46 protein-coding genes (1 of these 46 running past the window's edge) are annotated in these 57671 nt (G+C 68.8%); 31 read left to right on the top strand and 15 right to left on the bottom strand.

Going from position 1 to position 57671, the window contains the following annotated elements; all coding sequences use genetic code 11:
• The 3 genes from PM1_RS12485 to PM1_RS12495 all read left to right on the top strand — a co-directional run.
• Positions 1-328: the 3' portion of a sigma-70 family RNA polymerase sigma factor gene (locus PM1_RS12485; RefSeq protein ID WP_009622934.1), read on the top strand. 206 nt of this gene lie to the left of the window's left edge; the window shows 328 of its 534 coding nt (coding positions 207-534); the start codon falls outside the window, past its left edge; its stop codon occupies positions 326-328.
• Positions 325-1278, top strand: coding sequence for a FecR domain-containing protein (locus tag PM1_RS12490; protein ID WP_009622932.1), 954 nt, complete (start codon positions 325-327; stop codon positions 1276-1278). Before PM1_RS12485 ends, PM1_RS12490 begins: the two co-directional genes overlap by 4 nt.
• Before the next feature lie 107 nt (positions 1279-1385).
• Entirely contained in the window at positions 1386-3857 is a 2472-nt protein-coding gene (locus PM1_RS12495; RefSeq protein WP_009622931.1) for a TonB-dependent siderophore receptor, read from the top strand.
• Positions 3858-4018: 161 nt separating this feature from the next.
• Here PM1_RS12495 and PM1_RS12500 read toward each other — a convergent pair whose 3' ends face one another.
• From PM1_RS12500 to exaA, 4 genes are all read right to left on the bottom strand, one after another.
• Positions 4019-4216, bottom strand: a complete 198-nt coding sequence (locus PM1_RS12500; protein WP_009622930.1) for a hypothetical protein — start codon at positions 4214-4216, stop codon at positions 4019-4021.
• 140 nt (positions 4217-4356) lie between these two features.
• Positions 4357-5046, bottom strand: coding sequence for a GNAT family N-acetyltransferase (locus PM1_RS12505; RefSeq protein ID WP_009622929.1), 690 nt, complete (start codon positions 5044-5046; stop codon positions 4357-4359).
• A gap of 624 nt (positions 5047-5670) precedes the next feature.
• Positions 5671-6330 (bottom strand): pentapeptide repeat-containing protein, encoded by a 660-nt coding sequence (locus tag PM1_RS12510; RefSeq protein WP_009622928.1) that lies wholly within the window; start codon positions 6328-6330, stop codon positions 5671-5673.
• Positions 6331-6383: 53 nt separating this feature from the next.
• On the bottom strand, positions 6384-8267 hold the full coding sequence (exaA, locus tag PM1_RS12515) for a quinoprotein ethanol dehydrogenase (protein ID WP_009622926.1): 1884 nt from the start codon (positions 8265-8267) through the stop codon (positions 6384-6386).
• A 314-nt stretch (positions 8268-8581) separates the two neighbouring features.
• Here exaA and pedF point away from each other — a divergent pair, with 314 nt between their 5' ends.
• From pedF to PM1_RS12590, 15 genes are all read left to right on the top strand, one after another.
• Positions 8582-9019, top strand: coding sequence for a cytochrome c-550 PedF (pedF, locus tag PM1_RS12520; RefSeq protein WP_009622924.1), 438 nt, complete (start codon positions 8582-8584; stop codon positions 9017-9019).
• A gap of 7 nt (positions 9020-9026) precedes the next feature.
• Complete coding sequence (locus tag PM1_RS12525) at positions 9027-9908, top strand: substrate-binding periplasmic protein (protein ID WP_009622923.1); 882 nt, start codon at positions 9027-9029, stop codon at positions 9906-9908.
• Between the two features lie 14 nt (positions 9909-9922).
• Complete coding sequence (locus PM1_RS12530) at positions 9923-10669, top strand: quinoprotein dehydrogenase-associated SoxYZ-like carrier (RefSeq protein WP_009622922.1); 747 nt, start codon at positions 9923-9925, stop codon at positions 10667-10669.
• 27 nt (positions 10670-10696) lie between these two features.
• Positions 10697-11626, top strand: a complete 930-nt coding sequence (locus PM1_RS12535; RefSeq protein WP_009622921.1) for a quinoprotein relay system zinc metallohydrolase 1 — start codon at positions 10697-10699, stop codon at positions 11624-11626.
• Positions 11627-11959: 333 nt separating this feature from the next.
• The gene (locus tag PM1_RS12540) at positions 11960-13738 is read left to right on the top strand and encodes a methanol/ethanol family PQQ-dependent dehydrogenase (protein WP_009622920.1); all 1779 of its coding nucleotides are present in this window, start codon (positions 11960-11962) and stop codon (positions 13736-13738) included.
• A 513-nt stretch (positions 13739-14251) separates the two neighbouring features.
• On the top strand, positions 14252-15772 hold the full coding sequence (gene exaC, locus PM1_RS12545) for an acetaldehyde dehydrogenase ExaC (protein ID WP_009622919.1): 1521 nt from the start codon (positions 14252-14254) through the stop codon (positions 15770-15772).
• 600 nt (positions 15773-16372) lie between these two features.
• A complete protein-coding gene (gene pqqA / locus PM1_RS12550; protein ID WP_003106462.1) occupies positions 16373-16444 on the top strand; it encodes a pyrroloquinoline quinone precursor peptide PqqA in 72 nt (23 codons plus the stop codon).
• A gap of 47 nt (positions 16445-16491) precedes the next feature.
• On the top strand, positions 16492-17406 hold the full coding sequence (gene pqqB / locus PM1_RS12555; RefSeq protein WP_009622918.1) for a pyrroloquinoline quinone biosynthesis protein PqqB: 915 nt from the start codon (positions 16492-16494) through the stop codon (positions 17404-17406).
• Between the two features lie 12 nt (positions 17407-17418).
• Positions 17419-18165, top strand: a complete 747-nt coding sequence (gene pqqC / locus PM1_RS12560) for a pyrroloquinoline-quinone synthase PqqC (RefSeq protein WP_009622917.1) — start codon at positions 17419-17421, stop codon at positions 18163-18165.
• A complete protein-coding gene (gene pqqD, locus PM1_RS12565; protein ID WP_009622916.1) occupies positions 18165-18443 on the top strand; it encodes a pyrroloquinoline quinone biosynthesis peptide chaperone PqqD in 279 nt (92 codons plus the stop codon). Before pqqC ends, pqqD begins: the two co-directional genes overlap by 1 nt.
• Positions 18415-19560, top strand: a complete 1146-nt coding sequence (gene pqqE / locus PM1_RS12570; RefSeq protein WP_009622914.1) for a pyrroloquinoline quinone biosynthesis protein PqqE — start codon at positions 18415-18417, stop codon at positions 19558-19560. Before pqqD ends, pqqE begins: the two co-directional genes overlap by 29 nt.
• A gap of 2 nt (positions 19561-19562) precedes the next feature.
• A complete protein-coding gene (locus PM1_RS12575) occupies positions 19563-21395 on the top strand; it encodes an alpha/beta hydrolase family protein (protein ID WP_009622912.1) in 1833 nt (610 codons plus the stop codon).
• Between the two features lie 81 nt (positions 21396-21476).
• Positions 21477-22640: an alcohol dehydrogenase-like regulatory protein ErcA gene (ercA, locus tag PM1_RS12580; protein ID WP_009622910.1), complete on the top strand. Its 1164-nt coding sequence runs from the start codon at positions 21477-21479 to the stop codon at positions 22638-22640.
• Positions 22624-24321 carry a PAS domain-containing hybrid sensor histidine kinase/response regulator gene (locus PM1_RS12585; protein WP_009622908.1) on the top strand — a complete coding sequence of 566 codons (1698 nt, stop codon included), beginning with the start codon at positions 22624-22626 and terminating at the stop codon, positions 24319-24321. Before ercA ends, PM1_RS12585 begins: the two co-directional genes overlap by 17 nt.
• Before the next feature lie 99 nt (positions 24322-24420).
• Positions 24421-25935, top strand: a complete 1515-nt coding sequence (locus tag PM1_RS12590; RefSeq protein WP_009622906.1) for a sensor domain-containing diguanylate cyclase — start codon at positions 24421-24423, stop codon at positions 25933-25935.
• Positions 25936-27303: 1368 nt separating this feature from the next.
• On the opposite strand, the gene PM1_RS12595 is transcribed toward PM1_RS12590, so the two are convergent.
• Together PM1_RS12595 and bamA are read right to left on the bottom strand one after the other, a co-directional pair.
• Positions 27304-27708: a hypothetical protein gene (locus PM1_RS12595; protein WP_009622904.1), complete on the bottom strand. Its 405-nt coding sequence runs from the start codon at positions 27706-27708 to the stop codon at positions 27304-27306.
• A gap of 124 nt (positions 27709-27832) precedes the next feature.
• Positions 27833-30202: an outer membrane protein assembly factor BamA gene (gene bamA / locus PM1_RS12600; RefSeq protein ID WP_009622902.1), complete on the bottom strand. Its 2370-nt coding sequence runs from the start codon at positions 30200-30202 to the stop codon at positions 27833-27835.
• Between the two features lie 225 nt (positions 30203-30427).
• Between bamA and PM1_RS12605 the strand changes: the two genes are divergently transcribed.
• Both PM1_RS12605 and PM1_RS12610 read left to right on the top strand, forming a co-directional pair.
• Positions 30428-31117, top strand: coding sequence for a response regulator transcription factor (locus tag PM1_RS12605; protein ID WP_009622900.1), 690 nt, complete (start codon positions 30428-30430; stop codon positions 31115-31117).
• Complete coding sequence (locus tag PM1_RS12610) at positions 31114-32373, top strand: HAMP domain-containing sensor histidine kinase (RefSeq protein WP_009622898.1); 1260 nt, start codon at positions 31114-31116, stop codon at positions 32371-32373. The genes PM1_RS12605 and PM1_RS12610 overlap by 4 nt, the downstream gene beginning before the upstream one ends.
• A gap of 3 nt (positions 32374-32376) precedes the next feature.
• Here PM1_RS12610 and PM1_RS12615 read toward each other — a convergent pair whose 3' ends face one another.
• Genes PM1_RS12615 through PM1_RS12625 form a run of 3 tightly spaced genes read right to left on the bottom strand, consistent with a single transcriptional unit; the run spans position 32377 to position 38060 of the window.
• Positions 32377-33756 carry an efflux transporter outer membrane subunit gene (locus tag PM1_RS12615; protein ID WP_009622896.1) on the bottom strand — a complete coding sequence of 460 codons (1380 nt, stop codon included), beginning with the start codon at positions 33754-33756 and terminating at the stop codon, positions 32377-32379.
• On the bottom strand, positions 33756-36875 hold the full coding sequence (locus PM1_RS12620) for an efflux RND transporter permease subunit (protein ID WP_009622894.1): 3120 nt from the start codon (positions 36873-36875) through the stop codon (positions 33756-33758). The genes PM1_RS12615 and PM1_RS12620 overlap by 1 nt, the downstream gene beginning before the upstream one ends.
• Before the next feature lie 9 nt (positions 36876-36884).
• Positions 36885-38060: an efflux RND transporter periplasmic adaptor subunit gene (locus PM1_RS12625; RefSeq protein ID WP_009622892.1), complete on the bottom strand. Its 1176-nt coding sequence runs from the start codon at positions 38058-38060 to the stop codon at positions 36885-36887.
• A gap of 151 nt (positions 38061-38211) precedes the next feature.
• Here PM1_RS12625 and PM1_RS12630 point away from each other — a divergent pair, with 151 nt between their 5' ends.
• Both PM1_RS12630 and PM1_RS12635 read left to right on the top strand, forming a co-directional pair.
• Entirely contained in the window at positions 38212-39606 is a 1395-nt protein-coding gene (locus PM1_RS12630; RefSeq protein WP_009622890.1) for an ATP-binding protein, read from the top strand.
• Positions 39603-40271: a response regulator gene (locus PM1_RS12635; protein WP_009622888.1), complete on the top strand. Its 669-nt coding sequence runs from the start codon at positions 39603-39605 to the stop codon at positions 40269-40271. Before PM1_RS12630 ends, PM1_RS12635 begins: the two co-directional genes overlap by 4 nt.
• A 311-nt stretch (positions 40272-40582) precedes the next feature.
• Here PM1_RS12635 and PM1_RS12640 read toward each other — a convergent pair whose 3' ends face one another.
• Positions 40583-41839, bottom strand: a complete 1257-nt coding sequence (locus tag PM1_RS12640; RefSeq protein ID WP_009622886.1) for an OprD family porin — start codon at positions 41837-41839, stop codon at positions 40583-40585.
• Between the two features lie 382 nt (positions 41840-42221).
• Between PM1_RS12640 and PM1_RS12645 the strand changes: the two genes are divergently transcribed.
• The 6 genes from PM1_RS12645 (at position 42222) to PM1_RS12670 (ending at position 47505) form a co-directional block, all read left to right on the top strand.
• Positions 42222-42998, top strand: a complete 777-nt coding sequence (locus PM1_RS12645) for an IclR family transcriptional regulator (protein WP_009622884.1) — start codon at positions 42222-42224, stop codon at positions 42996-42998.
• 196 nt (positions 42999-43194) lie between these two features.
• Entirely contained in the window at positions 43195-44247 is a 1053-nt protein-coding gene (locus tag PM1_RS12650; RefSeq protein ID WP_009622882.1) for a Gfo/Idh/MocA family protein, read from the top strand.
• 336 nt (positions 44248-44583) lie between these two features.
• Positions 44584-45399: a sugar phosphate isomerase/epimerase family protein gene (locus PM1_RS12655; protein WP_009622880.1), complete on the top strand. Its 816-nt coding sequence runs from the start codon at positions 44584-44586 to the stop codon at positions 45397-45399.
• An 82-nt stretch (positions 45400-45481) separates the two neighbouring features.
• The gene (locus PM1_RS12660) at positions 45482-46360 is read left to right on the top strand and encodes a DMT family transporter (protein WP_009622878.1); all 879 of its coding nucleotides are present in this window, start codon (positions 45482-45484) and stop codon (positions 46358-46360) included.
• A 465-nt stretch (positions 46361-46825) separates the two neighbouring features.
• Entirely contained in the window at positions 46826-47176 is a 351-nt protein-coding gene (locus PM1_RS12665; RefSeq protein WP_009622876.1) for a type II toxin-antitoxin system RelE/ParE family toxin, read from the top strand.
• 5 nt (positions 47177-47181) lie between these two features.
• Complete coding sequence (locus PM1_RS12670) at positions 47182-47505, top strand: helix-turn-helix domain-containing transcriptional regulator (protein ID WP_009622874.1); 324 nt, start codon at positions 47182-47184, stop codon at positions 47503-47505.
• A gap of 60 nt (positions 47506-47565) precedes the next feature.
• Here PM1_RS12670 and PM1_RS12675 read toward each other — a convergent pair whose 3' ends face one another.
• Positions 47566-48942: an MFS transporter gene (locus tag PM1_RS12675; RefSeq protein WP_009622872.1), complete on the bottom strand. Its 1377-nt coding sequence runs from the start codon at positions 48940-48942 to the stop codon at positions 47566-47568.
• Positions 48943-49471: 529 nt separating this feature from the next.
• Here PM1_RS12675 and quiC point away from each other — a divergent pair.
• Together quiC and PM1_RS12685 are read left to right on the top strand one after the other, a co-directional pair.
• Positions 49472-51382: a 3-dehydroshikimate dehydratase QuiC gene (gene quiC / locus PM1_RS12680; RefSeq protein WP_009622871.1), complete on the top strand. Its 1911-nt coding sequence runs from the start codon at positions 49472-49474 to the stop codon at positions 51380-51382.
• Between the two features lie 93 nt (positions 51383-51475).
• Positions 51476-52141, top strand: coding sequence for a TetR family transcriptional regulator (locus PM1_RS12685; protein ID WP_009622870.1), 666 nt, complete (start codon positions 51476-51478; stop codon positions 52139-52141).
• Here PM1_RS12685 and PM1_RS12690 read toward each other — a convergent pair.
• The 4 genes from PM1_RS12690 to PM1_RS12705 all read right to left on the bottom strand — a co-directional run bounded on the left by PM1_RS12690 (position 52083) and on the right by PM1_RS12705 (position 56740).
• The gene (locus tag PM1_RS12690) at positions 52083-53810 is read right to left on the bottom strand and encodes an FAD-dependent oxidoreductase (protein WP_024128703.1); all 1728 of its coding nucleotides are present in this window, start codon (positions 53808-53810) and stop codon (positions 52083-52085) included. The two genes, PM1_RS12685 and PM1_RS12690, sit on opposite strands and share 59 nt — an antisense overlap.
• A 64-nt stretch (positions 53811-53874) precedes the next feature.
• The gene (locus PM1_RS12695) at positions 53875-54195 is read right to left on the bottom strand and encodes an NIPSNAP family protein (RefSeq protein WP_009622855.1); all 321 of its coding nucleotides are present in this window, start codon (positions 54193-54195) and stop codon (positions 53875-53877) included.
• 2 nt (positions 54196-54197) lie between these two features.
• Positions 54198-55928 (bottom strand): FAD-dependent oxidoreductase, encoded by a 1731-nt coding sequence (locus tag PM1_RS12700; RefSeq protein ID WP_009622853.1) that lies wholly within the window; start codon positions 55926-55928, stop codon positions 54198-54200.
• A complete protein-coding gene (locus PM1_RS12705; protein WP_009622850.1) occupies positions 55925-56740 on the bottom strand; it encodes a shikimate dehydrogenase family protein in 816 nt (271 codons plus the stop codon). The genes PM1_RS12700 and PM1_RS12705 overlap by 4 nt, the downstream gene beginning before the upstream one ends.
• Positions 56741-56891: 151 nt before the next feature.
• On the opposite strand from PM1_RS12705, the gene PM1_RS12710 reads away from it, so the two are divergent.
• The gene (locus tag PM1_RS12710) at positions 56892-57662 is read left to right on the top strand and encodes an IclR family transcriptional regulator domain-containing protein (RefSeq protein ID WP_009622848.1); all 771 of its coding nucleotides are present in this window, start codon (positions 56892-56894) and stop codon (positions 57660-57662) included.
• Positions 57663-57671: the final 9 nt, after the last annotated feature.

A 57671-nucleotide genomic window follows, 5' to 3' on the forward strand; every position in this document is an offset into this window, starting at 1 on the left:
CATCGCACGGCGGCTGGTGATCAATCTCTACCGTCGGCGCTCGCTGGAGCAGGCATATCTGGAAGTCCTGGCCAGCCTGCCAGAGGCGTGCACGCCTTCGCTGGAGCATCAGGCTCTGGTGCTCGAAGCCCTGCATGAGGTCGACGCGGTACTGGCCCGCCTGCCGAGCAAGGCACGCCAGGCATTCCTCCTGTACCAGCTCGAAGGGCTCACCCAGGATGCCATCGCCCAGCGGTTGGGCGTGAGCGTACGTAGCGTTCAGCGCTATCTCGCGCTGGCTTTCGAAGAGTGCATCGTGCTGGCGGCGGAAGTGCCGGAGCACCCGTGAGCGCGCAACCCATCGACCGCGATATCGCTCGCCAGGCCGCGCGCTGGTATGTGCGCCTTCAGGGGCCGCGCGTCAGCGAGGCGCAACGTCGCGATTGCGAGCGCTGGCGCGCAGCCGACCCGGAGCACGAACGCGCCTGGCAGTTGGCGGAGGGCTTCAACCGGCGACTGGGGCTGATCCCGCCTCAGCTGGGGCTTGAAACGCTGGATCGTTCCTATGCCGCTACGCGCCGACAGGCCCTCAAGTTGCTCGCGCTGCTGCTGGCAACGGCGCCTGCAGCCTTGCTGATTCGCCGTACGCAGTCCTGGCAGCAGCTCAATGCCGATGTTCGTAGCGGGGTAGGCGAGCAGCGCCAGATGTCTCTGGCCGACGGCACGCAGATTCATCTCAATACCGACAGCGCCGTCGATGTGGCCTTCGACGGTGCGAGCCGGCGGGTACGGCTGGTTGCAGGCGAGCTGCTGATCATCACCGCCAAGGACCCCGCCGGCAGACCCTTCATTGTGGAAACTGCCCAGGGCGAGATCGAGCCCATCGGCACGCGCTTCCTGGTGCGGCAATGGCCCGAGGACAGCCAGGTTGCGGTGCTCGAAGGCGCGGTGAAGCTGAACTCGCGGGCTGGAGAATCCCAGCTGCTGAAGGCCGGCGAACAGGCGAGATTCAACGCCCGGCATGTGGGCGACGTCGAGCCGCTCGATGCACGCATCGCCGATTGGACCCGAGGCGTGATCAAGGCCGAGCGTATGAGCCTGGCAAGCTTCGCCGCCGAACTGGGGCGATACCGGCCCGGCCTGTTGCGCTGCGACCCCGAGGTTGCGCAACTGGAAGTCTCCGGGGCGTTTCAACTGCACGACACCGACCAGGCGCTCCATGCGTTGACCCAGGTGCTGCCGGTGGAAATCCGCTATCGCACCCGTTACTGGGTCACCATCGCGCCCATTTCCAGCTGATCGGCCGGGCTGATTGGCGCTGCCGAATTTATTTTGTCGTCTTTTTCGTCTCTCGCGTGTCACCCGAGCACACAACGAAAAAACATGCTCGACACAGGGAGTCACTCATGCAGCTTCACCCCTTCGCTTCGCGCCGCGCAGCACGACCCAGCGAACTCGCCCAGGCATTGCGCGCCGCTGCGCTCGGGCTGTGCCTGGGCCCGATCGGCTTCGTCGCGTCCGCGCAGGCCGACACCTCCGATCAGGCCAGTCGGCAACGCCACTTCGAGATAGCCCCTGGCCCGCTGGGCGCTGCGCTGGCGGAGTTCGCGAGCCAGGCGGGCATCACGCTGCCGCTGCAGCCGCAGCGGGTACAGGGGCTGAAGAGTCGAGGCCTGAGCGGCGATGCCGACGTCGACACCGGTCTGAGCCGGTTGCTCGAGGGGACTGGACTGCGCGCCTCACGGCAGGGCGACGGCCTCTATGTTCTGCGTCCGGTAGCCGAGGCCGAGCAGCCACTGAAGATGGACAGCAGCGAAATCATGGGCGCCCGCCAGGATGGCCTGACCGAGGGAACGGGCTCCTATACGACCGGCGCCATGCAAACCGCCACCAAGCTGAACCTCTCGCTGCGTGAAACGCCGCAGTCGGTCACGGTGATGACTCGCCAGCGCCTAGACGACCAGGCCCTGGCCGACCTCAACGACGTCGTGCAGAACACCCCGGGCATGGTCATCCGGCGCACGGGGCCGGAGCGTTCCACCTACTACGCCCGCGGCTTTGCGCTCGACAACATCATGTACGACGGCCTGCCCACCAGCCTCGACAGTTCCCAGCTGTCCCAGGACCTGCTTTCCGCAGACATGGCCATGTACGACCGGGTGGAGGTGGTGCGCGGCGCCACCGGCCTGATGCAGGGCGCCGGAAACCCGGCCGCGGCCATCAACCTGGTTCGCAAGCGTCCTACGCCAACGTTCCAGGCCAGCATCCAGGGCAGCGCCGGCACCTGGGACCGCTACCGCACCGACGTCGACCTGTCCGGCCCGCTGACCGACAACGGCGCTGTGCGCGGTCGCCTGGTCACCGCCTACCAGACCCAGGGCAGCTTCCGCGACTCGCTGGGTAACGAGCGGAACCTGTTCTACGGGATCCTAGAGGCCGACCTGAACGACAGCACCACCCTGACGTTCAGCGCTTCGCGCCAGCAGGACGACTACAACGGCAACGGCTGGACCGGCCTGCCGGTGGGCTTCGACGGCAGCGACCTGAAGCTGTCGCGCTCCACTTCCCTGAGCAATGACTGGGAGTACTGGAACAAGACCAGCACCTCCGCATATGCCGCCATCGAACACGCCCTGGACAACGGCTGGAAACTCAACCTGTCGGCCACCAAGTCCTGGGCCGACCTGGACATGCTGGGCACTTACATACTGGGGCGCACCGCCACCCAGACCTATGACCAGTACGTGGGCGCCGGCCATTACCGTGAAAGCCAGAACAGCTTCGATGCCTACGCCAGTGGCCCGTTCCGCCTGATGGACCGCGACCACGAACTGGTGTTCGGTGCCAGCCATCGCCGCGTGGTGTTCAATGGCGACGTGCCGGTAAACGTGCTGCTGCACAGCAATATCGATATCTACAACTGGAACGGCGACACCCCGAAAATCGCCAGCCAGACCAAATACGGCTGGCAGAACACCAACGCCAAGCTCAACAGCGTTTACGCCACCACCCGCCTGAGCCTGGCCGACCCACTGAAACTGATTCTGGGCAGCCGCCTGGACTGGTACGAAAACGATACCAGCGCCCCCTACAAAGGCACCGAGACCGAACTCAAGGTCAACCGCCACGTCACCAAGTACGCCGGCCTGATCTATGACCTGGACGCGCATCACTCGGTGTATGTCAGCTACACCGACATCTTCAAGCCGCAGAGTTACTTCGACACCTCAGGCTCGGTCATCGAACCCATCACCGGCAAGAACTACGAGCTGGGCATCAAGGGCGAGTATTTCGACGGCGCGCTGAACGCTTCGGCCGCCATCTTCCAACTGGACCAGGAAAACCGCGCCAAGGCCATCACCGACCAGAGCCTTTGCCCCAGCTATCCCACCACTTCCTGCTACGAGGCGGCCGGCGAGGTGCGCAGCAAAGGCATCGAACTGGAACTGCAAGGGCAACTCACGCCCAACTGGCAACTGGGCGCCGGCTACACCTTCACCGAAGCCAAATACCGCAAGGATGCGAACAAGTCCAACGAAGGTCGCCTGTTCGATACCGACATCCCGCGACACCTGTTCAAGATGAGCACCACCTACACCCTGCCAGGCGCGCTCGACCAATGGCGCATTGGTAGCTCCCTGTACCGGCAGAACCGCATCTACAACAAAGGCACCACCTACATGATCGAGCAGGACGCCTACACGCTGGTGGACTTCATGCTGGGGTTCAAGCCGACTGCCCATATCGATGCGCAGTTGAACCTGAACAACGCGTTCGACAAGAAGTACTACAACTCCTTGAGTTCGTCTGTCACGGTGCCGAGCAATGTGTATGGGGAGCCGCGGAATCTGATGTTGTCGGTGAAGTACAGTTTTTGAAGCGGCCGCGGGCGCAGGCCTGATCGAGTGGGGAAGCGCAGGAGGCCTATGGACGCCTGGCATCAGCCGGCTTAGCGCTTGGCAGCGCGGTGGTATGGCTGCCATGGGGGCGGAAGCTGACGACTACCGAGGTCTGCTTTCGACCCATAGCCGACATCGGCTCAATGGCCGCTGCTATGAATGAGCCAAGCGATGAATGCTACGAAGGGAGCAAATAGAATCAGGCCGCCGACAACTTCTGCCCAGCCATAGGCAAAGCCGCTTTCACCCTTGAACCGGCCACCGCTCAGAAATCCCAACACACGGACACCGATGCGATGCGCCAGATAGTGGACTATGAAGTCTGCGATGAAGTCCATTCTGCTTTCCTGGTCGATGCTCGCCTTCTCAGAGCAGGGACGAACGCCAGTGAAGCATAGCGTTCAAGCCGTCGGCTGCGAATGACCATTGCTTCTGGCCGTTAGCAGACACTCAAAGCCGAATCCGTTTCCGCTGGCTGTCAGTGCAGCGTGGGGAAGCGCTCTTTCACCAGCGCCTGGGCCTGATGGGCCATCTGGTCGAGCAGGCGGTCGCGTTTTTTCTCGGCATCGGCCATGGCCTTCCGGCCGTGTTGCTGCACCAGGTAGGCGTGGATCTGCCGCACTTTCTTGGACTGATAGATCGGGGCCAGGTCCTGCACCGCGACCATGCCGTCGGAGCGGTGATCGCGGGTGTTGAGCAGCACGTGCGGCCCCTGTGCCGCCAGGACCTGAAAGCCCATCGACTCGAAGGCCGGCACCTTGCTCGCCGCGCAGGCGAGTTCGACGTGGGGCCGATGTGTGGCCACCTGTTGCAGCATGGCCCGCGCGATGCCGTGCCGGCGATGGCTGGCCGTGACGGCCAGGTAGGCCAGCGTGCAGGCCTGGGCATCGTCCTGGCTCGGCAGGTACAGGGCAAAGCCCAGGACCTGGGAGGGATCCTCGTCGTCCAGCGCCAGGACCAACCGCGCGCTGCTGTCCACCTCGCTGTCCATGGCCTGCAGATACAGGTGCACCTCGTAGCCGATTACGTACTGGTACAGCTGATAGAGCGGATTGCTGGGCATCAGCGGTACCGGGCTGATGTCGCTGAAGTAGTCCACCACCATTTGCAGAACCTGATTCTTCAGGGACTCCGGTGGCGGTGCGTCCAGGGTTACGAGGGTGAACATCTGAAGCTGACTCCGGGCGTGCCCGATCGGGGGAGATCGGCGCGGGCGCCATTGTAGCGCTCGCGCGCACCGAGCGTTGCAGCCGTCGGCAGAGTTCGGTGCGTAGGGCGAATAACGCTCCGCGTTATCCGCCGTTTGGCCTTGGTTGAACCCCGCTCAGGGCGGGCTTGGGCATCCTGGGTGGGAACGCCAGGACCGGCCACGGTGTTGGCGATGAGAAAGGTGTAACGGCGGATAACCGCGAACGGTTATCCGCCCTACGCTCGGTCCGTTGTAGGAGCGGGCCCTGCCCGCGATTTCGCGCGCAGGGCGCGCTCCTACATGGGGCTCGATGTGAGGCTGCCGTTCGCGGGAATGACGAAGATAGCTAGGTGTATCATGACACTGAGCGGATCGCGCTTACGGAGAGCAGGAGAAACTCCACCGTAGGATGGGTTGAGCGAAGCGATACCCATCACCGTGACCGCATGGGTATCGCAAGCTCAACCCATCCTACGAAAAGCACCCCGGCGCAGTTGGCAAGACAGTTGCTCCTACGGGGTCGGCATGGAGCGACGCGGCACCTGCCAGCGGCGGATAACCGCGAACGGTTATGCGCCCTACGGGAAACCCCATGCATGCCGCTCAATCCCAGCCACCGGGACACCCCTTGCACCCCTGCATATTCGTCCCCTGGAAGTTCCCGAACCTCGGCTTGCTCCCCCGCAAATCCGCATCTTCCAGATTCGCCTCCGCCAACTTCACCTCCTGCAGGTTCGCATCGCGCAAATCCGCCCCTTTCAGATCCGCACGGGACAGCCAGGTCATCTCCAAATCCGCTGCGCGCAGGTTGGCCTGGTGCAGTTTGCCGCCGCTCAGGCGGGCGAATTCGAGGTAGGCGGCGGTCAGGTCGGCGCCTTGCCATTGGGCGCCCTGGGCGAACAGGCCCCAGGCCTGGATGGCCACCAGGCTGGCGCCGGAGAGGTCGGCGGCGCGCAGGTTGGCTTGTTGCAGGCTGGCGCGGGTGAGGTTGGCGCCGCGCAGGTTGGCTTTTTCCAGGTTGGCCAGGTCGAGGGTGGCGTGGCGCAGGTCGGCGCCTGAAAGGTCCGCGCCGGCGAGGTTCATGCGGCTGAGGTCCTGGCCTTTCAGGTCGGCGCCGCGCAGGTCGGCGCCGGGGCATTGGCTGGCGGGGGCGATGCGGCAGTGGGCGATGACGGTGGCGTCGTCGTCGGTGTCGGCGGATTCGTCGCTGGCGTGGGCCAGGCCGGCCAGCAGCAGGGCGGCGAGCAGGGTGGTGGTTTTCATGGCTTTCTCCCGGGGCATGGAAAACCGCGCCCCTGGGGGCGCGGTCGGTGGGCTCAGCGGCTGGCGGTCTTGTTGTCCCAGCTGGGCAGCTTGAACACCCAGAAGGAACCGCCCTGGGCCACCGGGCGCGTCAGGTCGGCCATGTCGCCGCCCCACAGCGGCACGGCGCCGCCGTAGCCGACGGTCACGCCGATGTACTGCTCGCCGTCCTGTTCCCAGGTGATGGGCGGGGAGACGATGCCGCTGCCGGTCTGGAACTTCCACAGTTCCTTGCCGTTCTTCGCGTCGAAGGCCTTGAGGAAGCCGTCGCCGGTGCCGGTGAACACCAGGTTGCCGGCGGTGGCCAGCACGCCGGCCCACAGCGGCAGGTGCTCCTTGTGCTCCCACACCACCTTGCCGCTGGTGGGGTCCATGGCGCGCAGGCTGCCGACGTGGTCGTCGTACATGCGCTTGATGCGGAAGCCCATGCCCAGGTAGGCGCTGCCCTTGGTGTAGCTGACTTCCTCGGTCCAGTAGTCCTCCTTCCAGTGGTTGGCCGGCACGTAGAACAGGCCGGTGTCCTGGCTGTAGGCCATGGGGTTCCAGTTCTTGCCGCCGAGGAAGGGCGGCGAGACTTCCACCGCCTTGCCGTGCTTCTGCCCCGGTTCCGGCAGCGGCGGGCGCTGGCCTTCACGCTCGACCGGGCGGCCGGTCTTCAGGTCGATGTGGCTGGCCCAGGTGATGTTGTCGACGAAGGGGAAGGCGTTCTGCAGCTTGCCGTTGCTGCGGTCGACCACGTAGAAGAAGCCGTTGCGGTCGGCGTGGGCGGTGGCTTTGACTATCTTGCCGTCCTTGGCCTTGTAGTCGAACAGCACCAGTTCGTTGTTGCCGGAGAAGTCCCAGGCGTCGTTCGGGGTGTGCTGGTAGAACCACTTCACCTCGCCGGTGCTCGGGTCCACGCCCACTTGCCCTGAGGTATAGAGGCTGTCGTAGTCGTGCGGGTTGCCGCCCTTGGCGGTGCGCGCCCAGGTGTTCCACGGGCCGGGGTTGCCGGCGCCGACGATGATGGTGTTGGTCTCGGCGTCGAAGCTGGCGCTCTGCCAGGGCGCGCCGCCGCCGTGGTTCCACGACTCGACCTTGCCGGTGGAGGAGTTGGCGTCGTCCGGCCAGGATGGCGCCTTGACGTTGCCGGTGATGCTGCTGTCCTTGCCGTTCAGGCGGCCCATGTGGCCTTCGACGAAGGGCCGCATCCAGATTTCCTCGCCGGTGTCCGGGTCGCGGGCGAACAGGCGGCCGACCACGCCGAACTCGTCGCCCGAGCTGCCGTGGATGAGCAGCACCTTGCCCGTCTTGCCGTCCTTCACGATGGTCGGCGCGCCGGTCATGGTGTAGCCGGCGCCGTGTTCGCCGAACTTCTTCTTCCAGACGACCTTGCCGGTGTTCTTGTTCAGCGCCACGACCGAGGCGTCGAGGGTGCCGAAGAAGATCTTGTCGCCGTAGATGGCGGCGCCGCGGTTGACCACGTCGCAGCACGGGCGGATGTCGTCGGGCAGGCGGTGGTTGTAGGTCCACAGGCGCTTGCCGGTCTTGGCGTCGAGGGCGAACAGCCGCGAGTAGGAGGCGGTGACGTAGATCACCCCGTCGCTGACGATGGCCTGGGATTCCTGGCCGCGCTGCTTCTCGTCGCCGAAGGAGTAGGACCAGGCCGGGGTCAGCTTGAACACGTTGTCGGCGTTGACCTGCTTGAGCGGGCTCCAGCGCTGGGCGTTGGTGCCCATGCCGTACTGCAGCACGTCGCTGGTGGTCTTGTGGTCGTTGGCGATGTCGTCCCAGCTGACGTCCTTGGCCAGCGCCGCGCCGCTGGCGCCCAGGGCGATGGCGAGGGTCAGGCTGTGCAGGGCGAGGCGCAGGGGGCCGGCAGACGTGGGTGAAGAGGCGAGGGAGGTTCTTGTTGTCATCTTCGGGTTCCCGTTTTTGGTGTTGGGTCGAGAAACGGCGGGCCGCTGCTCGGGCCGCGGCGGTTCCATGGTGGGAGCCGGCGGCGGTGGCGGAAACGGAAAAGCTCCCGCATCGGCCGGGACAAGTTCCCGGTCGGGGCATGACTTGGGCTTGCTGCCGAAGGCCCCGGCGCGGCAGCCCTGCGCCCTAGTACGAAGGGAGTAGGCGGGGGCATCCAAAGCAGCATTCGGGGCGGGGGCGGGGCTTCCTAACATGGTCGAGGAGCGCCCCCGGTGGCGCCCGTGCCTTGTCCTACCCCCAGAGGAATGAAGTGATGAACAAGAAGAACTCCTTGCGCGGCCTGCTGGTGCTGGCCGGCCTCAGCGTCTCGGCCCTGGCCCTGGCCCATGGCAACGTGACCCCGCAAGCGGTGGATACCAAGGGCCTGGAGCCCCTGGGCAAGGAGTGGCGCGACACCAACCCGTACCGCGAGCCCTACGCCAACCACAAGCTGGCGGTGGAGATCGGCTCCTCCGCCTACAACCAGAACTGCGCGCGCTGCCATGGCCTGGAGGCCAAGTCCGGCGGCATCGCCCCCGACCTGCGCAAGCTCGACCTGGGCGCCGAGGGTGACGAGTGGTTCAAGGAGCGGGTGATCAACGGCGCGGTGCGCGACGGCGCGGTATACATGCCGAAGATGGCCGACTTCATCAGCCAGGAAGGCCTGTGGGCCATCCGCAGCTACCTGGAAAGCGTCCACGTGGACGAGTGACGCCGCCATGCGCCTGCTCAGCCTGCTGTGCGGCCTGCTCCTGTTGCTGGGGCAGGCCGAGGCCAAGGTCCGGCCCTACGAAGACATGGTCGCTTCCGGCGTATTGCGGGTGGCGGTCTACCAGAACTTCCCGCCCTACAGCTTCATGCAGGGCGGCCAGCCCCACGGCATCGACGTGGATCTCGCCACGCGCCTGGCCCAGGGCCTGGGGCTGCGCGCGGAGTTCCTCTGGGTGATTCCCGGCGAGCGCCTGGACGACGACCTGCGCAATTTCATCTGGAAGGGCCACTACCTGCGCCCGGGCGTGGTGGCCGACGTGATGCTGCGGGTGCCCTACGACCGCGACTACTCCAACAAGCGCAACGACGTCGGCGAGCTGGCCAACGACCAGGTGGTGATGTTCGGCCCCTACCAGCGCGAGCGCTGGCAGGTGGTCAACGACGCCCGCCGGTTGCCGCAGGTGGACACCATCGCGGCGTTCCGCGAGCACCGCATCGGCGTGGAACTGGACAGCGTGCCCTCGTTCTACCTGACCTCGGTGCTGGGCGGCCAGCTCAGCGCCATGACCGTGCACTTCCCCAGCACCCAGGCGGCCTTCGACGCCATGCGCGCCGGCAAGGTGGACGCGGTGATGGCGCTGCGCGGCGAGCTGGACTGGATGCGCGCCCAGGCCGGGGACGACCAGCTGAAGAACGCCGAGAACACCTACCCCAGCCTTGGCCAGCCGGACTGGGACATCGGCATGGCGGTGCACGAGAGCAACCGCCAGCTGTCCAACGCCCTCGACGGCGAGCTGGAGGAACTGGTGCGCAGCGGCGAGCTGGCCAAGCTCTACGCCGGCTACGGCGTGCGCTACGAGTTGCCGGGGCTGTACCAGGACGTGCAATAGCACGAGGAGGAGGGATGCGTAGACGTAGCCTGCTGTTGGGCCTGTGCGGCCTGCCGCTGCTGGCCGCGGCGGTGGAGGGCGACCCGGTGCCCTCGGTGATGTGGGACTACCACCACAAGCGCCTGCTCGGCGGCGAGCCCTTCGTCTTCGACGAGCGGGTGAAGCTGGGCGTGCCGCCCTTCGCCGAGGACGCGCGGCAGGTGCCAGTGGAGGTGGACGCGCGGCAACTGCCCGGGCGCTTCGAGCGCCTGGTGCTGTGGGCCGAGCTGAACCCCATCCCCCATGTGCTGACGCTCTACCCGGGCAAGGGCCTGGAGGCGCTGCTGGCGGTGCGTATCCGCATCGAGCAGGCCACCGCCATCCGCGCCGCGCTGCGTGGTGAAGATGGCGTGTGGCACGTGGGCTCTGCGTGGATCGACGCCGCCGGCGGCGGCTGCACCGCGCCTAGCGTGGTGCGCGCCCAGGCCGGCTGGGAACAGCGCCTGGGCCAGGTGCACGGCGGGGCTTTCTCGCGCGGGCCGAACACCCGGCTGCGGCTGAAGGTGGACCACCCGATGGACAACGGCCTGGTCGGCGGCATCCCCGAGTTCTACCTCGACCACGCCGAGCTGCGCACGCCCGAGGGCGAGGTGCTGGCGCGCCTGGACTTGTTCCCGGCGGTGAGCGAGAACCCCAGCTTCAGCTTCGAACTGCGCGGCCACCCCCACGCGAAGCTGTTCCTGCACGACAACAACGGCAACGAATTCGAGGCCGCCCTCTGAGGCGGCCGGCCCGCCCGCGAGGTGCCCATGCGTTACCTGCTGACCTTCCTGCTGCTGCTCTGCACCCAGGTCCTCGCCGACCTGCAGTACCACCTGCAACCCCGGCAGATCGCCGAGGGCACCTGGCTGGTGGAGGGCAGCACCGACAACTTCGCCAAGGACAACGGCGGCAACATCGTCAACGTGGCGTTCATCGACACCGGCGACGGCATCCTGGTGATCGACACCGGCCCCTCGCGGCGCTACGGCGAGGCATTGCGTGCGGTGATCCAGCAGACCACCGGCAAGCCGGTGAAGCAGGTGCTGCTGACCCACCATCATCCCGACCACGTGCTGGGCAACCAGGCCTTCGCCGACGTGCCCATCGGCGCCCTGGCCGGCACCAGCAAGCGGCTGAAGGAGCAGGGCAACGCCATGGCGGAGAACATGTACCGCCTGGTGGGCGACTGGATGCGCGGCACCGAAGTGGTGCTGCCGACGCAGACGGTGGAGCCGGGCGAGCTGCAGGTCGGCACGCACCGTTTCCGCCTGCTCGGCCTGCGCGGGCACACCGGGGCGGACCTGGCGATCCTCGACGAGACCAGCGGGGTGCTGTTCGCCGGCGACCTGGTGTTCTACGAGCGCGCGCTGACCACGCCCAACAGTCCTGGGCTGGACGTCTGGCTGGCCGATCTCGATACCCTGCAGGCGCTGCCCTGGAAGCTGATCGTCCCCGGCCACGGGCCCATCGCCACCGACGCCAGGCCCTTCGCCCAGATGCGCGACTACCTCGGCTGGCTCGACAGCGTGATGCGCGAAGGCACCCGCGAAGGCGCGGACATGAACGACCTGCTGCGCACCCCCATCCCCGAACGCTTCGCCGGCATCAGCCTGACGCGCTACGAGCTGATCCGCAGCGTCACCCACCTGTACCCGCGCTACGAACAGCAGGCGTTGCCGCGTATCGACCGACAATGAGCCGCCCCGGCTCTTCGTAGGAGCGAGCTCGCTCCTACGAAAGGCCGTGTTCACCTGTGGCCGCGTGGCCGTTCCCCTGTAGGAGCGCGCCCTGCGCGCGAATCGCGGGCAGGGCCCGCTCCTACAGGTCTTCCGCACGTCACGGAGTTGTCTATTGGGTTCCCGCGAACGCGGGAATCCAGAAAACAGCGATCACAAAGCCGGGTATTGCTACCAAGGAACTAGGGAATTCGGCAAAGCGGTCAATTGTTGGCCCACCGCACCGGGCCAAGAATCTGCGGCAGACCGGGAAAACTTCCCGGGTACAACAACAAATCCGCAGAGGTAGCCGCAATGAGACATGCAGGTCCCACCCCTTCCTTCGCGCGCAGCGCGCTCTTCGCCGCACTCGCCCTGGCCAGCCTGGGCGCCCAGGCCGCGGTTACCGACCAGGACATCAGCGACAGCGCCAAGCGCACCGACCAGATCGTGGTCAACGGCATCAACCAGCAGGGCCAGCGCTTCAGCCCGCTGAAGACCCTCAACAGCGACAACGTCAAGGAACTGCGCCCGGTGTGGGCGCTATCCTTCGGCGGCGAGAAACAACGCGGCCAGCAGGCCCAGCCGCTGGTCAAGGACGGGGTGATGTACGTCAGCGCCTCCTACTCGCGGGTGTTCGCCGTGGACGCGCGCACCGGGCGCAAGCTCTGGCAGTACGACGCGCGCCTGCCCGACGGCATCATGCCCTGCTGCGACGTGATCAACCGCGGCGTGGCCCTGTACGGCGACCTGGTGATCTTCGGCACCCTGGACGCCAAGCTGGTGGCGCTGAACAAGGACACCGGCAAGGTGGTGTGGAAGAAGACCGTGGCCGACTACAAGGCCGGCTACTCCATCTCCGCCGCGCCGCTGATCGCCAAGGGCAAGCTGATCACCGGCGTGGCCGGCGGCGAGTTCGGCGTGGTCGGCAAGATCGAGGCCTACGACCCCAGCAACGGCGACCTGCTGTGGAGCCGCCCGACCGTCGAAGGCCACATGGGCTACGTGTACAAGGACGGCAAGGCCATCGAGAACGGCATCTCCGGCGGCGAGGCCGGCAAGACCTGGCCGGGCGACCTGTGGAAGACCGGCGGCGCCGCGCCCTGGCTGGGCGGCTACTACGATCCGAGCACCGATTCGCTGTTCATCGGCACCGGCAACCCGTCGCCGTGGAACTCGCACCTGCGCCCGGGCGACAACCTGTTCTCCTCCTCGCGCCTGGCGCTGAACCCGGAGGACGGCTCGATCAAGTGGCACTTCCAGACCACCCCGCACGACGGCTGGGACTTCGACGGCGTGAACGAGCTGGTGTCCTTCGACTACAAGGACGCCGGCAAGACCATCAAGGCCGCGGCCACTGCCGACCGCAACGGCTTCTTCTACGTGCTGGACCGCACCAACGGCAAGTTCATCCGCGGCTTCCCCTTCGTCGACAAGGTGACCTGGGCCAAGGGCCTGGACCAGAACGGCCGGCCGATCTACGACGACGCCCACCGCCCCGGCGCGCCGGGCGAGGGCGCCAAGGGCAGCTCGGTGTTCGTCTCGCCGTCCTTCCTCGGCGGCAAGAACTGGATGCCCATGGCCTACAGCCAGGATACCGGCCTGTTCTACGTGCCCTCCAACGAGTGGGGCATGGACATGTGGAACGAGAACGTGACCTACAAGAAGGGCGCGGCCTACCTGGGCGCCGGTTTCACCATCAAGCCGCTGAACGAGAAGTACATCGGCGTGCTGCGCGCCATCGACCCGAAGACCGGCAAGCAGGTGTGGCGCTACGAGAACTACGCGCCGCTGTGGGGCGGCGTGCTGGCCACCCACGGCAACCTGGTGTTCACCGGCAACCCCGAGGGCTACCTGATGGCCTTCGACGCCAAGAGCGGCAAGAAGCTCTACGAGTTCAACACCGGCTCGGGCGTGATCGCCTCGCCCATCACCTGGGAGATGGACGGCGAGCAGTACGTCACCGTGCTCTCCGGCTGGGGCGGCGCCGTGCCGCTGTGGGGCGGCGAGGTGGCCAAGCGCATCAAGGACCTGGACCAGGGCGGGATGATCTGGACCTTCAAGCTGCCGAAGGATCTGGTGAGCAAGCGCTGAGTTCGCTGGGGTAGGGCAGGGGGCTGGCTGGTGCCGGCCCTTTGTTTTTTTTGCTTTTTGCTTTTCGTAGGAGCGAGCTTGCTCGCGAACGGTGTCTCCCGGTTGCAGTGGTGCAAGCGTTGACTCCGGCCCCTCTCCCTAACCCTCGGCTGCGCGCCCCGTCCTGAAGGGAGAGGGGACCGTTCGGTGTGCGCTGATGCTTCGGCGTTAGCCGGCTTGTACCGAGTGGCCGGCTGACACCAAGTCCTCTCTCGGCACGGACAAGCCCCCTCTCCCTTCAGGGCGGGGCGCGCAGCCGAGGGCTGGGGAGAGGATTACGGATTCCAATCACGCTCCATGGCTGAGCTTGATGCCGCTGTTCGCAAGCAAGCTCGCCCCCACGAACACCCCCCTCTACTACCAAATAACTACCCCCCCACGCCCATGGGCGCATTCCTGGCCGGCGCGGGCGCTGCCTAAGATCGCCGCAAGGCCCGGGCTTGGTGCGCCGGGACGCCACAGGAGAGCTTCGCCATGATCTACGCCCCACCCGGAACCCCCGGTGCCGTCGTTACCCTCAAGCCGCGCTACGGCAACTACATCGGCGGTGAGTTCGTGCCGCCCGTGCTCGGCCAGTACTTCACCAACACTTCCCCGGTGAACGGCCAGCCGATCGCCGAATTCCCCCGTTCCACCGCCGAGGACGTGGAGCGCGCGCTGGACGCCGCCCACGCCGCCGCCGACGCCTGGGGCCGCACTTCGGTGCAGGAGCGCTCGCTGGTCCTGCTGAAGATCGCCGACCGCATCGAGCAGCACCTGGAACAGCTGGCCGTGGCCGAGACCTGGGACAACGGCAAGGCCGTGCGCGAGACGCTGAACGCCGACGTGCCCCTGGCCGCCGACCACTTCCGCTACTTCGCCGGCTGCATCCGCGCCCAGGAAGGCGGCGCCGCCGAGATCAACGACAGCACTGTGGCCTACCACATCCACGAACCGCTGGGCGTGGTCGGGCAGATCATCCCGTGGAACTTCCCGCTGCTGATGGCCGCCTGGAAGCTGGCCCCGGCCCTGGCCGCGGGCAACTGCGTGGTGCTCAAGCCGGCCGAGCAGACGCCGCTGTCGATCATGCTGCTGGCCGAGATCGTCAACGACCTGCTGCCGCCGGGCGTGCTGAACATCGTCCAGGGCTTCGGCAAAGAAGCGGGGCAGGCGCTGGCCACCAGCAAGCGCATCGCCAAGATCGCCTTCACCGGCTCCACCCCGGTGGGTTCGCACATCCTCCACTGCGCGGCGGAGAACATCATCCCCTCCACCGTGGAGCTGGGCGGCAAGAGCCCGAACATCTTCTTCGACGACATCATGCGCGCCGAGCCGAGCTTCATCGAGAAGGCTGCCGAGGGCCTGGTGCTGGCCTTCTTCAACCAGGGCGAGGTGTGCACCTGCCCGTCGCGCGCGCTGGTGCAGGAGTCGATCTTCGAGCCGTTCATGGCCGAGGTGCAGAAGAAGATCGCCCAGATCAAGCGCGGCAACCCGCTGGACACCGAGACCATGGTCGGCGCCCAGGCCTCGCAGCAGCAGTACGAGAAGATCCTGTCGTACCTGGACATCGCCCAGAACGAGGGCGCCCAGCTGCTGGCCGGCGGCCAGAGCGAGCGGCTGTCCGGCGACCTCGCCAGCGGCTACTACATCCAGCCCACGCTGCTGAAGGGCCACAACGGCATGCGCGTGTTCCAGGAGGAAATCTTCGGCCCGGTGGTGGGCGTGACCACCTTCAAGGACGAGGCCGAGGCCCTGGCGATCGCCAACGACACCGAGTTCGGCCTGGGCGCCGGCGTCTGGACCCGCGACATCAACCGCGCCTGGCGCATGGGCCGCGGCATCAAGGCCGGCCGCGTATGGACCAACTGCTACCACCTGTACCCGGCGCACGCCGCGTTCGGCGGCTACAAGAAGTCCGGCGTCGGCCGCGAGACGCACAAGATGATGCTCGACCACTACCAGCAGACCAAGAACCTGCTGGTGAGCTACGACGTCAACCCGCTGGGGTTCTTCTGAGGTAGACCGGCCGCCCGCGACCCCGTCCCCATCCGGGGGCGCGGGCCGGTTCCGGCAAGCGTGTTCAACACCCGCGCCCGGCGCTCCACCGGGCCACTTTTTTCGATGCGCCCGAGCCTGGGCGACCCGCGCGCCCCTCCCACTTCCGGGCGCGACGGGACTGTCGAGCGCGGCTTTGGCCGCGTTTTTTGTTTTTGGGGCTGGTGCCTCCCGGTGATCGCGGTGTCTTGGTGTGACTCCGCGCCCTCTCCCCAGCCCTCGGCTGCGCGCCCCGCCCTGAAGGGAGAGGGGGCTAGTCCGTGCCGAGAGAGGTGATGGTTTCTGCTTGAAATCACCGGAGTTGCCGGCTAACGCCATAACAGCAAACCCTGCCCAACGGTCCCCTCTCCCTTCAGGGAGAGGGTTAGGGAGAGGGGACGGCATCAACGCCTGCACCCCTGCAACCGGGAGGCACCATCCCCAAAAAAGCCCCCTCAACACCCATCCCCCTCCCTACCAAATCAGGGGGAAAACTCCTTCGAAAGTATCATTCGGAGGGCTCCCCCCTGGTGTTTAACTCGACCTGCCGGAATCGCCGGCCAACAAGAAGAGGACAGACCCATGTGGACCAAGCCTAGCTTCACCGACCTGCGCCTTGGCTTCGAAGTGACCCTGTACTTCGCCAACCGCTGATCCACCCGGCCCCGGTCTTCCGGGGCCCCTGCCCACGGGGCACTGTCATGCACATCCGTATTCTCGGTTCGGCCGCCGGTGGCGGCTTCCCGCAGTGGAACTGCAACTGCCGCAACTGCCACGGCGTGCGCAGCGGCCAGGTGCTGGCGCAGCCGCGCACCCAGTCGTCCATCGCCCTGTCCGACGACGGCGAGCGCTGGATTCTCTGCAACGCCTCGCCCGACATCCGTGCCCAGCTCGCCGCCTTCCCGGCCCTGCAGCCGGCGCGCAAGGTGCGCGACACGGCCATCGCCGGCATCCTCCTGCTGGACAGCCAGATCGACCATTGCACCGGCCTGCTCAGCCTGCGCGAGGGTTGCCCGCACGACGTCTGGTGCACGCAGATGGTCCACCAGGACCTGACCAGCGGCTTCCCGCTGTTCAACATGCTGCAGCACTGGAACGGCGGCCTGCGCCACCACCTGATCGAGCTGGACGGCGTGCCCTTCACCGTTCCCGCCTGCCCGAACCTGCGCTTCACCGCCATCCCGTTGCGCAGCGCCGCGCCGCCGTATTCGCCGCACCGCCACGACCCGCACCCGGGCGACAACATCGGCCTGTTCGTCGAGGACCTGGGCAGCGGCGGCAAACTGTTCTACGCCCCCGGCCTGGGCCAGGTGGACGAGGCGCTGCTGGGCTGGATGCGCCGCGCCGACTGCCTGCTGGTGGACGGCACCCTGTGGCGCGACGACGAGATGCGCCGCTGCGAAGTGGGCGACAAGCTCGGCAGCGAGATGGGCCACCTGGCCCAGAGCGGCCCCGGCGGCATGCTCGAGGTGCTGGACGGCGTGCCTGGGCCGCGCAAGGTGCTCATCCACATCAACAACACCAACCCCATCCTCGACCCGGCCTCGCCCGAACGCGCCGAACTGGACGCCCGCGGCGTCGAAGTGGCCTGGGACGGCATGGCCATCCACCTGTAGAGGGAGCGCGCGATGAACGCCGCCATGAGCCCCGCCGAATTCGAGCAGGCGCTGCGCGCCAAGGGCGCCTGCTATCACATCCACCACCCGTTCCACGTGGCCATGTACGAGGGCCGCTGCACCCGCGAGCAGCTCCAGGGCTGGGTGGCCAACCGCTTCTACTACCAGCTGAACATCCCGCTGAAGGATGCCGCCATCCTCGCCAACTGCCCGGACCGCGACACCCGCCGCGAGTGGGTGCAGCGCATCCTCGACCACGACGGCCGCCCCGGCGAGCCCGGCGGCATCGAGGCCTGGCTGCGCCTGGCCGAGGCGGTGGGCCTGGAGCGCGAGCAGGTGCTGTCGCAGGAACTGGTGCTGCCCGGCGTGCGCTTCGCTGTGGACGCCTACGTCAACTTCGCCCGCCGCGCCAGCTGGCAGGAAGCGGCCAGCAGCTCGCTGACCGAACTCTTCGCCCCGCAGATCCACCAGTCGCGGCTGGACGCCTGGCCGCAGCACTACCCCTGGATAGACGCGGCCGGCTACGACTACTTCCGCAGCCGCCTGTCCCAGGCCCGCCGCGACGTGGAGCACGGCCTGCGCATCACCCTGGAGCACTACCGCACCCGCGAGGCCCAGGAGCGCATGCTGGACATCCTGCAGTTCAAGCTCGACGTGCTCTGGAGCATGCTCGACGCCATGAGCATGGCCTACGAGCTGGGCCGCCCGCCGTACCACACGGTGACCCGCGAACGTATCTGGCACAGGGGGCTGCTGTGATGAGCCTGCCCGCGCTGGACAGCGTGCCGCGCATCCGCCGCGGCTTCCGCCTGCAATTCGAACCGGCCCAGGGCTGCCATGTGCTGCTCTACCCCGAAGGCATGGTCAAGCTCAACGACAGCGCCGGGGAAATCCTCCAGCGCATCGATGGCCAGCGCGACGTGGCGGCCATCATCGCCGAGCTGAGCAAAAGCTTCCCCGGCGTGCCGGGCATCGACGAAGACATCCTGGCGTTCCTCGAGGTGGCCCATGCGCAATTCTGGATCGAGCTGCACTGAAGGCGCCGGCCCGCCGCTGTGGCTGCTGGCCGAGCTGACCTACCGCTGCCCGCTGCAGTGCCCGTACTGCTCCAACCCGCTGGACTTCGCCAGGCAGGGCGGCGAACTGAGCACCGCCGAATGGATCGAGGTGTTCCGCCAGGCCCGCGAGCTGGGCGCCGCGCAGCTGGGCTTTTCCGGCGGCGAGCCGCTGCTGCGCCAGGACCTCGCCGAGCTGATCGGCGCGGCCCGCGGGCTGGGCTTCTACACCAACCTGATCACCTCCGGCATCGGCCTGAGCGAAGCGCGCCTGGCGCAGTTCGCCGAGGCCGGGCTGGACCACATCCAGATCAGCTTCCAGGCCGCCGACGAGGAGGTGAACAACCTGCTCGCCGGCTCGCGCAGGGCCTTCGCCCAGAAGCTGGCCATGGCCCGCGCGGTGAAGGCCCACGGCTACCCGATGGTGCTCAACTTCGTCACCCACCGGCACAACATCGACAACATCGGGCGGATCATCGAGCTGTGCATAGAGCTTGAGGCCGACTTCGTCGAACTCGCCACCTGCCAGTTCTACGGCTGGGCCGAGCTCAACCGCGCCGGCCTGCTGCCCACCCGCGCGCAGCTGGAGCGTGCCGAGCGCATCACCCACGAATACCGCGAGCGCCTGGCCGCCGAAGGCAACCCCTGCAAGCTGATCTTCGTCACCCCGGACTACTACGAAGAGCGCCCCAAGGCCTGCATGGGCGGCTGGGCCAGCGTGTTCCTCGACGTCACCCCCGACGGCACCGCGCTGCCGTGCCATAGCGCGCGGCAACTGCCGGTGCAGTTCCCCAACGTGCGCGAGCACAGCCTCAAACACATCTGGTACGAATCCTTCGGCTTCAACCGCTACCGTGGCGACGCCTGGATGCCCGAGCCGTGCCGCTCCTGCTCGGAGAAGGAGCGCGACCACGGCGGCTGCCGCTGCCAGGCCTACATGCTCACCGGCGACGCCGACGCCACCGACCCGGTGTGCGCCAAGTCGGCCCACCACGGGAAGATTCTCGACGCCCGGCGCCAGGCCGAGGAAGCGCCGCTGGGCCTGGACCAGCTGACCTGGCGCAACCAGCGCGCCTCGCAGCTGATCTGCAAGGCCTGAGGGTGCGCAGCCTAGCCCATGGCGACTGGCCCAGCGCCTGGAGCGCCGAGCGCGCGGTGGCGGCGGGGCGCGACTTCGCCGAACTGCACGCGGCCCACGGCGGGCTGCTGTGGCTGGAATTCGAGCCGCGCAGCGCGCGTTGCCGCCTGTACCTGTGGCGCGACGGCGCGCTGCAGGAGCTGACGCCACCCGGCGCCTCGGCGCGCAGCCGCGTCTACGAATACGGCGGTGGCGCCTGCTGCGCCACGGCCGAGGGCGCGGCCTGGGTGGAGGAGGGCGACCAGCAGGTGCGCTGGCTGCGCTTTGGCGAGGCGCCTCGACAGCTGACCGAGCGCCTGCAGTGTCGCTATGGCGACCTGCACTACGTGCCGGCCTGGAACGCGCTGCTGGCGGTGGAGGAAAGCCGCGAGGGCGACGCAGTGGTCCACCGCATCGTGCGCCTGGAGGCCGACGGCGCGCGCCAGGTCATCGCCGAAGGCGCGGACTTCTACGCCGCGCCGGTAGCCAGTCCCGACGCGGCGCGTATCGCCTGGGTGGAATGGGACCGCCCGCAACAGCCCTGGACCGCCACGCGCCTGTGCCTGCTGCGGGATGGCACGCAGTGTTGCCTGGCAGGCGAGGGCGGCGAAGAATCCATCCAGCAACCGCGCTTCGACGACCAGGGCCGCCTGCACTGGCTCAGCGACCGCAGCGGCTGGTGGCGCCCCGAGGCCGAGGACGGGCAGGGCGGTGCCTTCGCTGCCGCCGATCACGCCCCGGCGCCCTGGCAACTGGGTGGACGCAGCTACCTGCCGCTGGCCAATGGCGAGATGCTGCTGAGCCGCTTCGAGGAAGGTCGCGGCCTGCTCGTCCTGCGCGCCGCCGATGGCGGCGAACGGCGCCTGGCCCCGGACTTCTCGCGCTTCCGCGCCCTGGCTGCCGACGCCGGGCACTGCTACTGCATCGCCGCCGCCGAGGACCGCCTGCCGGTGCTGCTGGCCATCGGCTGCGAGAGTGGCCAGGTGCAAGTAATCGCCGGCGGCGAACATCCGTTGGAGGAGGGAGAGCTATCGCGCCCGCAACCCTTCGGCTACCCGGTGGCCGGCAACGAGCGCGGCCACGGCTTCTTCTACCCGCCGCGCAACGCCCAGTGCCGCGGCCCGGCGGGGCGGCGGCCGCCGCTGGTGGTGTTCCTGCATGGCGGGCCCACTTCGGCCTGCTACCCGGCGTTCGACGCGCGCATCCAGTTCTGGACGCAGCGCGGCTTCGCCGTGGCCGACCTCAACTACCGCGGCAGCGCCAACTTCGGCCGCGCCTACCGCGAACGCCTGCGCGGCGAATGGGGCAGGGCGGAGGTGCAGGACATCTGGGCGGCGGTAGTGCAACTGGCCGCCGACGGCCTGATCGACCGCCAGCGGGTGTTCGTCCGCGGCGCCAGCGCCGGCGGCTACAGCGCGCTCTGCGCCCTGGCCTTCGTCGGCGGCTTCCGCGGCGGCGCCAGCCTCTACGGCGTCAGCGACCCGCTGGCGCTGGGGCGGGTGACGCACAAGTTCGAGGCCGACTACCTCGACTGGCTGATCGGCGACCCGCAACGCGACGCCCGCCGCTATCGGGCGCGCACGCCGCTGCTGCACGCCGCGCGCATCCAGGCGCCGGTGATCTTCTTCCAGGGTGAGCTGGACGCCGTGGTGGTGCCCGAGCAGACCCAGGCCATGGTCGCCAGCCTGCGCCAGCGCGGCCTGGCCGTGGAATGCCACCTGTACCCCGGCGAGCGCCACGGCTTCCGACAGGCGGCCAACCTGGCCCACGCGCTGGATGCCGAGTGGTGCTTCTACCGCGCGCTGCTGGGCGGCTGACGGCCGGGCCAAGGTCGCATTGCAATCAGCGCAGGATGCAGTAGGCTCGCGGAAACATTTCATAACAAGAACAAGCACCCCATGAGCCACGACCTCAGCCTGCTGCGCAAATTCGTCTCGCCAGAGATCATCTTCGGTGCCGGTTGCCGGCACACCGTCGCCAACTATGCCAAGACCTTCGGCGCCCGCAAGGTGCTGCTGGTGTCCGACCCCGGCGTGCTCGCCGCCGGCTGGGTGGCCGACGTGCAGGCCAGCCTGGCCGGGCAGGGCATCGAGCACTGCCTGTACACCGACGTCTCGCCCAACCCGCGCGTGGAAGAAGTGATGCGCGGCGCCGACATCTACCGCAGCGAGGGCTGCAACGTGATAGTCGCGGTCGGCGGCGGCAGCCCCATGGACTGCGCCAAGGGCATCGGCATCGTCGCCGCCCACGGCCGCAACATCCTCGAGTTCGAAGGCGTGGACAAGCTGCGCGTGCCCAGCCCGCCGCTGATCCTCATCCCCACCACCGCCGGCACCTCGGCCGACGTCTCGCAGTTCGTCATCATCTCCAACCAGGACGAGCGCATGAAGTTCTCGGTGGTGAGCAAGGCGGTGGTGCCCGACGTGTCGCTGATCGACCCGGAAACCACCCTGAGCATGGACGGCTTCCTCTCCGCCTGCACCGGCATCGACGCCCTGGTCCACGCCATCGAGGCCTTCGTCTCCACCGGCCACGGCCCGCTCACCGACAGCCACGCGCTGGAGGCCATGCGCCTGATCGACGGCAACCTGGTGCAGATGATCGCCAACCCCAACGACATCGCCCTGCGCGAGAAAATCATGCTCGGCAGCATGCAGGCTGGGCTGGCCTTCTCCAACGCCATCCTCGGCGCGGTGCACGCCATGTCCCACAGCCTCGGCGGCTACCTCGACCTGCCCCACGGGCTGTGCAACGCGGTGCTGGTGGAGCACGTGGTGGCCTTCAACTACAACGCCGCGCCCGAGCGCTTCAAGGTCATCGCCGAGACCTTCGGCATCGACTGCCGCGGCCTTACCCACGCGCAGATCCGCCAGCGCCTGGTCGAGCACCTGATCGCCCTCAAGCGCGCCGTGGGCTTCCACGAGACCCTCGGCCCGCACGGCGTGGGCATCTCCGACATTCCCTTCCTGTCGCGCCACGCCATGCAGGACCCGTGCATCCTCACCAACCCCCGCGAATCCAGCCAGCGCGACGTCGAGGTGGTCTATGGCGAGGCCCTCTGAGCCGCAGCAGGACGCCCTGGCGGCGCTGCTCGGCCTGGGCAGCCACTCCACGCGCAAGAGCCACTACCCCGAGCTGCTGGCGCGCCTGGAGGAACTGGAAACCGAGCGCAACCGCTACAAGTGGCTGTTCGAGCACGCCGTGCACGGCATCTTCCAGGCCAGCCTCAGCGACGGCCTGCGCGCGGCCAACCCGGCCCTGGCGCGGATGCTCGGCTACGCCGACCCGCAGCAGGTGTTGTGGAACCTGCAGGACATGGCCACGCAACTGTTCGCCGGCGGCGAGGCGGAGATGCGCCGCATCCGCGACCTGCTGCGCGAGCAGGGCGGGCTGTTCGGCTACGAGACGCGTCTGCTGCGCAAGGACGGCAGCCACGTCGACGTGCTCATGAACCTGCTGCTCAAGCCCGACGAAGAGGGCCTGGTGGAAGGCTTCGTCGCCGACATCACCGAACGCATCCTGGCCCAGCATCGCCTGCAGACCCTCAACGAGGAACTGGAGCAGCGCGTCGCCGAACGCACCGGCGAGCTGGAAGCGCTGAACCAGCAACTGCGCGAGGCGCGCGACGCCGCCGAGGCGGCCAACCACAGCAAGGACAAGTACCTGGCGGCGGCCAGCCACGATTTGCTGCAGCCGCTCAACGCCGCGCGCCTGCTGGTGGCCACCCTGCGCGAGCGGCAATTGCCGGGCGCCGAGCAGCAACTGGTGGAACGCACCCACCAGGCCCTGGAAGGCGCCGAGAACCTGCTCACCGACCTGCTGGAGATCGCCCGCCTGGACCAGAGCGCGATCCGCCCGGACCTGGATGTCCACGGCCTGGATGAACTGCTCGGCCCGCTGGCCTCGGAGTTCGAAAGCGTGGCGCTGTCGTCCGGCCTGCAACTGCGCGTGCGCATCCCCAACCTCTCGGTGCGCACCGACGCGCGCCTGCTGTCGCGCATCCTGCGAAACTTCCTAAGCAATGCCTGCCGCTACACCGGGCGCGGTGGCGTATTGCTGGCCGCACGGCGGCGCGGCGCCAGCGTGCGCCTGGAGGTGTGGGACACCGGCCGCGGCATCCCGGCGGACCAGTTGCAGGCGATCTTCCTCGAATTCAACCAGCTCGACACCGGCCGCGCCGCCGAGCGCCAGGGCGTGGGCCTGGGCCTGGCCATCGTCGACCGCATCGCCGGGCTGCTCGGCTGCGCGGTGCAGGTGCGCTCGGTGCCCGGGCGCGGCTCGCTGTTCGCCCTCGAAGTGCCCTTGGCCGAGGCGCTGCCGCCGCGCGCCGGCGGCGATGCCGCGCCGCGCCCGAGCACCGGCGACCCGCTGCCGGGCCGGCGCCTGCTGGTGGTGGACAACGAAACCTCGATCCTCTTCAGCATGGCCGCACTGCTCGGCCAGTGGGGCTGCGAGGTGCTCACCGCCACCGACCGCGACGCCGCCCTGGCGCTGCTCGGCCCGCAGCCGCCGGAGGCGATACTGGCCGACTACCACCTGGACCACGGCGCCACTGGCTGCGAGCTGGTGCGCGACCTGCGCCGCCACTACGGCCGCGAGATCCCCGCGGTGATGATCAGCGCCGACCGCAGCGACGAATGCCGCCGCGCCCTGCAGCGCCTGGGCATCCCGCAGCTGAACAAGCCGCTGAAGCCGGGCAAGCTGCGCGCGGTGCTCAGCGCGCTGCTCGATACGCCGGCCTGACCGCCCGGTCATGGGCGGATTCGCCCACGCGGGCTAGAATACCCGCTGCGCGGGCCATGCCGTCCGCTACGGATTACCCCGCGTCGAGCCCGTGATGTCGTGAAGCGTGATACCCGCGTAGCCTCCCTGCTGCTGTTCATGATCTGCGTCTCCCTGGCCCTGCTGACCGCCTGGCAGACCTGGTCGGCGCGCGAGCGCACCCTGCGCGAAGTGAACACCGACATGCTCAACCTCTCCCAGGCGCTGGACTCCTACGCCGAGGGCGTGGTGCGCCAGTGCGAGGTGCTGCTGCTGGACCTGGCCGACCGCATCGAGAGCGACGGCCTGGGCCCTGCGCAGCTGGCGCGCCTGCAGCGGCTGCTGGAGCGCCAGCAGAAGGTGCTCAGCCAGGTGGTCGGCATCTCGCTGTTCGATGCGCAGGGCCGCTGGCTGCTGGTGTCCCACGGCGCCATCCCGCCGGGGGCGAACAGCGCGGACCGCGCCTTCTTCATCCACCACCGCGACAACCCCTCGCGGGACATCTTCATCGGCCCGCCGATCCGCAGCCGCTCCAGCGGCCTGTGGGTGATCACCGTCAGCCGCCGCCTCGACCACCCCGACGGCAGCTTCGCCGGCGTGGTGGCCACCACCCTCGGCATCGAGAACTTCCTCAGCCTGTTCGGCCGCCTGGACATCGGCCAGCACGGCGCCATGAGCCTGAGCCAGGGCAACGGCCAGTTGCTGGTGCGCTACCCCTTCCGCGAGGCCGACCTGGGCCGCGACCTGTCGGGCTCGCCGCTGTTCACCGACTACCTGCGCCACGCCGACTCCGGCAGCGCCAGCAGCACCTCGCGCTTCGACGGCGTGGAGCGCATCTACGTGTTCCGCCGCAACGACCACTACCCGCTGGTGACCACCGTGGCGCTGAGCAAGGCGGAGGCCCTGCAGGACTGGCGCAAGCAGGCCCAGCTCAACGCCGGCATCGTCCTGGTGCTGCTGGCGGTGCTTGGCCTGACCGGCCAGCGCCTGCTCATCGACATCCGCCAGCGCACCCGCACCAGCCGCCAGCTCGCCGCCGCCCGCGAAGAACTGCTGCGGGCCAACGACCAGTTGCGCGTGCTCGCCGCCCAGGACGCGCTGACCGGCCTGGCCAACCGCCGCAGCTTCGACGAAACCCTGGCCACCGAGGCGCGCCGCTGTGCCCGCGAGGGCGCGCCGTTGTCGCTGTTGCTGGTCGATATCGATCACTTCAAGCGCTACAACGATAGCTATGGGCACCAGGCTGGCGATGACTGTCTGCAAGTGGTGGCCGGGTTGCTAGCCGCCTGCGTGCGACGACCGGGGGACCTGGTGGCGCGTTATGGCGGTGAGGAGTTGGCGGTGATTCTGCCCAGCACTGACAGCGCTGGCGCTGAGGCGGTGGCTAGGGCCTTCCTGCAGCGCTTGGCGGGTGAGCGGCTGGCGCACCGTGAGAGCCCCTTTGGGGTGGTTACTGCCAGCATCGGCCTGGCCACCGCACCGGCCACGGTAGCAGGGGGGCAGGAGTGGCAGTTGGTGAATGCTGCTGACCGGGCTCTGTATCGTGCCAAGGCTGGTGGGCGTAATCGCCTGGAGGTGGAGCGCCTGGAGGGGTGAGGGTGGTCTTCTACGGATTCTTAACCTCCGCTCCAGCCTCAACCCCATCGAAAATCCGTAGGGCGGATAAGGTCCGCTCAGGTTGCCGGGAAGCACGGTATGTCTCCCCCGTAGCGGATCTGTCCGCGATAGCCGGACGATCCGGCGTGATTCGCGGATGAGATCCGCTCCTACGCTGCCCCACCCACGCCATTCCCATGTAGGAGCGCGCCCTGCGCGCGAAATCGCGGGCAGGGCCCGCTCCTACAGGTTGATGCCGAACCTCTCGTTCGCGCAGGACAGCTCCCTCTCCCTTCAGGGAGAGGGTTGGGGTGAGGGGGCGGGGTCAACCCGAGACACAGCTGTCGCCGGTAAGCACCGTTCGCGAGCAAGCTCGCGCCTACGAGAAGCTGTGCCTGCCCGCGCCTACAGGTTGACGCCGAATTTCTCGTTCGCGCCGGACGGCTCCCTCTCCCTCTGGGAGAGGGCTGGGGTGAGGGGGTGGCGTCAACCCGAAACACTGTTGTCGCCGGTAAGCACCGTTCGCGAGCAAGCTCGCGCCTACGAGAAGCTGTGCCCGCGCCTACAGGTTGACGCCGAACTTCTCGTTCGCGCCGGACGGCTCCCTCTCCCTCCGGGAGAGGGCTGGGGTGAGGGGGTGGCGTCAACCCGAAACACCGCTGCCGCCGGTAAGCACCGTTCGCGAGCAAGCTCGCTCCTACGAGGAGCCGTGCCTGCCCGCTCAGGTTGACGCCGAATTTCTCGTTCGCGCCGGACGGCCCCCTCTCCCTCCGGGAGAGGGCTGGGGCGAGGGGGCGGCGTCAACCCGAAACACCGCTGTCGCCGGTAAGCACCGTTCGCGAGCAAGCTCGCGCCTACGAGAAGCTGTGCCTGCCTGCGCCTACAGGTTGACGCCGAATTTCTCGTTCGCGCCGGACGGCTCCCTCTCCCTCCGGGAGAGGGCTGGGGTGAGGGGGCGGCGTCAACCCGAAACACCGCTGTCGCCGGTAAGCACCGTTCGCGAGCTCGTTCCTACAGGTTGACGCCGAATTTCCCCCTCGCGCCGGACGGCTCCCTCTCCCTCTGGGAGAGGGTTGGGGTGAGGGGGCGGCGTCAACCCGAGACACCGCTGTCGCCGGTAAGCACCGTTCGCGAGCTCGTTCCTACAGGTTGACGCCGAATTTCCCCCTCGCGCCGGACGGCTCCCTCTCCCTCCGGGAGAGGGCTGGGGTGAGGGGGCGGCGTCAACCCGAAACACCGCTGTCGCCGGTAAGCACCGTTCGCGAGCAAGCTCGCTCCTACGAGAAGCTGTGCCTGCCCATGCGGTGGGGGTGATGGGTATCGCTTCGCTCAACCCATCCTACAGGGCTACGGGGCTTGGCTTGTCGCTCAGCCCTGGGGCAGCAGCACCCGGGCCGAGGGGTAGAGGCTGGCGGCTACCTTCTGCAGTTCCGCCGGGCAGACCAGTTCGCTGATCCACGCCAGGCGGCGCACCGGGCCGGGTTTGTCCAGGCGTTGCAGTTCGGCGGATTCGAGCATGGCCTTCATGCGCCAGGCGAGAGCGAACAGCTCCTCGATGAAGGGCGGCGCTACCGTGCCCTGGTGTTCCACCGACAGGCCGCTGGGTGCGTGGCGGATGGCCAGGTGGTAGTGACTGGCGCCGGTGCGCCCGCCGCTGCCGGCGAGGGTGGCGGTGAAGTGCGCGCCGAGGATGCGCGCCAGTTGCCGCTGCACGTCGTGCAGCAGTTGCTGCGGCACTTCTTCCAGCAGCGCGGTGGGGTCGGTCTGGCCCATGGTCGTCCCGGGTTCTGAGTGGCAGGGCGGCGGCCGGGGCGGCCGCCGGAACAGGTGCCGCCAGCATAGGGAAGGCGACTGTGAACTTGGGTTAAGCCGGGGTAAAGGCGGGTAATTGCGTGCCTCAGAAGGTCTGCCCGAGGGAGAACTGGAACACCTCGGTCTCGGCGCCGTCGGGCTTCTTCAGCGGCGTCGCCAGGCTGAAGCTCAGCGGGCCCAGCGGGCTGTACCAGGTCAGGCCGACGCCCACAGACATGGCCATCTGGTCGAGGCTGACGTTGCCGCAGCCCTGGGTGGTGGACAGGTAGCACTTGTCGGCGAAGACGCTGCCGGCATCCCAGAACAGCGTGCTGCGCAGCTGGCTCTGGTCCTTGACGAAGGGCAGCGGGAACAGGTACTCGACGCCGCCGGCGATGAGGATGTTGCCGCCGAACACCTCGGCGTCGCGGTCGGAGTAGTAGGCCTGGCCGGCGCTGGAGTAGTTGCCGGTGGCCGGGGTGCTGCGCGGGCCCAGGGTGCCGTCCTTGAAGCCGCGCACCGAGCTCAGGCCGCCGGCGGTGTAGTTCTCGTAGAAGGGCAGGCCGTCGGTGGAGCCGTAGCCGTTGCCGTAGCCCAGGCTAGTGTGCAGGCGCAGGGCGGTGCGGTCGGTGACCGGGACGAAGCGCTGGGCGCTGTAGTCGAGCTTGTAGAACGACAGGTCGCTGCCGGGCACCGTGGCCATCAGCGTCAGGCTCTGGGAATGCCCGCGGGTGGCCAGCACGCCCTTGTTCAGGGTGGATTCGGACCAGCCGATGGAGGCCTTGAGGTTGTTGAAGCTCTTGCCCTCGCGCTCGATGAAGTCGTAGATCTCGTCGGCGCTGTAGGTGCCGGGGCTGACGGCGTCGTGCTGCAGGGTCAGGCCGTAGGTCAGGCGCGAGGTCTCGCTGATCGGGTAGCCGACGCTGACGCCGGCGCCGAAGCTGTCGAGGGAGTAGTACGACACCTCGTCATCGTCGTCGTAGTACTTGCTGTAGTCGGTGCTGCTGTAGAACAGGTTGTAGCCCAGGCTCACGCCGTCGGTGGTGAAGTAGGGGTTGGTGAAGCCGAAGTTGTACTTGGTCTGGTACTCCGAGCGGGTCAGGCCGATGCTGGTGTAGTTGCCGGTGCCGAGGAAGTTGCTCTGGCTGATGGAGCCGCCGAGGATCAGCCCGGCGCTCTGGGAGAAGCCGACGCTGGCGCTGAGCGAACCGGAGGCCTGCTCCTCGACGCTGTAGTTGACGTCCACCTGGTCGTCGGTGCCGGGCACCGCCGGGGTCTCGACGTTGACCGTCTTGAAGTAGCCCAGGCGCTCCAGGCGCTGCTTGGACTGGTCGATCAGGTAGGTGCTGGCCCAGCCGCCTTCCATCTGGCGCATCTCGCGGCGCAGCACCTGGTCTTCGGTCTTGGTGTTGCCGCGGAAGTTGATGCGGTTGACGTAGGCGCGCTTGCCCGGGTCGACCACGTAGGTGATGGACACGGTCTTGTCGTCGTCATGGGCCTCGGGCACGCCGTTGACGTTGGCGAAGGTGTAGCCCTCGTTACCCAGGCGGCGGGTGATCAGGTCGGAGGTGGAGGTCATCACCTTGCGCGAGAACACCTGGCCCGGCTCGACCAGCATCAGCTTCCTGATTTCCTCTTCCGGCACCTTGAGGTCGCCGGTCAGCTTCACGTCGCGGACCTTGTACTTCTCACCCTCGTTGATGTTGACGGTGATGTAGACGTGTTTCTTGTCCGGGGTGATGGAAACCTGGGTGGAGGCGATATCCATGTGGATATAACCGCGGTCCAGGTAGTAGGAGCGCAGGCGTTCCAGGTCGCCGGAGAGCTTCTCGCGGGAATACTTGTCGTCGTTCTTGAAGAAGGACAGCCAGTTGCTTTCCTTCAGCTCGAACAGGCCGGTCAGGTCCTCGTCGGAGAACACGGTGTTGCCGACCACGTTGACGTGGGCGATGGCCGCCACCGTGCCTTCGTTGACGGTGATCTTCAGCGCCACACGGTTGCGCGGCTGCGGGGTGACCTGGGTTTCGATGGTGGCCGAGTAGCGGCCCTGGGCCACGTACTGGCGCTGCAGCTCGTTGCGCACGCCTTCGAGGGTGGCGCGCTGGAAGATCTCGCCTTCGGCCAGGCCCGATTGCTTGAGGCCCTTCATCAGGTCCTCGGTGCTGATGGCCTTGTTGCCTTCGATCTCGATGCCGGAGATGGACGGGCGCTCGACCACGTCGATGACCAGCACGCTGCCGTCGCGGCCGAGGTGGATGTCCTGGAAGAAACCGGTACGGAACAGCGAGCGCGAGGCTTCCACCAGGGCGTGGTCGTCGGCCTGGTCGCCGACGTTCAGCGGCAGGGCGGCGAACACGCTGCCGGCGGAGACGCGCTGCAGGCCGTTGACGCGGATGTCGGCGATCTTGAAGCCTGCGGCGTGGGCCAGGGCGGCGTTGAACAGCAGGATCGGGAACAGCAGGCGGGTAGGGCGCATCGTGACTTCCAGACAGGCGGTGGCAGGGGGCGCGGACGGTTCGCACGGCGATCGTCCGGGCGCTGCCGCCCGGCCCGGGCTGGCGGCCGATGAGGATAAGAGCGGGCTGTGTTCGGCGCGGTTAACCCAGGGTAAAGATGTGTAAAGTTTGCCCATGCGGCGGTGACAGGGCGGCCCCGCGGAAGGGATCATTGCGCCCTCCAGGCCTTGAACCGCGTGCCCTGCATGATTCCCGTACTGCTGGTCGACGATGACCGCGAACTCACCGAGATGCTCAGCCAGTACCTGGCCCGCGAGGGTTTCCAGGCCACCGCCGTGGGCACCGGCGAGGAAGGCGAGGCCGAGGCCCTGGGTGGCGCCTACGCCCTGGTGGTGCTGGACGTGATGCTGCCGGGCCTGTCCGGCATCGAGGTGCTGCGGCGCATTCGCGCGCGCAGCCAGGTGCCGGTCCTGCTGCTGACCGCGCGGGGCGACAACATCGACCGCATCGCCGGCCTGGAGCTGGGCGCCGACGACTACGTGCCCAAGCCCAGCTCGCCCGGCGAGCTGGTCGCGCGGCTGCGCGCCATCCTGCGCCGGGTGCAGCCCCAGGTGCCGCTCGGCAACGCGCCGGAGGCCGTCGGCAGCGGCGCCCTGGCGCTCTGGCCCGGCAAGCGCCAGGCGTTGTGGCACGGCCAGCCGCTGGAGCTGACCGGCACCGAGTTCAGCCTGCTGGAGGTGCTGGTGCGCCGGGCCGGGCAACTGGTCAGCAAGCAGGACCTGTCGCTGGACGCCCTGGGCCGCCCGCTGACCCGTTACGACCGGCGCATCGACGTGCACGTCAGCAGCATCCGCCAGAAGCTCGGCCCGCGCGCCGACGGCAGCAGCTGGATCCAGAGCGTGCGCGGCATGGGCTACCTGCTGATCGTCGAATGAAGCGCGGGCGGCTGTTCTGGAAGCTGTTCCTGGCCTTCTGGCTGGCCAACAGCCTGACCTTCCTGGTGGGCGCCGGCGCCTTCATGTTCGACGAGCTGCGCGGCGACACCCCGGCGCTGCGCTCGCTGCTGGCCACCGAGGTGCGCCTGCTGCAGCGCTTCGGCGAAGCGGCGGGGCGCCAGCTACTGGAGGTGTCGCCGCAGCAGCCGGACGTCCAGGTCGGCCTCTACGACGCCCAGGGCGCGCTATTGGCCGGGCGCGCCGTGGCCCAGGTGCGCTTCGAGCAGGCGGTCACCAGCCAGGACGGCCATCGCCTGCTGCTGCGCGCCTCGGCCGCCACCACCCTCGACCAGGCGCCGCCGCCGCGCAGCCTGGGCCCGCTGCTCACCGGCACGCTGATGAGCGCGCTCTTCGCCCTGCTGCTCAGCCAGTACCTGGCGCGGCCGCTGGCCTGGTTGCGCCAGGCCATGGGCCAGGTCGCCCAGGGCCGCTTCGAGGTGCGCGTCAAGCCGCGTCTGGGGCGGCGCCGCGACGAGATCGTCGACCTGGCCGAGGACTGCGACCGCATGGCCGGGCAGCTCAAGGCGCTGGTGGAGGCGCAGCAGCACCTGCTGCACGACATCTCCCACGAGCTGCGTTCGCCGCTGACGCGGATGAGCGCCGCCATCGGCCTGCTGCGGCAGGCGCCGGGGCAGCCCGGCATGCTGGAGCGCATCGAGCGCGAGTCGCGGCGCATGGACGAGCTGATCGAGCAACTGCTCACCCTGGCGCGGGCGCAGTCGCGCCAGGACAGCGGCGAATACCGCCTGCTGGACGTCGTCGAGCTGCTGGCGCAGATAGTCGAGGACGCCCGCTTCGAGGCGGCGGGCAAGGGCTGCCAGGTGCGCCTTGTAGCCGAGCAGCCGTTCCTCGGCCGCGCCCACGAGGAGCTGCTCTACCGGGCCTTCGAGAACGTCATCCGCAACGCCGTGCGCTACACCGCGGCGGGCACCGAGGTGCGCGTGGGTGCGAGCCTGGTGGAGGGCGGCGAACGCCTGGTGGTGTGCATCAGCGACCACGGCCCGGGCGTCGACGAGAGCCGCCTGGGGCGCATCTTCGAACCCTTCGAGCGCGGCCCCGACGCCGGCCCCGACGGCTTCGGCCTGGGCCTGGCCATCGCCAGCCGGGCGGTGCAGCTGCATCACGGGCGGATCGCCGCCGAGCCCGCCGAGGGCGGCGGGCTGTTGGTGCGTATCGAGTTGCCGCGGCTGTTCTAAGCCTTAGCCTTGCCAACCGCCGCCCAGGACCTTGTACAGGGTGACGCGGTTGACCTGCTCGGCCAGCTCCAGGCTGATCAGCGTCTGCTGCGCGGAGTACAGCGAGCGCTGCGCGTCCAGCACTTCCAGGAAGCTGTCCGAACCCTGCTTGTACAGCGCCAGCGACAGGTCGTAGCTCTTGTCGGTGGCCGCCGTCAGTTCGCGCTGGGCGTCCAGGCGCTCGTTGATGTGGCTGCGCACGGAAAGGGCGTCGGCCACTTCGCTGAAGGCGGTCTGCAGGGCCTTCTCGTAGTTGGCCACGTCGATGTCGCGGGTGATCTTCGCGGCGTCCAGGCCGGCCTGGTTGCTGCCGGCGTCGAAGATCGGCAGGTTGATCGAGGGGGCGAAGCTCCAGGCGCGGCTGCCGGACTTGAACAGCCCGGACAGCTCGCCGCTGGCGCTGCCGCCGCTGGCGGTCAGGCTCACGCTGGGGAAGAAGGCCGCGCGCGCCGCGCCTATGTCGGCGTTGGCCGCCTTGAGCGTGTGCTCGGCGGCGAGCACGTCGGGGCGGCGTTGCAGCAGGCTCGACGGCAGGCCCGCCGGCACCGTCACCAGCAGCGCGGCGTCCAGGCCGGTGTCGCCCGGCAGCAGGCTGGCGTCCAGGCGTTCGCCCACCAGCAGTTCCAGGGCGTTGCGGTCCTGCTCGACCTGGCTGGCGTAGCTGGCCGCCTCGGCGCGCGCCGATTCCACCGTGCTGCGCGCCTGCGCCAGGCTCAGCCCGGACTCGCCGCCCAGGCCGTGGCTGCGCTGCACCAGCTCGTAGGTCTTCTGCTGGCTGGCGTGGGTATCGCGGGCCAGCTTGAGCAACTGCTGGTCGGCGGCCAGGGTCATCCAGGCGCTGGCCACCTCGGCCACCAGGCTGATCTGCGTGCTGCGGCGGGTCTGCTCCAGGGCCAGGTAGTCCTCCAGGGCGGCGTCCTTGAGGTTGCGCAGGCGGCCGAACAGGTCCAGCTCGTAGCTGCTCACGCCCAGGCCGACGCTGTACTGGCTGCTGACCGCCGTGGTGCCGTCGGAGAGCGCGCGCTGGCGGGTGCCCTCGGCGCTGGCCGAGACCGCCGGGAACAGCTCGGCGCGCTGGATGCGGTACTGCGCGCGCTGGTACTCGACGTTCAGCGCCGCCACCCGCAGGTCGCGGTTGTTGGCCAGGGCGCGGGCCACGGTGTCGCGCAGGCGGGCGTCGACGAAGAACTCGCGCCAGTCGACGTCGGCCTGGCTGGCGCCGGCCGGCGCGGCGCCGGGCCATTGCGCCGCCACCGGCGCGGCGGGGCGCTGGTAGTCCGGCGCCAGGTTGACGCAGCCGCCCAGCAGCAAAGCCAGCAGCAAGGGAAGAGGGGAGGTGCGCATCAGGCGTCTCCTTCGACGGTGGCCGGGGCACGGCGCGCAACCAGGCGCTGCACCAGCACGTAGAACAGGGGAATGAAGAACAGGCCCAGCAGGGTCGCCGCGAGCATGCCGCCGAGCACGCCGGTGCCGATCGCCTGGCGCCCGCCGGCGCCGGCGCCCTGGCTCAGCGCCAGGGGCAGCACGCCGAGCATGAAGGCCAGCGAGGTCATCAGCACCGGGCGCAGGCGGATGCGCACCGCTTCCAGTGTCGCGGCGAGCAGGTCCTGGCCGCGGTCGTAGCCTTCCTTGGCGAACTCGACGATGAGGATGGCGTTCTTCGCCGCCAGGCCCACGGTGGTCAGCAGGCCGACCTGGAAGTAGACGTCGTTGGACAGCCCGCGCAGGCCGGTCAGGGCCAGGGCGCCGAGGATGCCCAGGGGCACCACCAGCATCACCGCGAAGGGCACCGACCAGCTCTCGTAGAGCGCCGCCAGGCAAAGGAACACGAAGAGGATGGAAATGGCGTAGAGCAGCGGCGCCTGGTTGCCGGCCAGGCGTTCCTGGTAGGACTGCCCGGTCCAGGCGTAGCCGATGCCCTCGGGCAGCTGCGCCATGATCGCCTGCACCGCGGCCATGGCGTCGCCGGAGCTGACGCCGGCGGCCGGCTCGCCGACGATCTCGTAGGCGCCGAAGCCGTTGTAGCGCTCCAGCAGCGGCGAGGCGGTGCTCCAGCCGGTGCTGACGAAGGTGGCCAGCGGCACCATGGCATCCTGGTCGTTGCGCACGTACCAGTCGCCAATGTCCTCGGCCTGCATGCGCTTGTCGGCGTCGCCCTGCAGGTAGACCTTCTTCACCCGCCCGGCGTCGAGGAAGTCGTTCACGTAGCTGCCGCCCAGGGCCACGCTCAGGGTGTCGTTGATGTCGCTGGCGGCCACACCCAGCGCGCCGGCCTTGCGGTCGTCGATGTGCAGGTCCAGCTGCGGGGTGTCTTCCAGGCCCTGGGCGCGCACGTTGGCCAGGCGCGGGTCCTGGCGGGCCAGTTCGATGAAGCGGTTGCGCGCCGCCAGCAGCTCGGCGTGGCCGAGGCCGGCGAGGTCCTGCAGCTCGACATCGAAGCCGGCGCTTTCGCCCAGGCCCTGGATGGCCGGCGGGGCGATGACGAAGACGTCGGCATCGATGATCCCGGCCAGCGCCCGGTTGGCCCGCCGCGCCACCGCCGCGGCGCTGTGCGCCTCGCCCTGGCGCTGGCTCCAGTCCTTGAGCTTGATGAAGCCGCGGCCGCTGTTCTGCGCGTTGCCGCCGTTGCCCAGGCCGCGCACGGTGAGCACCGTGTCCACCTCCGGCTGCTGCAGCAGGTAGTCCGTCACCTGGCGGGTGACCGCCTGCAGGCGCTCGTCGGTGCCGCCCACCGGCAGGGTCATCTGCATCATCAGCATGCCCTGGTCCTCCTCGGGGAGGAACGCGGTGGGCAGCTTGTGGAACATCAGCCCGACGCCGGCCAGCACCAGCGCGTAGACCGCCAGCGCGCGCACGGGCCGTGCCAGCAGGTTGCCGACGCCGCGCTGGTAGCGCCGCGAGCCGGCCTCGAAGTTGCGGTTGAACCAGCCGAAGAAGCCGTGCCGCGGCTGGCCGTGGCCGGGCTTGAGCAGGGTGGCGCACAGCGCCGGGGTGAGGGTCATGGCCACCAGCACCGACAGCGTCATGGCGGCGACCATGGTCACCGAGAACTGCCGGTAGATCACCCCGGTGGAGCCGCCGAAGAAGGCCATGGGCACGAACACCGCCGAGAGCACCACGGCGATGCCCACCAGCGCGCCGCTGATCTCGCCCATCGACTCGCGCGTGGCCTCCCGTGGCGACAGGCCGCGCTCGGCGATGATCCGCTCGACGTTCTCCACCACCACGATGGCGTCGTCCACCAGCAGGCCGATGGCCAGGACCATGGCGAACATGGTCAGGGTGTTGATCGAGTAGCCCATCAGCGCCAGCACGCCGAAGGTGCCCAGCAGCACCACCGGCACGGCGATCGCCGGGATCAGCGTGGCGCGCAGGTTCTGCAGGAACAGGTACATGATCAGCACCACCAGGGCGATGGCCTCGAACAGCGTCTTGACCACCTCCTCGATGGAAATCTTCACGAAGGGCGCGGTGTTGTAGGCCACCTCGGCGCGCAGCTGCAGCCGGCTGGGGAAGAACTGCTGCAGCTCGGCCACCTTGGCCTGCACCGCCTCGGCCACGTCCAGGGCGTTGGCGCCCGTGGCCAGGCTGATGGCCAGGCCGCCGGAGGGGCGCCCGCCGTGCTCGGCGACCACGTCGTAGCTCTCGCTGCCCAGCTCCACCCGCGCCACGTCGCCGAGGCTCACCACGGCGCCGTTGCTGGCGTACTTGAGCACCACCTCGCGGAACTGCGCCGCGGTCTTGAGCTTGCTGCGCGCATTGATGCTGGCGTTGAGCTGCTGCCCCGGGCGCGCCGGCAGGGCGCCGAGCTGGCCGGCGGAGGTGTCGACGTTCTGCGCCTGCAGGGCGCTGCTGATGTCCGAGGGCATCAACGAGTATTGCTTGAGCTTGTCCGGGTCCAGCCAGATGCGCATGGCGTAGCTGGAGCCCAGGGTGGTCACCTCGCCGACGCCGCTGACGCGGCTGACCTGGTCGTACAGGGTGCTGGCGATGAAGTCGCTGATGTCGGTGGCGCCGACCTCGGGGTTGTCCGAGACCAGCGAGAGGATGATCAGGAAGTCGCTGGAGGAATTGCGGATCTCGATGCCCTGCTGCTGCACCTCGTCGGGCAGCCGCGCCTTGGCCTGCTCCAGCTTGGTCTGCACCTGCATCTGCGCGGTGTTGATGTCGGTGCCGGCGTCGAAGGTCAGGGTGATGCTGGCGCTGCCCGCCGAGCTGCTGCTGGAGGACATGTAGGTGAGGCCGTCCAGGCCGGTCATCTGCTGCTCGATGACCTGGGTCACCGAGTCTTCCATGGTCTTGGCCGAGGCGCCGGTGTAGGTGGCGCTGAGGCGGATCTGCGGCGGCGCGATGCTGGGGTACTGGGCCAGCGGCAGCTGGAAGATGGCCAGGGTGCCGCCGAGCATCACCAGGATGGCGAGCACCCAGGCGAAGATGGGCCGGTCGATGAAGAAGCGTGCCATGGCGGGTCCTCAGTCGCGCGCGTCGTTCTGCGCGGTCAGCTGCGCGTCCAGGGTCTTGACCTGCTGGCCGACGCGGACCTTCTGCGCGCCCTGGACGATCAACTGGTCGCCGTCCGCCAGGCCCTTGTCGACCCACCAGCGGTTGCCCACCGCGCGGGCCAGGCTCAACTGGCGCTGCTCGACCTTGCCGTCGACCACCACCAGGGCGGTGGCCTGGCCGCGCTCGTCGCGGGCCACGCCCTGCTGCGGCACCAGGATGGCGTCCGGCTGCACGCCCTCGGCCAGCGTCGCCTTCAGGTACATGCCCGGCAGCAGCAGGCCCTCGGGGTTGGGCACCAGGGCGCGCAGGGTCACGCTGCCGGTGCTCTCGTCGACGCTCACGCCGTTGAAGGTCAGGGTGCCGTCGTGGGCGTAGGCGCTGCCGTCCTCCAGCTGCAGGCTGATGCGCGTGGCATCCTGCGCCTCGGCGGGGGCGAGCTTGCCCTCGGCCAGCTCGCGCTTGAGGCGCAGCAGGGTGGTGCTGGGCTGGGTGAAGTCGACGTAGATCGGGTCCAGCTGCTGCACCGTGGTCAGGGCGGTGGTCTGCTCGGCGGTGACCAGCGCGCCGGCGGTGACAGAGGAGGTGGCCGTGCGCCCGGAGATCGGCGCGTCGATCCGCGTGTAGCCCAGGTTGATGCGCGCCGTCTTCAACGCCGCCTGGGCCGACTGCAGGTTGGCGCGGGCCTCCAGCAGCGCGGCCTGGGCGCTCTCGTTGTCCTCCGCGCTGATGGCGTCGATCTTCACCAGCTGGGCGTCGCGCCGGGCCTTGAGCTCGGCCGCCTTCAGGGTGGCACGGGCGGAGGTGACGCTGGCCTCGGCCTGGGCCAGGGCGGCCTCGTAGGGCTGCGCGTCGATCTGGTACAGCGCCTGACCGGCCTTCACCGTCTGGCCTTCCTCGAACAGCCGCCGCTGGATGATGCCACCGACCTGCGGGCGGATCTCCGCCACCAGGTGCGCGCTGGCGCGGCCGGGGAGGGTGAGGCTGAGCGCCTGGGGCGCGCTGCGCACCTGGTAGATGCCGACCTCCTGCAGGTCGGCTTGCGGCGCGGCCGCCTCGTCGTCGAGGCAGCCGCCCAGGGCGAGCAGGCCGGCGCCCAGCAACAGGGCGCGGGCCAGCGAAGAAAGCGGGGGGGCGAGGGGGGACATCCGGGACTCCGATCCAGGTTGGATTCAGCGTCAAGGGTGCTCGGCGAATGTGCAGGCAATGTGCAGAAATCTGGGAGATTGCCCGCCGCGCCTTGAAGGGCCGCGGGGGCCGCGCTTCAATGGCGGCATCCCGACAGAGCCCGGCGGTGCCATGAAAATCAGCCTCTCCAGCAAATTCTTCCTGGCCATGCTGGCGGTCTGCGCCTTCGCCGTGCTGGGCATGGTCTTCGCCGCCTACCTGAGCCTCAGGTACGGCTTCCTCGGCTACCTCAACCAGCAGGCCGAGGAGCGCATGGAACTCATCGTCCCGCGCGCCGAGCGGGCCTTCGCCACCCACGGCAGCTGGGACTTCATCCGCCGCGACCACGAACAGTGGTTCGACATGCTGCGCCCCGACGCGGCGACCCAGGACCGCGACTTCGACCCCAGCCTGCTGACCGTCTCCGACCTCACCGGCGCCTTCGTCCGCTTCGCCCTGCTGGACGAGGCGCAGCGCCCGATCATCGGCTACCAGGCGCCGCCGCGGGAGATGGTCCTGCGGCCGATCCGCCACCAGGGCCAGGTGGTCGGCTGGATGGCCCTGGCGCCGCTGCAGTCGGTGACCAGCGTCGGCGACCGGCGCTTCCAGCTCAACCAGCTGCGTTCCAGCCTGCTCATCGGCCTGGCCTGCCTGCTGGCCACGGCGGTGATCGCCTGGTGGCTCACCCGCAGCCTGCTGCGGCCGATCCGCCAGGTGGCCGGGGCCACCCATCGCCTGGCCGCCGGCGACTATGCCATCCAGCTGCCGGTGCGCTCGGCCGACGAGGCCGGCCAGCTGGCCGCCGACTTCAACCGCATGGCCGCCACCCTGGCCAGCAACGAACGCCTGCGCCGCGATTTCATGGCCGACATCTCCCACGAACTGCGCACCCCGCTGGCGGTGATGCGCGCCGAGCTGGAAGCCATGGAGGACGGCATCCGCCCCCTGGACGGCGCCGCCCTGCGCTCGCTGCAGGCCGAGGTGGGGGCCCTGGCCAAGCTGGTGGACGACCTCTTCGACCTGTCCCTGGCCGAGGTCGGCGGGCCCACCTACCGCCGCGAGCGCATCGACCTGCGGGTGCTGCTGCCGGTGGTGGCCGACGCCTTCCGCGCCGGCTTCGCCGAACGCGGCCTGGCCCTGGACGTGGAGCTGCCCGACGAGCCGCTGTGGGTGCTGGGCGACGAGTCGCGCCTGGGCCAACTGCTGCACAACCTGCTGGAGAACAGCCGGCGCTACACCGACCCCGGCGGCCGCACCGTGCTGCGCGCGCTGCGCGAGGGCGAACGGGTGCTGGTACAGTGCGAGGATTCCGCGCCGGGCGTGGATGCGGCGGCGCTGGAGCGCCTGTTCGAGCGCTTCTACCGCGCCGAGCGCTCGCGCAACCGCGCCAGCGGCGGCACCGGCCTGGGCCTGGCGATCTGCCGCGGCATCGCCGAGGTGCACGGCGGCCGCCTGAGCGCCCGGGCATCGAGCATGGGAGGGTTGCTGATGACGCTGGAACTGCCGCAGGCCGGAGACGCGCCATGAGCCAGGGCGACATCCTGCTGGTGGAAGACGAACCCAAGCTGGCCGCGCTGGTGGGCGACTACCTGCGCGTCGCCGGCTACCAGGTGGAACACCTCGCCGACGGCAACGCGGTGATCCCGGCGCTGCGCGGCAAGACCTACGACCTGCTGCTGCTCGACCTGATGCTGCCCGGCCGCGACGGCCTGGACATCTGCCGCGAGCTGCGCGGCTTCAGCCGCATGCCGCTGATAATGATGACCGCGCGGGTCGAGGAGATCGACCGCCTGCTCGGCCTGGAACTGGGCGCCGACGACTACATCTGCAAACCCTTCTCCCCCCGTGAACTGGTGGCGCGGGTCAAGGCCGTGCTGCGCCGCAGCGGCGCCCAGGCGCCGAGCCTGGGCCTGGAACTGGACCCGCGGGCCTTCCAGGCGCGCTACCTGGGCGTGGCGCTGGACCTCACCCCGGTGGAATTCCGCATGCTCGCCGCCCTAGCCGCACGCCCCGGCCAGGTGCTGTCCCGCGACCAGTTGATGAACCACATCTACCAGGACCACCGCGTGGTCGCCGACCGCACCGTCGACAGCCACGTGAAGAACCTGCGACGCAAACTGGCGGCGGTGGCCCCGGGGCACGACCCGATCCGCTCGGTATACGGCGTGGGCTACAGCCTGGAGGCCGGGTAGGGCGAGGCCCGGCCCGCTACGGTCGAACTCAACCGTAGGGCGGATAACCGTTCGCGGTTATCCGCCGTTTGACCTTGATCCCCGGCGCGCCTCGGATTCGACCACGGAGCGCCTGTTCGAGACCCCGGTCACGCAAGGCTCCGGGACGCCCCCGTAGGAGCGGATTCCATCCGCGATAACCGCGGTTTCCGGCGCACAACCATGCCCCTGTAGGAGCGAGCTTGCTCGCGAACAGACTCCGCTGCGGGGCTCATTCGCGAGCAAGAACCAGGCGTCCCCCTCGATCCTACGAAAAGCGCCCGGTTCGGGCGTTACAACAGATCCAGCGGATAACTCACGATCAACCGGTTCTCGTCGAAGCTGTTGGTCCGCCCCCAATCTCGGCGCATCGTCGAGTTGCGCCACTTCAGGTTCAGCGTCTTCAGCGGCCCGGACTGCACGGTGTAGGCCAGCTCGCTCTCGCGGCCCCATTCGCTGCCGTCGTCGGTGCTGGCGTTGTGCACGTTGCTGCCGTGGATGTAGCGGTTCATCAGGGTCAGGCCGGGGAGGCCGAGGCCGGCGAAGTCGTAGTCGTAGCGCAGCTGCCAGGAGCGCTCCTTGGCGTTCTCGTAGCTGGAGTTGTAGCTGTCGTTGGCCAGGGTGCCGCCGCTGGCGCCGTTGACGCGGAACCACTCGTCGTCGCCCATGACCTTCTGCAGGCCCAGGTAGAAGGTGCCGGCGCCGTACTTGGCGGAGAACAGCCCGGAGGCGGTGCGGTTGTCCAGGTCGCCGGCGCGGGCGCTGCCGTCTTCCTTGCCCCGGAAGTAGCCGAGGTTGGCACCCAGCACCCAGTCGCCCACCGGCTGGAAGTGCTGCACCTGCAGGTATTGCTGCTGGTAGATGTCCTTCAGCTCGGCGTTCCACAGGCCGACCAGGGTGCGCTCGCCGTTGAAGCGGTATTCGCCGCCGACGAAGTCGAAGCGGTCGGAGGTGTAGGCCGTGCGGTTGAACAGGCTCATGTCCTCCATGCTGGCGTCGTTGCGCGGGCTGTTCTGGCGGAACTGGCCGCCGTAGAGGGTCAGCCCGGCGAGTTCCTTCGAGGTGAGCTGCGCGCCCTGGAAGGTCTGCGTCAGCGAGCGGCCATCGTCGGAACGCAGGATCGGCAGCGCCGGGGCCCATTCGCCGACTTTCAGCTCGGTCCTGGAAATACGCGCCTTGCCGGCCACCGCCAGGCGGCCGAAGTCGTCGGCCGGGCGGCCGTCGTCGTGCACCGGCAGCAGCTGGGTGCCGGCGGTGCCGCGGCCACCGTCGAGCTTGACGCTGTACAGGCCGAGCACGTCCAGGCCGAAGCCCACGGTGCCCTGGGTGAAGCCGGACTTGAAGTCGAGGATGAAGCTCTGCGTCCATTCCTCGGCCTTGCCCTGGGCGGCGTCGCCGGTGTAGTCGCGGTTCATGTAGAAGTTGCGCAGCGTCAGGCTCGACTTGGCGTCTTCGAGGAAGCCGTCGGCGAAGGCGGGCAGGGTGGTACCGGCCAGGGCCAGGGCGGCGGGCAGGTAACGGGGAAAACGGCGGATGCAGGGGTAGCCCATGACGATCTCTCTGGAGTCATTGTTGTGGGAGAGGCTTGTGCGGCGCGGCGGGGCGCCGGGAAACGCGGCGCTAGGCGGCTGGGCGGCCTGGCGTTCGCGGATCGAGAGAGGGGCGTGTGCTGTGCGGCATGGCTCTGGACCTTCTTGTAATTGTTCGAGGGTGTTCGCGTCCGAGGGCAGCAGGCGCTGCCGGGTGTTTCGGTACGGCTCGATAGTGGAAGGGCGGCAGGCAGTGGACAATCGGCGAAAACGCTTCTTGTGCGAATATCGAACATTAATTAACCGGTTCGAACATTTAAGGAAAGCATCCGATCCAGCCCGGCGGTTCCCCGGCCCGGTCGATCTCATTAGAATCCGCCGATCCTCGTAGTGGACGACGCCCATGGCCGGTAGCCAGATCGAACGTGCCTTCAGCCTTCTCGAAAGCCTCACCAGCGAGCCCCGCGGCCTGCCGATGCAGACCCTCGCCGAGCGCCTGGAGATACCCAAGAGCGCCACCCACCGCATGCTCGCCGAACTGATCCGCCTGGGCTACGTGCGGCAGAACCCGGAGAACGCCCGCTACCAGCTGTCCACCAAGCTGGTGGCGCTGGGCTTCCGCTACCTGTCCTGCAGCGGCGCCGACATCGTCCAGCCGATCCTCGACCGCCTGGCCCAGGACAGCGGCGAGCTGGTGCGCCTGGGGGTGATCGACGGCAGCCGCCAGACCTGGATCGCCAAGTCCCAGGGCGCCCGCCCGGGGCTGCGCTACGACCCGGACATGGGCCGCGACGCGCCGCTGTTCTACACCGCTTCCGGGCACGCCTGGCTGGCCAGCCTGGACGATGCCCAGGCCCTGGAGCTGGTGCGCCGGCAGGGCGTGGGCGACCCCGCCAACTTCGGCCCGCGCGCCCCGCGCAGCGAGGACGAACTGCTCGGCTACCTGCGCCGTGCCCGCGAGCGCGGCTACGCCTGGGTCGAAGAAACCTCGGCACTCGGCACCTCGGCCCTGGCCGCCGTAGTGCACAGCCCGGTGGACCGCCGGGCGATCGGCGTGCTGAGCATTGCCGGGCCCAGCGCGCGCCTGCCGGAAGCGCGCCTACACGAACTGGCGCCGCTGCTGCTGGCCGCCAGCGCCGAGCTGTCCGCCGCCAGCCAGGCTTCCGACCTCTTCGCCTGATTCCCCCTTGCCTGGCCTTCCTCCCATGGAGGAGGGCCGCTTGCGCCTGCCCGGATGTAACGGCGGTCGATAATCGCCCGCTGCTTGTCACATTGCGCTTGAGTAAAAATGGAACCGAGTTCTAAATTTGCTCATGCCATTCCACGGAGTCCTGCGCATCGGGGCTCCAGCACGACAAGCAGAAGAGGAATCCCGCGTGACCGTTCCCTTGCGCATCGCCCTGATCGGCGCCGGCATCATGGGCCGCCAGCATCACCAGCACTTGCTCCAGGTGCCCGCCCTGCAACTCTGCGCGGTGGCCGACCCGGGCCCCGGCGCGGCTGGGTTCGCCGCCGAGTGCGGGGTGCCGTACTACGCCGACCACCGGCGCATGCTGGAAGAGGCGCAACCGCAGGCGGCGATCATCGCCAACCCCAACAACCTGCACGTGGCCACCGCCCTGGACTGCCTGGCCGCCGGCGTGCCGGTGCTGCTGGAGAAGCCGGTGGGCGTGCACCTGGATGAAGTGCGCGAACTGGTGGAGGTGAGCCGGGGCAGCGGCGTGCCGGTGCTGGTCGGCCATCACCGCCGGCACAACCCGCTGATCGGCAAGGCGCGGGAAATCCTGGCCGCGGGCGCCCTGGGCCGGCTGGTCAACGTCACCGCGCTGTGGCAGCTGCAGAAGCCCGACAGCTACTTCGAAGTGCCCTGGCGCCGCGAGCCGGGCGCCGGCTTCCTGCTCACCAACCTGATCCACGACCTCGACCTGCTGCGCCACTTGTGCGGAGAGGTAGCGCAGGTGCAGGCCTTCACCGGCAACGCGGTGCGCGGCCTGGTCAACGAGGACAGCGCGGCCATCCTCCTGCAATTCGAGAACGGCGCCCTCGGCAGCCTGACCGGTTCCGACGGCGTGGCCGCGCCCTGGAGCTGGGAGCTGGATTCCGGCGAGAGCCCGGTCTATCCGCGTCAGGTCGACCAGCCTTGCTACCTGCTGGCTGGCACCGAGGGCGCGCTGAGCATCCCGCAACTGCAGCGCTGGCACTACGCGCAGCCGGGCGCCGGCTGGCACCAGCCGTTGCTGCGCAGCAGCGAGCCCTTCACCCCGGGCGAGGCGCTGCGCCGGCAACTGGAGCATTTCGTGCGCGTGGTGCGTGGCGAGGAGCAGCCGCTGACCGACGCCGTGGACGGCGGCCGTACCCTGGCGCTGATCGAGGCCATCCGCGAGGCCGCCGCCAGCGGCCGGGCGTGTGCGCCGGCGCGGGTTGGGTGAATGAACCCGTACGGGAGAGGGGCCACCGTAGGATGGGTGGAGCGGAGCGATACCCATCACCACGACCGCATGGGTATCGCAAGCTCAACCCATCCTACGACTTCGTCCGCGATCCGCATCGGCACCTTCGGTTATCGCGGACAAAGTCCGCTCCTACAGGTTGACGCCGAGCTTCCCGCTCATGCCGGACAGCCCCCTCTCCCGCTTGCGGGAGAGGGTTGGGGAGAGGGCGCTCTTGAACCCGACACCTGGGCTGCCGGTGAACACCGTTCGCGAGCAAGAACTAGGCGTCCCCCTCGCTCCTACTAATCCACCTGTGACCTGGATACCGATCCCATGACCGACCGAATCTTCTCCCTCGCCGCCCTGACCGTCCTCGAACTGTCGCCGCCGGACATGGTCGAGGTCGCCGCCCGCGCCGGCTACAGCCACGTCGGCCTGCGCCTGGCGCCGGCCACCGCCGAGGAGCACCACTTCCCGCTGGTGGCCGATGCCGAGCTGCGCCGGCAGACCCAGGCGCGCCTGCGCGACACCGGCGTCCGCGTGCTGGACCTGGAAATCCTGCGCCTGAAGCCGGAGACCCGCGTGGCCGACTTCGAGCCCATCCTCGCCGTCGGCGCCGAGTTCGGCGGCACGGAGCTGCTGGTGGCCGGCAACGACGCGGATGAGGCGCGCATGACCGAACGCTTCGCCGAGTTGTGCGAATTGGCCGAGGGCTACGGCATCCATCCGCACCTGGAGTTCATGCCCTGGACCGACGCCCCCGACCTGACCACGGCCTGGCGCGTGGTGCGCAACGCCGGGCGCGAGAATGGCTGCGTGCTGGTCGACGCCTTCCACTTCGACCGCTCCGGCTCATCCTTGCAGGACCTGGCGCAGTTGCCGGCCTCGCGCATGCGCTATGCCCAGTTGTGCGACGTGGCCGGCCCGCGTCCGGACGACATGCGGGAAATCCTCCGCCAGGCGCGCAACGAGCGGCGCTTCCCCGGCGATGGCGACTGCGACCTGGCGGGTTTGTTGCGGACCTTGCCGGCGACGGTGCCGCTGAGCCTGGAGATCCCCACCCGGCAGCTGCTGGAGCAGGGCGTCAGCGCCCTGGAGCGGGCCAGCCTGGCACTGGACAAGGCACGCACGGTGCTCGCCCGGCTCTGATGCCGGCAACTGCGCCATTCCCATCCACCCGTTCGCCCGGCACACTGCCGGGCGCCTTGCTTTGTAAACCACGGGAAACCCGATGACCGCCGCCTCCGCGTTGTCCGGCAGCAGCCAGCCCCTGAAGGGCATCCTTCTGGTGGTGCTGGCCACCTCGCTGTTCTCCACCCACGACGCCCTGTCCAAGTACCTCTCCGGCTTCTACCCGATCCTGCTGGTGGTCTGGGCCCGCTACGTGGTGCACACGCTGCTGATGGCCGGCATCTTCCTGCCGCAGTCGGGCCTGCGCGTGCTGCGCACCCGCCGGCCGGGGCTGCAGACCCTGCGCGCGTTGTGCCTGCTGGGCACCAGCCTGCTGTTCACCACCGGCCTGCAGTACATCCCCCTGGCGGAGGCCACGGCAGTCAACTTCCTCGCCCCGCTGATGGTCACCGCGCTGTCGGTGCCGTTGCTGCACGAGAAGGTCAGCGCCGGGCAATGGGCGGCGGTGAGCCTGGGCTTCGCCGGGGTGCTGGCGATCGTCCATCCCGGCGGTGAGTTGTTCACCCCGGCGGTGTTGCTGCCGCTGGGTTCGGCGCTGTGCTTCTGCTTCTACCAGCTGCTGACGCGCAAGCTGGCGGCGGTGGACAGCCCGACCACCAGCAACTTCTTCGCCGGCCTGCTGAACACCGCGCTGACCACGGCGATGGTGCCCTTCGTCTGGCACACCCCGAGCCTCGGCCACGCGCTGCTGATGCTCGCCCTGGGCACCTGCGGCATGTCCGCCCACCTGTTCCTCACCCAGGCCTTCCGCCATGCCGCCCCGGCGCTGCTGGCGCCCTTCGGCTATTGCCAGATCGTCTTCGCCGGGCTGATCGGCTGGCTGGTCTTCAGCCATGTGCCGAGCGCCAGTGCCCTGGTGGGGATTGCTGTGATCTGCCTGAGCGGGTTGGCGGCGGCCTGGATGCAGCGGCGGGGGTGAGGGGTGGTGTAGGAGCGAGCTTGCTCGCGAAGGGAGTTTTCCGGTGGCGTCGGTGCCGGGTTCAAGAGCCCCTCACCCCAACCCTCTCCCAGAGGGAGAGGGGGCTGTCCTGAGCCGCCGGGAAGTCTGGAGTCATCCTGATACTCCTGGAGCGTAGGGTGCATAACCGTTCGCGGTTATCCGCCGTTGGCCGTGCCACCGATGCGTCCGGCGGGCCGGTGAATCCGATCGCGGACTCTGTCCGCGATTTTCCGCTGCGGGGCGTCGGACCTGGGCTCTCGCGATGTAGGCAATTTCCGGTTCTTCTCCAGGGCGATAGCCAGGTGTGCAGCAGCGCACCCCGGGCAGGCGCCCGGTAACCGTACTTTCTTCCCCTCGCACAGACGCCGGTGAGGGGGATTCCATTCCCGAAGCAGCACTCGCCTCGTCTGAGACCTATTGGTAAATGGTAACGAGGAGGTTACCATGGTGGCCATAGAGGTGCTCGAGTATGTCCGGGAAGACGCGTCCTGCCCCTATCAGGAGTGGTTCGACTCCCTGCATTTCCAGGCGGCGGCCAAGGTTGCCACCGCCAAGGTGCGCATGGCGGTGGGCAACACCTCCAATGTCAAATGGTTCGATGGCATCGGCGAATACCGCATCGACTGGGGCCCGGGCTACCGGATCTACCTGGCGAGGGATGGCGAGGCGCTCATCGTGCTGTTCGGTGGTGGCAGCAAGGCCGGCCAGGCAGCGGATATCCGCAAGGCGAAGGCGCTGCACGCCGAGTACAAGCAACGCAAGAAGGCCCGGTTCGGGCCGCAGATGAGAGGGTGATTCCAATGGCACTGACCAGGGATTTCAAACAGACCGTCGTCGCGCGGGTGCAGCGCGAACCGGCATTCGCCACCGCGCTGCTCGACGAGGCGGCCTCGCTGTTCCTCAACGGCGAGCCGGACGCCGCGCGCCTGATCCTCCGCGATCTGGTCAACGCCACCCTGGGCTTCGAGCGCCTGGCGCTGGAGACGGAGCGGCCGAGCAAAAGCCTGCACCGCATGCTGTCGGCCTCGGGCAACCCGGGCATGGACAACCTGGCGGCGATCTTCGATGCCCTGCGCCGTACCCTGGGGGTGGAAATCCAGGTGCGGGCGGTGCATGTCGCCTGACGCCGCCCCACGAAAAAAGGCCCCTCACGGGGCCTTTTTTCATGCTCGGGCATTACCTGTTCAGTGGCTCGCCACCCGCAGGCTGTTCTGCCGCGCGCTGTCGTAGGCGGCTTTTTCCAGCGGCTTGGCGTCAGGCTTTCCCAGGTCTTCCATCGGCAGGCGGTGGGTTTCCGGGGCCAGGTAGGCGGCGAAGGCGCACAGGCAGGTGATGAGGAAGGCCAGGCTGCCGATCACCATCGGGACGTTGTCCGAGCCGGGCGGGGCGACGGCGGCGAACAGCGCCGGCAGCATGGCGGTGAGCATGGTGCCGATGTTCTGTGCGATGGCCATGGCCGAGACGCGGTAGCGGGTCTGGAACAGCTCCGGGTAGAAGGACGGGAACACCGCGTTGTAGCCCTGGTACACCAGGCCCCACATCAGCAGCGACATGACGAAGGCCAGCGGCACGTTCTGGATGCTGATGGCGTACAGGTAGCCGAATGCGAGCAGGCCCGAGCCCAGGGCGCCGACGATCATCGTCGGGCGGCGGCCGATGCGGTCGGAGAGGTTGCCGACGAAGGGAATGGCCAGCACCGCGACTATGTTACCCACCACCGGGATCCACAGGTACACGCTCTTGTCGAAGCCTATGCCGTAGGCCGGCTGCACCGCGTAGGCCGCGCCGAAGATGGTGGCCACCACCGGGATCACGTTCATCAGCGACATGACCATCACCAGCAGCATCTGCTTCCAGCTGTTGCGGAAGGCTTCGGCGATCGGCGACTTGGCCACCTGTTGCTTGGCTTCCTCGTTGACGAAGGCCGGGGTCTCGTGGACTTCGCGGCGGATGATCAGGCCGGCGATCAGCACCACGGCGCTGAGCAGGAAGGGAATCCGCCAGCCCCAGGCGTTGAAGGCGTCGTTGGGCATGAAGTAGGCCAGCGGCAGGAACACCGCGGCGGCCATCACCTGGCCGGCCTGCACGCCCTGCAGGGTATAGCTGGCGAAGTAGCCGCGGCGGCCGAAGGGCGCGTGTTCGAGGATCATCGAGCTGGCCCCGGAGATTTCCCCGGCCACGGCGAAGCCCTGCACCAGGCGCAATACCACCAGCAGCGCCGGGGCGAGGAAGCCGACGTCGTGGTAGGTCGGCAGCAGGCCCACGGCCATGGTCGACAGGCCCATCATGAACATGCACAGCAGCAGCACGTTCTTGCGCCCGCGGGTATCACCCCAGTGGCCGAGGAAGAAGGCGCCGATCGGGCGGGCCAGGTAGCCCACGCCGTAGGTCGCCAGCGACGCGACTATGGCCATCTTCGGGTCGGAGGAGGGGAAGAACAGCTGCGGGAAGATCAGCGCAGCGGCCTGGGCGTAGATGAAGAAGTCGTAGTACTCGAGGGCCGAGCCGATCCAGCCACTGGCGGTGGCTTTCTTGGCTTGGGAGCTGGAGGAAGTCGCCATCGTTGTCTCCGGTTCTTGTTGTTGTCGGTGCCTGCCCGGGCGCCGCGCCCTTCGGGGGCGTGTGCGCTGATCGAACAGGGGCACCGAGGTCGTCGCTAAAGCCCCTGGCCGGGGCCCGTGTCGGAAATGCGCCGGGCGGCGCGGCTCAGGGCTGGGGGCGAGCCGGCGTTCGTGTTGGGCTGGAGACGGCGGCGGTGAGGAGGCGTGCAGTCAACATGGGCAGGGACTCTTGTTGAAATTGTTATAGGGCAAGGCGTCTCGCGGGCCAGGGGAGGCATGGCCCTGGTGTGTCGCGGTGAATCCATGGTCGGCCACTGGACGAAAAACCGTCAATTCGCTGATCGGCCTTTTGTTCGCTGATCGAACACAAAACTAACTGGTTCGTACAATTTGCCTTGCCGCTGGAAAATACCCTGCGAATAATCCAATGACCAGCCGTGCGTCCTACGGCTGGCGATATTTCCGAATGTCGCCGACAGCCGGCGGCCAGGCCATGGCTCGTAGAAGCCAGCAGCACAGGAGCCCCAGCATGCAGCGCTCGATCGCCACCGTCTCCCTGAGCGGTACCCTGCCCGAGAAACTCGAAGCCATCGCCGCCGCCGGCTTCGATGGCGTGGAGATCTTCGAAAACGACCTCCTGTACTACGACGGCAGCCCGCGCGACGTGCGCCAGATGTGCGCCGACCTGAATCTGGCGATCACCCTGTTCCAGCCCTTCCGCGATTTCGAGGGCTGCCGCCGCGAGCGCCTGGCGCGCAACCTGGAGCGCGCCGAGCGCAAGTTCGACCTGATGCAGGAGCTAGGCACCGACCTGGTGCTGGTGTGCAGCAACACCGTCGCCGATTCCCTGGGCGAGCGCGACATTCTCGTCGACGACCTGCGCGAGCTGGCCGAGCGCGCCGGCAAGCGCGGCCTGCGCATCGGCTACGAGGCCCTGGCCTGGGGCCGCCACGTCAACACCTGGCAGCAGGTCTGGGACCTGGTGAAAGCCGCCGACCACCCGGCCCTGGGCGTGCTGCTGGACAGCTTCCACACCCTGTCGATCAAGGGCGACCCCAGCGGCATCGCCGACATCCCCGGCGAGAAGATCTTCTTCGTGCAGATGGCCGACGCGCCCGTGCTGGCCATGGACGTGCTGGAATGGAGCCGGCACTTCCGCTGCTTCCCCGGCCAGGGCGAGTTCGACCTGGCGGGCTTCCTCGCGCCCATCCTGCGCAGCGGCTACAAGGGCCCGCTGTCGCTGGAAATCTTCAACGACGGCTTCCGCGCCGCGCCGACCCGCTCCAACGCCGCCGATGGCCTGCGCTCGCTGCTCTACCTGGAGGAGAAGACGCGCCGCCTGCTGGAGCAGGACGCCGCGCCCGCCGGCGACCCCGGCATCCTCTTCGCGCCGCCGCCGGCCAGCCGCTACGACGGCGTGGAATTCCTCGAATTCGCCGTGGATGAGGACCTGGGCGCGCGCCTGGGCAACTGGCTGGAAAAGCTCGGCTTCGCCCGCGCCGGCGAACACCGCTCCAAGGCGGTGAGCCTGCTGCGCCAGGGCGACATCAACATCGTGCTCAACGCCGAGCCGTACTCCTTCGCCCACAACTTCTTCGAAGCCCACGGCCCCTCGCTGTGCGCCACCGCCCTGCGGGTGCGCGACGGCGCCCAGGCCCTGGAGCGCGCCCAGGCCTTCCGTGGCCAGCCGTTCCGCGGTCTGGTCGGCCCCAACGAACGCGAGGTGCCCGCGGTGCGCGCCCCCGACGGCAGCCTGATCTACCTGGTGGAGCCGGGCGCGCCGGGGCAGACCATCTACGACAGCGACTTCCGCCTCGACGCCCAGGCCCAGGCCAGCGGCAACCTGCAGCGCATCGACCACATGGCCATGGCCCTGCCGGCCGACAGCCTGGACAGCTGGGTGCTGTTCTACAAGGCGCTGTTCGACTTCGAGGCCGACGACGAGGTGGTCCTGCCCGACCCCTATGGCCTGGTGAAAAGCCGCGCCATCCGCAGCCGCTGCGGCAGCCTGCGCCTGCCGCTGAACATCTCGGAGAACCGCAACACCGCCATTTCCCACGCGCTGTCCAGCTACCGCGGCTCGGGCGTGCACCACATCGCCTTCGCCTGCGAGGACATCTTCGCCGAGGTCACCCGCGCCAAGCAGGCCGGGGTGCCGCTGCTGGACATCCCGCTGAACTACTACGACGACCTGGCGGCGCGCTTCGACTTCGACGACGAGTTCCTCAGCGAGCTGGCCTACTTCAACGTGCTCTACGACCGCGACGCCCAGGGCGGCGAGCTGTTCCACGTCTACACCGAGCCGTTCGAGGGGCGCTTCTTCTTCGAAATCCTCCAGCGCAGGAACGGCTATGCCGGCTACGGCGCGGCCAACGTCGCCGTGCGCCTGGCGGCCATGGCCCAGGCGCGCAGCGGCGCCGCGCGCAAGCCCAAGCTGTAGCGCCCTGGGGCGGCGCGGCAAGCCCCGCGCCGCTTCCCTTGGCGGGGTGGCGAGGCCCATAATCGGTGCTCTCCGTGAGGCTGCGAGCCAACCATGCCGAATGTCGTCGAATCCCTGGACCCCGCCGAAGTGCGTGGCAAGGGCCGCAAGAACAACCCCGAGAAAACCCGCGAGGGCATCCTCCAGGCGGCCATCGCCGAGTTCGTCCAGCAGGGCCTGTCCGGCGCCCGGGTGGACGCCATCGCCGAGCGCACGCACACCTCCAAGCGCATGATCTACTACTACTTCGGCAGCAAGGAGCAGCTCTACGTCGAAGTGCTGGAGAAGCTCTACGGCGACATCCGCCACACCGAGGACAAGCTGCACCTGGCGGAACTGGAGCCGCTGGAGGCGATCCGCCGCACCGTGGAGTTCGCCTTCGACCACCACGACCGCAACGTCGACTTCGTGCGCATCGTTTCCATCGAGAACATCCACCACGGCGAGTACGTGAAGAAGTCCACGGCGATCCGCTCGATGAGCAACAACATGCTGCTGTCGCTGGCCGAAATCCTCCGCCGCGGCGCCGAGCAGGGCCTGTTCCGCGAGGGCATCGACCCGCTGGACCTGCACCTGTTCATCAGCTCGTTCTGCTTCTACCGCGTGTCCAACCGCAACACCTTCGGCGAAATCTTCCAGATCGACCTGGCCGACGAGCAGGTCAAGCAACGCCACAAGCAGATGATCTGCGAGGCGGTGCAGCGCTACATCCAGCGCTGAGCCCGGCCAGCTCCAGGCCGGCGAGGTAGCCGAAGGTCATGCCCGGCCCCAGGGTGATGCCGCCGCTGGGGTAGTGGCCGGCCATCACGCTGGCCATGTCGTTGCCCACCGCGTACAGCCCCTCGATGGCCGCGCCGCTGGCGTCCAGCACCCGCGCGCGGGCGTCGGTGCGCAGGCCGGCGAAGGTGCCGAGGCTGCCGGGCAGCAGCTTCACCGCATAGAACGGACCTTTTTCCAGGGGCCGCAGCGACGCGTTGGGATGCTGCCGCGCTTCGCCCTGGGCCTTGTTGTAGGCCGAGCGGCCGCGCTGGAAGTCCGCGTCTTCGCCCAGCGCCGCGTGTTCGTTGAAGCGCTTCACCGTCGCCTGCAGCTGCTCGGCGTCGATGCCGCAGCGCGCCGCCAGTTGCGCCAGGCTGCGGGCTTTGACCAGATAGCCGCGGCGCTCGTAGGGCAGGTCCGGGAAGGGCAAGGGCTTCACCCAGCCGATGCCGTAGCGCCGCCGCGCCCGGGCGTCGGCGATCAGCCAGGTTTCATGGGGCTCGCCCGGTGGCGTGGCGGCGAACAGGGCGCTCATGAAGTCGTGGTAGCAGTCGGCTTCGTTGGCGAAGCGCCGGCCGTCGCGGCGCACGCAGAGGAAGCCGGGCTTGGCCCGTTCGATCAGGTGCGGGAAGTGGCCGACGCTGCCGTCGCGGCGCGGCACCAGCGATACCGGCACCCAGGCGCCGGCGTGGGCCAGGTCGTCGCGGACCTGCGCGCCCACGGCTTCGCCCAGGCGCAGGCCGTCGCCGGTGTTCTGCGGCGGCGCGGCGGAGCGGTGCTGCCAGCCATCCGGGGCGTGGGGCATGAGTCGGGCGATACGCTCGCGGTCATGGGGGAAACCACCGCAGGCCAGGACCACGCCGCGGCGGGCGCGTATTTCCAGGGTGTCGCTACGCGCACCGATCACTTTGTCGCCTTCGCGGAGCAGTTCGTGGATCGGCGTTTGCGTCAGCAACTGCACCTTCAGGTCCAGGGCGCTGCGCAGCAGGCGCGCCACCAAGGCGTTGCCGTTGACCAACTGCGTGCCGCGCCCATAGCGCAGGCGCCCGTACCAGTGCCGGGCGATGCGCTTGAGCGCGTAGAGCGCGGCTTTCGGCGAGCGCGTGGCGTCGAGGAAGTTGGCCAGGTCGACGCCACCGGCGATGCCCATACCGGCCAGGCTGACGAGGTCCAGCGGCTCACGCAGGTGGTGCAGCCAGGAGCCGAGTTCGCGGCCGTCGTAGGGTTGGGCGCACAGCGAGCGGCCGCCGGCGGCGGAACCCTCGCCATCGCGCATGTCCGGCATGCGTGTACCGCTGAAGAACTGCACGGCGCTGTGGCGCTGGAAGAACTCGACCATCTCCGGGCCGTGGCGGAGGAAGGCGGCCTGGCGTTCGTCCAGTTGCTCGGCATGGACCTGCGCCTTGAGGTAGCGCTCCGGCGCGTCGTCCGGCTCGACGCGGCCTTCGGCGATGGCCAGCGGGTTGCGCGGGATCCACAGCCAGCCGCCGGACCAGGCGCTGGTGCCGCCGAGCTGCGCGGCCTTTTCCGCGACGACCACGCGCAGGCCGTGGTGCGCGGCGCTGACCGCGGCGGCCAGGCCGGCGGCGCCGGAGCCGATCACCAGGACGTCGCAGTCGAGGGTTTGCAAGGTGGGCATGGGCTTTCTCTTGTCGTTATCGGGGCGCGCGGAAGGGCTCCGCGCGCCGGGGCCATCACTGCAGCGGGGAGAAGCCGGTGGGCTTCATCAGCCGCGATTCCAGCTTGAGCACCGCGCCCAGTTCCCGGTTCAGCTTGCCGAACTCGGCCCAGCGCGGGTCGGCGGCCATGCTGGCACGGCGCTGCATGCGCTCGTCCAGGCTCTCGTAGGCCCACAGGTGCACCACCTGGCTGCATTCGCCGAACTCGGTGGTGAAGAAGCCCACCAGCCTGCCCAGGTGCTCGGTCTGCACCTCGTAGGCGTGGCTGCGGTACAGGGCCAGCCAGTCGGCGAGTTTCAGCGGGTCGATGCTGTAGGTGCGCAGTTCGTAGTACATCGTCAGTGCTCCAGGGTTGCTTGTTGCGAGGCCGGCGCGGCGAGGCGCGCGGCTATGTGGTTGGCCGCCAGCCAGGCGAAGGTCAGGCCGGGGCCGAGGGTGATGCCGGGGCCGGGATAGGTGCCGTCCATCAGCGAGTTCATGTCGTTGCCGGCGGCGTAGAAGCCGGGGATCGGCTGGCCGTCGCGGCCGAGCACGCGGGCCTGGCCGTCGGTGACCAGGCCGCGGGCCGAGCCGAGGTCGCCGGTGTGCAGGCGGACGGCGTAGTAGGGCGCCTTCTCCAGCGGCGCCAGGCAGGGGTTGGGGCGGTGGTCCGGGTCGCCCATGTAGCGGTTGTAGCTGTTGCCGCCCTTGGCGAAGTCCGCGTCGACGCCGTTGCGCGCGTTGGCGTTGAAGCGCGCCAGCGTCTGGCGCAGGCCCTCGGCGTCGATGCCTATGGCGCGGGCCAGGGCGTCCGGCGAGTCGGCCTGGTACAGGTAGCCGGCTTGCACCAGCGCGCTGTTGTCGACCGGCTTGGGCCGCGCCAGGCCCAGGCCGTAGCGGTTCATGGCAGTGGCGTCGCAGATCAGCCAGCACTCGGTGTTGCCGCTGGCGAACATGCTCTGCACGAAGTGATGGTAGGAGTTGGACTCGTTGACGAAACGCCGGCCGCCGCGGTTCACCGCGATCACCCCGGGCTTGGCGCGGTCGGTGACCAGGTGCGGGAAGCGCTCGCGGCTGCCGTCGGCGTGGCGCAGCTCGGAGACCGGCGCCCAGAAGAAGCTCGCCGCCAGGCCCTCGCCGGCTGCCGCGCCTATGGCCTCGCCCAGGCGCAGGGCGGCGCCGTCGTTGCAGTCCGGCGACATGCTCAGGTGCTCGCCGTCGCTCGCCGGGCGGAAGCGCTCGGCCAGCTTGCCGGCGGCGAAACCGCCCATGGCGCAGACCACCCCGCCATGCACGCGGATGCGCTCGATACGGCCTTCGTGCAGCACCTGCGCGCCGACCACCGCGCCGTTCTCGACGATCAGTTGCTGCGCCTCGCTGTTCAGCCACAGCTCCATGCCCTTGGCGAAGGCCGTGGTGGCCAGGCGCGCGATCAGGGCGTTGCCGGTGGTCAGGCGCGTGCCGCGGTGGTGGCTGAGGCGGTCGACGCCATAGCGCGCCAGCAGCTTCAGGCAGTGCCACAACGACTTCGGTGAGCGGCGGAAGCTGAGGAAATGCTGGATGTCCACGCGGTTCACCATCATGCCGCCGAACAGCAGCATGCCCGGCGGCGGCATGCGCAGGTCGCGGAAGCGCTCGCCGAGGTGGCGGCCGTCGTACTCGACCATCTCCAGGGCGCGGCCGAATTCGGTGCCGCCTTGCTCGTCGGGGTAGTAGTCCGGCGAGTGTGGGCGCAGGGCGTAGCGCAGCTCGGTGTTGGCCTCCAGCCAGCGCAGGGCCCGGTGGCCGTTGCGGATGAAGCTGTCGACCAGCTCGGGCTTGTAGCCCGGGCCGATGGTGCGCCGCAGGTAGGTGCGCATGGCTTCTTCGGAGTCCTTCGCGCCGGCGGCGCGGGCCTGGTCGGTGCCGTAGACCCACACCGCGCCGCCGGAGATGGCCGAGGTGCCGCCGAAGCTATCGGCCTTCTCCAGCATCAGCACGCGCAGGCCCTGGCAGGCGGCAGTGGCCGCGGCGGCGAAACCGGCGGCGCCGCTGCCCAGCACCAGCAGGTCGCACTCGCGGCTCCAGGCCGGGGCGTTGAGGCTGGTCATGGCTGGATCTCCAGCGGCGTGACGCCCATGAAGGCGCCCAGGTTGCCCAGCTGCGCGAAGGCCATCTCGGCGCCGGTCTGGATGCGGCAGCCCGCCTCGCGGGCGCGCTCCAGCAGCGGAGTGATCTCCGGCTTGGTGACCACGTCGGCCACCAGGGTGTGCGCCTGCAGGCCGTCGAGCAGCATGCCCGGCAGCGGCAGCTCGCCGGTGCCGCCCATGCCCACCGGCGAGGCGTTGACCAGCAGGTCGAGGCCGGCCAGGTCGTCGCAGCCCACGCCGATGCGTACCTGGGGGAAGAGGGCGCCCAGGCGCTCGACCAGGGCGGCGGCGCGCACCTGGTCGAGGTCGCGCAGGCGCAGCTCGCCGATGCCGGCTTCGCACAGCGCATAGGCGATGGCGCTGCCGACGCCGCCGGAGCCAACCACCAGCGCGCGCTTGCCGGCCGGCTGCAGGCCATGGCGCCGGGCGGCGTTGAGGAAGCCGGCGCCGTCGACGTTGTCGCCCAGCAGGCGGCCGTCGGCCTCGCGGCGGATCACGTTGACCGAGCCCAGCGCCTCGGCGCGGGCGCTCAGGCCGTCCAGGCGCGGCGCCAGGGCCTGCTTGTAGGGCACGGTGACCACGCAGCCGCGCAGGTTGTGCCAGCCGCGCAGGGTGGCGACGAAGGCATCGAGGGCGTCGGCGCCCAGGTCGATGGCGATCATCGCCAGGTCATGGCCGTTGTGGGCGAACCAGGTGTTGAAGTTCTCCGGCGACTTCACCTGCGCGATGGGTGTGCCGACGATGGCGACCAGTTCGGTGGAACCGCGAATCATGCTGACCTCCAGGGGTTCTTGGCGTTGTTCTGCTGGCCAGGGTGCGGCGGCGGGCTGTTGCGCTCAATGCGATTGACGGCGCTTTAGTGCGGTATTCGCAGTGAGAGTGCGATAATCGCTATATTCGGCCGAATTACCCGGAGCCCGTACCTTGGAAACCCCCAGCATCCACCCCCGCGACCTGATCGCCGGCCTGCAGAAAGGCCTGGCGCTGATGCAACTGTTCAGCGCCGAACGCCCGCGCCTGAGCGTGCCCGAGGCGGCGCGGCTGTCCGGCCTCACCCCCAGCGCCGCGCGGCGCTTCCTGCTGACCCTGGTGCACGAAGGCTTCGCCGAGACCGACAGCCGCCACTACTGGCTGACGCCCAAGGCGCTGCGCATCGGCCAGGCCTACGTGGATTCGGCGCAGCTGCCGCGCATGCTGCGGCCCATCGTCGAGCAGGTGGCGCGGCAGACCCAGGAGCACGTCTCGGTGGGCACCCGCGACGGCGACGAGATCGTCCACGTGGTGCGCAGCCGCTACAGCCACATCGCCTCGCTGTCGATCCGCCCTGGCTCGCGGGTGCCCATGTACTGCACCGCCAGCGGCCGCCTGTGGCTGGCGGCGCTGGGCGAGGCGGAGCTGGCGGCCTATTTCGAACGCAACCCGCCAAGGCCGCTGACGCCCTACACGCTGACGGACATGGACGCCTTGCACGCCGAGATCGCCAAGGTCGCCCGGCAGGGCTACTGCGTGGTGGACCAGGAATACGAGATCGGCATGCGCGTGATCGGCGTGCCATTGCTGGACCGCAGCGGGCGCATGCGCGCGAGCCTGGCCATCACCACCCACGCCTCGCGCCTGGGCCTGGACGAGATGCGCCTGCGCTACCTGCCGGCGCTGTACGAGGCCCAGGCGCTGCTGCGCCCGGTGGTGGACTGAGCGGGCGCT

Origin of the sequence: Pseudomonas sp. M1, from assembly GCF_022760135.1 — a bacterium.
In the GTDB taxonomy this organism is placed as follows: domain Bacteria; phylum Pseudomonadota; class Gammaproteobacteria; order Pseudomonadales; family Pseudomonadaceae; genus Pseudomonas; species Pseudomonas citronellolis.

Excerpts from the sequence above, each read along its gene's own strand:
- PM1_RS12585 (WP_009622908.1), top strand. The coding sequence starts at position 22,624 with ATGGCGAGGCCCTCTGAGCCGCAGCAGGACGCCCTGGCGGCGCTGCTC.
- bamA (WP_009622902.1), bottom strand. The coding sequence starts at position 30,202 with ATGCGCCCTACCCGCCTGCTGTTCCCGATCCTGCTGTTCAACGCCGCC.
- PM1_RS12500 (WP_009622930.1), bottom strand. The coding sequence starts at position 4,216 with ATGGACTTCATCGCAGACTTCATAGTCCACTATCTGGCGCATCGCATC.
- exaA (WP_009622926.1), bottom strand. The coding sequence starts at position 8,267 with ATGACAACAAGAACCTCCCTCGCCTCTTCACCCACGTCTGCCGGCCCC.
- PM1_RS12640 (WP_009622886.1), bottom strand. The coding sequence starts at position 41,839 with ATGGGCTACCCCTGCATCCGCCGTTTTCCCCGTTACCTGCCCGCCGCC.
- PM1_RS12535 (WP_009622921.1), top strand. The coding sequence starts at position 10,697 with ATGCGTTACCTGCTGACCTTCCTGCTGCTGCTCTGCACCCAGGTCCTC.
- PM1_RS12630 (WP_009622890.1), top strand. The coding sequence starts at position 38,212 with ATGAAAATCAGCCTCTCCAGCAAATTCTTCCTGGCCATGCTGGCGGTC.
- PM1_RS12625 (WP_009622892.1), bottom strand. The coding sequence starts at position 38,060 with ATGTCCCCCCTCGCCCCCCCGCTTTCTTCGCTGGCCCGCGCCCTGTTG.
- PM1_RS12670 (WP_009622874.1), top strand. The coding sequence starts at position 47,182 with ATGGCACTGACCAGGGATTTCAAACAGACCGTCGTCGCGCGGGTGCAG.
- pqqE (WP_009622914.1), top strand. The coding sequence starts at position 18,415 with ATGCGCAATTCTGGATCGAGCTGCACTGAAGGCGCCGGCCCGCCGCTG.
- pqqB (WP_009622918.1), top strand. The coding sequence starts at position 16,492 with ATGCACATCCGTATTCTCGGTTCGGCCGCCGGTGGCGGCTTCCCGCAG.
- PM1_RS12705 (WP_009622850.1), bottom strand. The coding sequence starts at position 56,740 with ATGATTCGCGGTTCCACCGAACTGGTCGCCATCGTCGGCACACCCATC.
- PM1_RS12695 (WP_009622855.1), bottom strand. The coding sequence starts at position 54,195 with ATGTACTACGAACTGCGCACCTACAGCATCGACCCGCTGAAACTCGCC.
- PM1_RS12685 (WP_009622870.1), top strand. The coding sequence starts at position 51,476 with ATGCCGAATGTCGTCGAATCCCTGGACCCCGCCGAAGTGCGTGGCAAG.
- PM1_RS12495 (WP_009622931.1), top strand. The coding sequence starts at position 1,386 with ATGCAGCTTCACCCCTTCGCTTCGCGCCGCGCAGCACGACCCAGCGAA.
- pedF (WP_009622924.1), top strand. The coding sequence starts at position 8,582 with ATGAACAAGAAGAACTCCTTGCGCGGCCTGCTGGTGCTGGCCGGCCTC.
- quiC (WP_009622871.1), top strand. The coding sequence starts at position 49,472 with ATGCAGCGCTCGATCGCCACCGTCTCCCTGAGCGGTACCCTGCCCGAG.
- PM1_RS12700 (WP_009622853.1), bottom strand. The coding sequence starts at position 55,928 with ATGACCAGCCTCAACGCCCCGGCCTGGAGCCGCGAGTGCGACCTGCTG.
- PM1_RS12620 (WP_009622894.1), bottom strand. The coding sequence starts at position 36,875 with ATGGCACGCTTCTTCATCGACCGGCCCATCTTCGCCTGGGTGCTCGCC.
- PM1_RS12615 (WP_009622896.1), bottom strand. The coding sequence starts at position 33,756 with ATGCGCACCTCCCCTCTTCCCTTGCTGCTGGCTTTGCTGCTGGGCGGC.
- exaC (WP_009622919.1), top strand. The coding sequence starts at position 14,252 with ATGATCTACGCCCCACCCGGAACCCCCGGTGCCGTCGTTACCCTCAAG.
- PM1_RS12635 (WP_009622888.1), top strand. The coding sequence starts at position 39,603 with ATGAGCCAGGGCGACATCCTGCTGGTGGAAGACGAACCCAAGCTGGCC.
- pqqD (WP_009622916.1), top strand. The coding sequence starts at position 18,165 with ATGAGCCTGCCCGCGCTGGACAGCGTGCCGCGCATCCGCCGCGGCTTC.
- PM1_RS12660 (WP_009622878.1), top strand. The coding sequence starts at position 45,482 with ATGACCGCCGCCTCCGCGTTGTCCGGCAGCAGCCAGCCCCTGAAGGGC.
- pqqC (WP_009622917.1), top strand. The coding sequence starts at position 17,419 with ATGAACGCCGCCATGAGCCCCGCCGAATTCGAGCAGGCGCTGCGCGCC.
- ercA (WP_009622910.1), top strand. The coding sequence starts at position 21,477 with ATGAGCCACGACCTCAGCCTGCTGCGCAAATTCGTCTCGCCAGAGATC.
- PM1_RS12655 (WP_009622880.1), top strand. The coding sequence starts at position 44,584 with ATGACCGACCGAATCTTCTCCCTCGCCGCCCTGACCGTCCTCGAACTG.
- PM1_RS12665 (WP_009622876.1), top strand. The coding sequence starts at position 46,826 with ATGGTGGCCATAGAGGTGCTCGAGTATGTCCGGGAAGACGCGTCCTGC.
- PM1_RS12610 (WP_009622898.1), top strand. The coding sequence starts at position 31,114 with ATGAAGCGCGGGCGGCTGTTCTGGAAGCTGTTCCTGGCCTTCTGGCTG.
- PM1_RS12510 (WP_009622928.1), bottom strand. The coding sequence starts at position 6,330 with ATGAAAACCACCACCCTGCTCGCCGCCCTGCTGCTGGCCGGCCTGGCC.
- PM1_RS12525 (WP_009622923.1), top strand. The coding sequence starts at position 9,027 with ATGCGCCTGCTCAGCCTGCTGTGCGGCCTGCTCCTGTTGCTGGGGCAG.
- PM1_RS12530 (WP_009622922.1), top strand. The coding sequence starts at position 9,923 with ATGCGTAGACGTAGCCTGCTGTTGGGCCTGTGCGGCCTGCCGCTGCTG.
- PM1_RS12540 (WP_009622920.1), top strand. The coding sequence starts at position 11,960 with ATGAGACATGCAGGTCCCACCCCTTCCTTCGCGCGCAGCGCGCTCTTC.
- PM1_RS12505 (WP_009622929.1), bottom strand. The coding sequence starts at position 5,046 with ATGTTCACCCTCGTAACCCTGGACGCACCGCCACCGGAGTCCCTGAAG.
- PM1_RS12645 (WP_009622884.1), top strand. The coding sequence starts at position 42,222 with ATGGCCGGTAGCCAGATCGAACGTGCCTTCAGCCTTCTCGAAAGCCTC.
- PM1_RS12605 (WP_009622900.1), top strand. The coding sequence starts at position 30,428 with ATGATTCCCGTACTGCTGGTCGACGATGACCGCGAACTCACCGAGATG.
- PM1_RS12595 (WP_009622904.1), bottom strand. The coding sequence starts at position 27,708 with ATGGGCCAGACCGACCCCACCGCGCTGCTGGAAGAAGTGCCGCAGCAA.
- PM1_RS12675 (WP_009622872.1), bottom strand. The coding sequence starts at position 48,942 with ATGGCGACTTCCTCCAGCTCCCAAGCCAAGAAAGCCACCGCCAGTGGC.